Raw genomic sequence first — 57,085 nt, forward strand, 5'->3', positions numbered from 1 at the left:
AGTTACGTATTTTTATGATACAACCGCACAAAAAGTACACATTTGTGCAACGGTGTCCGGAAAATGCCATAAAGGGCCGTTACCATGACCGATATTCAATTCTTTTCCTGCGATAATGGCTTGAGTGATATATGTTTTCGCATGCTGGATGGATTCTCGCATGGGGTAGCCTTTGGCAAGATAGGTGGCAATAGCGGAAGAGAGGGTGCATCCCGTTCCATGCAGATTATGGCTTTCTATTTTTTTCTCCTCATATATATGGTAGATAAATTCGGACGTATGCAAAAGATCGCACATATTGTCTCCTTCCAGATGTCCGCCTTTTAGTAAGACATTAGTCTGATAATCATCCGTCAGCATTTTGGCAGCGGTCTGCATATCCTGAATGTTGTGAATACTTTTACCTGTAAGTACTTTTGCTTCATCAATATTAGGGGTGATTAGTGTGACAAGCGGTAAAAGTTCTTTTTTGATTTCTTCTATCGCTTCATCTGTCATAAGTTTCTTTCCGCTGGTAGACACCATTACCGGATCGTAAACGACGTATGCAGGCGAATATTTTTGTAGACAGTCGGAAATTACACGAACGATCTGAATGTCATTTATCATTCCTATTTTGATGGCAACCGGTTGCAGGTCGTCCATCACGGCTTCTATTTGCCCACGAACCATATCCGGAGAAATGGACTGTACGGCACGTACCCCCAGTGTGTTTTGTACGGTGATAGCAGTAATGGCCGATGCTGCATAGCCTCCTAAAGCCGAGATTGTTTTTATGTCTGCCTGAATACCTGCGCCTCCCGAACAATCGGAGCCGGCAATGGATAAAATGACTGGATGACGTTCCATTTTAGATTTTTTAATATTTACCCGACAAAGATAGAATAAAAAACGATAAGGTACAAAATGACATATCGTTTAAAATACAATAAGTACCTTTCCGGGTGTCTGTTGGAAAAGATATGAAAAGTACTGATAATAAAGCGTCCATCTAGTTTTTGTACTTTATACAATTACTCACCCGTGGAAATACTAAAATACATATTGTAATTCGTAAGATAACACTAACTATTCATATTGTAGAATGTATGATATGTATTTATATGAAAAACAATGTTTTATAGCATGGTTCTTATTTTTGTTTTGATGGTTTTTAGCCTCTATATTTGCATCGTCTTAAAGAAATAGATATGCAAAATTTACAGAAAAATACACCTTTAGCAAACAATCATATATCAGTGGACTGTGTAGTGATTGGTTTTGACGGAGAACAACTGAAAGTGTTGCTTGTAAAACGTGCAGGTGAGGATAATGGAGAAGTATATCATGATATGAAACTTCCCGGAAGTCTTATCTATATGGATGAAGCCCTGGATGAAGCTGCACAACGAGTTTTGTATGAACTGACAGGACTTAAAAATGTGAATCTGATGCAGTTTAAAGCATTTGGTTCTAAAAACAGAACGAGTAATCCGAAAGATGTACGCTGGTTGGAAAGAGCTATGCAGTCAAAAGTGGAGCGTATTGTTACCATTGCATATTTGTCGATGGTGAAGATAGATCGTACGTTGGATAAGAATCTGGACGATCACCAGGCTTGCTGGGTCGCTTTGAAAGACGTGAAAACACTGGCTTTCGACCATAATCTGATAATAAAGGAGGCAATGACTTATATTCGTCAGTTCGTAGAATTTAATCCTTCCATGTTGTTCGAACTGCTTCCGCGTAAATTTACAGCCGCACAATTAAGGACTCTTTTTGAATTAGTATACGACAAAGCCGTGGACGTGCGTAACTTCCATAAAAAAATAGCAATGATGGAATATGTAGTTCCTTTGGAAGAAAAACAACAAGGAGTGGCTCACCGTGCTGCCCGTTATTATAAATTTGATAAGAAGATATATAATAAGGTAAGAAGGTAGACCCTGTTCAAGTATTAAGTATCAAGTATTAAGTATTAGGCGTTGGATGTTAAAGCATTAATTGTCGGACATTGAGCGTAAATCGTAAATAGTAAATCGTTTAATCGTAAATAAAATTATGTTTCTATTAGGTTATGACATAGGTAGCTCGTCTGTAAAAGCGAGTTTGGTAAATGCGGAGACTGGTAAATGTGTATCCTCGGCATTTTTTCCGAAAACAGAAGCGAATATTATTGCAGTGAATCCCGGATGGGCGGAACAAGATCCTGAAAGTTGGTGGGAAAACTTAAAGTTGTCCACGCAGGCTATTATGACCGAATCCGGAGTTAGTGCCGCTGAAATTAAAGCCATCGGCATCTCTTATCAGATGCACGGATTGGTTTGTGTTGATAAGAATCAGCATGTATTGCGTCCTGCTATCATCTGGTGTGACTCCCGTGCGGTGCCATACGGTCAGAAAGCGTTTGAGACAATCGGGGAGGAGAGATGTCTTTCTCATTTGTTGAACTCACCGGGAAATTTTACCGCTTCCAAGTTGGCGTGGATTAAAGAAAACGAACCTGCCATCTATGAGCAGATTGATAAGATAATGCTGCCGGGCGATTATATTGCCATGAAGTTGAGTGGAGAAATCTGCACAACTGTTTCCGGACTTTCGGAAGGTATGTTCTGGGATTTCAAGAACAACCGGGTGGCTGATTTCTTAATGAATTATTACGGGTTTGATTTTTCTTTGATTGCAGATATTAAACCGACCTTTGCAGAGCAGGGACGTGTAAATGCAATAGCTGCCAAAGAGCTTGGACTGAAAGAAGGGACACCGATTACTTATCGTGCAGGCGACCAGCCTAACAATGCCCTTTCTTTGAATGTGTTTAATCCGGGAGAGATTGCTTCTACGGCAGGAACATCGGGAGTGGTTTATGGCGTGAACGGTGAAGTGAACTATGATCCGCAGTCACGCGTCAATACCTTTGCGCATGTCAATCATACCATAGATCAGACACGTTTGGGAGTATTGCTTTGCATCAACGGAACGGGTATTCTCAATTCATGGGTAAAACGCAACATTGCTCCCGAAGGAATATCTTATAATGAAATGAATGTATTGGCTTCCAAAGCGCCTATCGGCAGTGCGGGAATCAGTATCCTGCCCTTTGGTAACGGTGCCGAACGTATGCTGAATAATAAAGAAATCGGTTGCAGTATCCGTGGACTGGATTTTAATACGCATGGCAAACACCACATTATCCGTGCCGCTCAAGAAGGTATTGTATTCTCTTTTAAATATGGCATTGATATCATGGAGCAAATGGGAATTCCTGTGAAGATGATCCATGCCGGACACGCTAATATGTTTTTGAGTTCTATCTTCCGCGATACTTTGGCAGGAGTCACAGGAGCCACTATCGAGCTTTACGATACGGATGGTTCCGTAGGCGCTGCGAAAGGTGCGGGCATCGGTGCAGGTATCTACAAGGATAACAATGAGGCATTTGCTACGCTTGACAAACTGGATGTGATTGAGCCTAATGTGGCAAAACGCCAGGAATATGCTGACGCGTATGCAAAATGGAAATACCGTCTTGAAAAGTCGATGACCGGTAACATACCGGCTCCGGTTCTGTCTTCAGATAAATAATTAACAATTTAAATAATAACCATTTTAAAAATAAAAGAATTATGGCAACAAAAGAATTTTTCCCGGGAATTGAAAAGATTAAGTTCGAAGGTAAAGATAGTAAGAATCCGATGGCATTCCGTTACTACGATGCTGAAAAGGTTATCAACGGTAAGAAGATGAAAGATTGGTTGAGATTTGCTATGGCATGGTGGCATACTTTGTGTGCTGAAGGTGGCGACCAATTCGGTGGCGGAACAAAACAATTCCCTTGGAATAGTAATGCTGACGCTATACAAGCTGCAAAAGATAAAATGGATGCAGGTTTCGAATTCATGCAGAAAATGGGTATCGAATACTACTGTTTCCACGATGTAGACTTGGTTTCTGAAGGTGCAAGCATCGAAGAATACGAAGCTAACCTGAAAGCAATCGTAGCTTATGCAAAACAGAAACAAGCAGAAACTGGCATCAAACTGTTGTGGGGTACTGCCAACGTATTTGGCCATGCACGTTATATGAACGGTGCTGCTACTAACCCTGATTTTGACGTAGTAGCTCGTGCTGCTGTTCAGATTAAGAATGCAATCGATGCAACGATCGAACTGGGTGGTCAGAACTATGTATTCTGGGGTGGCCGTGAAGGCTATATGTCTCTTCTGAATACAGATCAGAAACGTGAAAAAGAACACTTGGCAAAAATGCTGACCATCGCTCGTGATTATGCTCGTGCCCGTGGTTTCAAAGGTACTTTCCTGATTGAGCCGAAACCGATGGAACCGACAAAACATCAGTATGATGTAGATACAGAAACAGTAATCGGATTCCTGAAAGCTCATGGCTTGGATAAAGATTTCAAAGTGAACATTGAAGTAAACCACGCAACTTTGGCTGGTCACACTTTCGAACACGAATTGGCAGTAGCAGTAGACAACGGCATGTTGGGTTCTATCGACGCTAACCGTGGTGATTATCAGAATGGTTGGGATACAGACCAATTCCCGATTGACAACTACGAACTGACACAAGCTATGATGCAAATTATCCGCAACGGTGGCTTGGGTAACGGTGGAACAAACTTCGACGCTAAAACTCGTCGTAACTCTACTGACCTGGAAGATATCTTCATCGCTCACATCGCAGGTATGGACGCTATGGCTCGTGCATTGGAAAGCGCAGCTGCTCTGCTGAACGAATCTCCCTATAAGAAAATGCTGGCTGACCGTTACGCTTCATTTGATGGCGGTAAAGGTAAGGAGTTTGAAGATGGCAAGTTGACTTTGGAAGATGTAGTTGCTTATGCAAAAGCAAACGGTGAACCGAAGCAGACTAGCGGTAAACAAGAACTTTATGAAGCAATTCTGAATATGTATTGCTAATTAACCCCACCACAGATTACACGGATTGTCACAGATTGATTTTCTTCTCTCTTATTTTGAATTTTATCTGTGTCAATCTGTGAAATCTGTGGTGATATAAATCCAACTACTACAACACTACTTTATCTACTTATAACCATGATTAATACAACGAACGAAGGTAGTAAACTCTACCTATATTCGATAACCTCTGTCGCCATTTTGGGAGGACTGCTTTTCGGATACGATACAGCGGTTATTTCCGGTGCAGAGAAAGGCTTGGAGGCTTTTTTCCTTTCGGCCTCTGATTTTCAATACAATAAAGTAATGCATGGAATCACATCTTCCAGCGCATTGATTGGCTGTGTACTGGGTGGTGCGATCTCCGGTATATTTGCTTCCCGTTTGGGACGTCGTAATTCTCTAAGGCTTGCTGCCGTACTCTTTTTCCTTTCAGCATTAGGTTCCTATTATCCGGAAGTCTTGTTTTTCGAATATGGAAAGCCGAACATGGATTTGCTGATTGCTTTTAATTTGTATCGTGTTTTGGGCGGTATCGGTGTTGGACTGGCTTCTGCAGTCTGTCCGATGTATATTGCTGAAATTGCTCCTTCTAATATTCGTGGAACGCTTGTATCGTGTAACCAGTTTGCTATCATCTTCGGTATGTTGGTAGTATACTTCGTGAATTTCCTGATTATGGGCGACCATCAAAATCCTATTATTTTGAAAGATGCAGCAGGTGTACTGTCTGTTAGTGCTGAATCTGATATGTGGACTGTTTATGAAGGATGGCGTTACATGTTCGGTTCGGAAGCTTTCCCTGCCGCTTTCTTCGGTCTGTTATTGTTCTTTGTTCCCAAGACTCCTCGTTATCTTGTATTGATACAGCAGGATGAAAAGGCTTATTCGATCCTTGAAAAGATCAATGGTAAGACAAAAGCACAGGAAATTCTTAATGATATTAAAGCTACTGCTCATGAAAAGACAGAGAAAATCTTTACTTATGGAGTGGCAGTAATTGTGATCGGTATTTTGCTTTCTGTATTCCAACAGGCTATCGGTATTAATGCGGTACTTTATTATGCTCCTCGTATTTTCGAAAATGCAGGTGCAGAAGGAGGTGGCATGATGCAGACAGTTATTATGGGTATTGTAAACATTGTCTTTACATTGGTTGCAATCTTCACAGTAGACCGCTTCGGACGTAAACCACTATTGATAATCGGTTCTATTGGTATGGCTGTAGGTGCATTTGCGGTAGCAATGTGTGATAGCATGGCAATAAAGGGTGTTCTCCCGGTACTTTCAGTGATTGTGTATGCAGCATTCTTTATGATGTCTTGGGGACCGATTTGCTGGGTATTGATCTCGGAAATATTCCCGAACACGATCCGTGGTAAAGCGGTAGCAATCGCCGTAGCATTCCAATGGATATTCAATTACATTGTATCTTCTACTTTCCCGGCACTGTACGACTTCAGCCCGATGTTTGCATATAGTTTATATGGCATAATCTGTGTGGCTGCTGCCATCTTCGTTTGGCGTTGGGTACCTGAAACGAAAGGCAAGACATTGGAAGATATGAGCAAGCTTTGGAAGAAAAATAAATAAATTAGGTTAGTGTAATTTCATCATGCCATTATGACTTCGGTTTCTTGGCATGGTTCTATTAAGATTATGACATCGTACCAATGGTAGGGTGTCATAATTGTTTTTATTTGAAGCTTTGGGGAACTACCATAAAGTTGAAAAAACATGAAAACATCTGCCACCTGCAACCAAACGCGTGTAATACGCTAGCTGATAAGTAGTTGGAGCGTTGCAGATACTGTTGCAGATAGGTTGCAGATCAAAGTATCTGCCACACAGTATAAACCTTACATAAGCTAATTCTCCAGGAGGGCAAAAGTTTATTGTATACATTAACTTCCCGTTTCCAGGCGGGGAACTGTCGTTTCCGGCATTAGAAATTACAGTTTCCACGGTAGGAAACGAGAGTTTCTAAGGCGGGACACCACAGTTTCTACGTAAGGATACTGTCGTTTCCCCGTAGAGACACCACCATTTTTTCATAGAGTCACCCCAATTATCCCATAGCTTTGCATAAAGGAATCAAGGCTTTTTCTTTGATTATATAACGTGTTGCAGATACTTTATCTGCAACCTATCTGCCGCAGGTATCTGCAACGCTCCAACTATTTATCAACTAGTGCATTACACGCGTTTGGTTGCAGGTGGCAGATGTTTTTATGTTTTTCAACTTTATAGTAGGAAAAAATTTCATTCATTTCTGCACGGTTCTTAATTAAATGGGAATTTAGCGGTTAAATGGGAATTTTGCAGTTAGGCTGAAAGCCTTACAATTATATATTTAGGGATATTCAGTAAATGTTCCTCTTTCTAAAAAATCAAGAGAAAAGCTTTGCTTTACGTGAGCTTTTCTCTTGATTTTTTCGTTCAACTCTCCCAGTCTTCTATCTTTTTTGTAGAATATTGTTTACATATTCTTATTTTTTCCTTCCCACCCATGCATTATGTACATGTCTTTTTTAGGGGAAGTTAAAACCTCTCCTGTTTTTCCTGTTATTTTAGTCAGATTATGCTGCCTTTCTTTTTTTCTTTTCGACCTTTTCTATCATACATACCGCATTGGCTGTATGTATCCCAAAGAAAATCCAAAGTACTTCCGTTTTCCTGTTTCTAGCTTTTATCCTGGCCAGTGAGTAATGTTGTTTCTGCGTTCCAAAACTTCCTTCCAGGCGGGTAGCTCTTTCACGGCTGAGTTCCGACCGTAAGATTCTCCGAAGCGGCTCATCTTTGGCAGCTCTGCCCTTACGCTTAAAGGAAGTACTTATATGATATTTTGTACAAAATTTCCGGTTGGCATTATTGGCATAGATTGAATCCGCCGCAAGCGCCTTAACCCTAACCCCGGTCAGTTGTTGTTGCAGATGAATACAGTCTTTCAAACGTACTCCTTCGTTAAAAGCCTTAAAGGAGATATGTTCTATAAAGGAGATTCCGTCTATCTGTATATTGTTGACTTTGGCTCCGAATTCAACGGATTTGGTTTCCTTGCCTCTGATAATGGGGCGAAGGTAATGCCGGTCGATACTCACGATACGGTTGGACACTTTTTTGCCTGCAAATAAATTCTTCCCTTGCTCAAGGACTGTCTGTATGACCGAGAAACGTCTTTGGTAATCAGAGGATAGTGTAAGCCTGTTCCTGTAGGACGAATGAAGCAGCTCCAGCTGGTCAAGTAACTTTTCCAATAACTGAAGTAACCTTCGTGTAATCATACGAGTCTGTGATTTCTTGCGTTTACGCAGTTTGCTATAAGCAAGATAGGCACGGCGTACATCAAGATACTTGTTACGGGGACGTTGTATGTGCAAGGTCTGGCAATGTTTGCACAGATGACGATGAAGCCATACAATACCTTCCCATAAGAGTTTGGTATCAGTAGGAAAACGCAGATGACTTTCATAACAGGTGGCATCGGTCATACAGACATGAAGGTTCTCAAGATAAGGTGTCCAATGCTCGGCAAGAATGAGCTGGAGGGACTCAACGTCAAGGCGATCCGCTAGTTCCTGACGAATTGCACTAACGATTTTAGGATTGGTTAGTGGATGAAGCGGATCAATCTGAACACCACAAAATAACTGGTAATGAATATTACCGTTTAAATGCTCAATCAGTTGTGCATCGGAAAAGTTGGTATAGGACTTCAAGACCATCAAGGCTATTTTACCTTCGGGAGAAAAATAACTTTTACGCCCAAAAGGAGAGGACTTCAAATGCATTTGTCGGGCCAGTTCCGAGAAAGGGAACAGAGAATGGAGGCGACCTAATTCACTCGTTGCAAAACTTTGACGATATTTTTTAAGCATATCGAACTCAGTAAAACCTAAACAAGGTTCGATTTCTGAGATTTTTTGTATCTTTACCATGTGTTTTTATTTTTAATTACCCCCGTTTTGGCCGTCAAACCGTTTTTTGGGGGGAATGCTTAAAGATACAAAAAAGGCAACTAACTCGCAATGAATTAGTTGCCTTAAATTTTATTATTTTAGGAATATCCCTATTTATTGGGGTGCCCTGAAAGGGCTTAATTATATAGCGTAGGGCAACGCCCTACGAAAAAGACACACCAGCCACAAGCCCTGAAAGGGCGGAACTGTATACAATTATGCCCTTTCAGGGCGCAAATTCAGATTGTCGTTTTTACGTAGGGCGTTGCCCTACGCTATATAATTAAGCCCTTTCAGGGCACTCCGCAAAATTATCATTTAGCTCATTTCTGCACGGAAAAGAATTAAAACCGTCAAAAAACGAACTACTTTTAACGTCAGTTCGATGCAATATCTATCTGTATGACTTAACGGTCAGATACATTCTCCAAAGTTTCGGAAGGTTTGCCGCCCAAGAGCTTTTCCAAGTCACGTAATTGACGTTGATAATCCTGCAACATCTGACTGACAAAACCACGATAGCAAGAAGCTGATATCAGGAAGTTCGACCATTTCGCCCATTCTTCAAAAATCTTTTGACACTCTGTGCGAGGTGAGTTTTGTAAAGTAAAGAAATGCAGGCAAGCCTTTTGCATCTCCGGCATCCCATTTTCCCATGAACGGTCGAGGTTGGTTAACGCTTTAATAAAATGTTTGATTTTGTGGTGTAACGCTCCCAAACGTTGTAATTCCGAACGATCGACTGATACAGTAGGGCATAGTCGTCGTGATTGGGTTAAATAAAACTGTTTTAGGTTTTCTTTTTCTTCCAGATTAGGAAAATTAGCTTCCTGCCGATTGCTTTGAACGGTTTTTACAGGTGCATTGTTTTGTTCTTCATGCATGATACAACGGTTTTAAGATAGGCGGGAATAAAAAAACGGTTCCGCCTTTCCCGTTGACTAACACTCCACAGAAGCTGGGGGCGCATTAACGTTCCCCACGGGGGTACGAAACCGCGTATCTACGGCAGCAACAGGCATAAAAATGCCTGCTACTGGAGTTGAAGCAGGTTCACTGCTTCTGTGGGTATAAAATGTTAGTCGCTGCAAATGTACGATAATTTTCGGAAGTCGCAAATTAAACGGTGCAAGAATCTGTATGAAAATTATGTGATGTTAAAGCACTGTAGCCATTTCTGAAGCATGTATTAAAATTAAGTATAATGCATTTTTAATTTTGCAATGACAATGTATAAAGATAAACACTACCTTTGCACAGTCTTTATATAAAAACACGTATTGTTATGGAACAACATCCGATAAAAATTAATAAAGTGCAGATACGCAATCTGCAAATAGAAGATTATGTACAGTTATCCCAATCGTTTACCCGTGTTTATTCTGACGGTAGCGATGTATTTTGGACTCGTGAGCAGATTCAGAAGTTGATTAAAATCTTTCCGGAGGGTCAGATCGTCACAGTCGTTGACGATAAAATAGTTGGTTGTGCTCTTTCTATTATTGTTGATTATGATAAAGTAAAGAATGACCATACGTATGCACAGGTTACGGGTAAGGAAACATTCAATACACATAATCCCAAAGGAAATATCCTGTATGGCATTGAAGTATTCATCCACCCGGGCTATCGCGGTTTGCGTCTCGCACGTCGTATGTATGAATATCGTAAGGAGCTTTGCGAAACATTGAATCTGAAAGCGATCATGTTTGGCGGACGTATCCCGAATTATCATAAATATGCTGACAAAATGCGTCCGAAAGAATATATAGAACGGGTACGTCAACGCGAGATTTATGATCCGGTACTTACTTTCCAGTTGTCGAATGATTTTCACGTTCGTAAGGTAATGACTAATTATCTGCCAAATGATGAAGAATCAAAACATTATGCTTGTTTGCTGCAGTGGGATAATATCTATTATCAGCCACCTACACAGGAATATATCAGCCCTAAAACTACGGTTCGTGTAGGACTGGTGCAATGGCAGATGCGTAGTTATAAAACGTTGGATGACCTGTTCGAACAAGTAGAATTCTTTGTGGACGCAGTATCTGATTATAAAAGTGATTTTGTTCTTTTCCCGGAATATTTCAATGCTCCTTTGATGTCGAAGTATAACGATAAGGGGGAATCGCAAGCCATTCGCGGATTGGCGAAATATACGGATGAAATTCGGGAACGGTTTATGAATCTGGCTATTAGCTATAATATTAACATTATAACCGGGAGTATGCCATACGTAAAAGAGGACGGATTGCTTTATAATGTAGGTTTCCTTTGCCGACGGGATGGAACCTACGAAATGTATGAAAAATTACACGTCACTCCCGATGAAATAAAAAGCTGGGGACTTAATGGTGGTAAACTTCTGAATACTTTTGACACAGACTGTGCAAAGATTGGAGTCTTGATTTGCTATGATGTCGAGTTTCCCGAACTTTCCCGCCTGATGGCAGATCAGGGGATGCAGATATTATTTGTTCCTTTCCTGACAGATACCCAGAATGCCTATTCCCGTGTTCGTGTTTGTGCGCAGGCACGTGCCATCGAGAATGAATGTTTTGTGGTCATTGCCGGAAGTGTCGGAAATCTTCCCCGTGTGCACAATATGGATATTCAATATGCCCAATCGGGGGTATTTACCCCATGCGACTTTGCTTTTCCAACGGACGGAAAGAGGGCAGAGGCAACTCCTAACACCGAAATGATTTTGGTATCGGATGTTGACCTGGATTTGCTGAACGAACTGCATACTTATGGTAGTGTACGCAATTTGAAAGACCGCAGGAATGACCTGTATGAGGTGAGATACAAGAAATAAAAAGAGTGACGCTATGCTGTCCGGATAGCGTCACTATATGCCTTGGATAGCGTCACTATCCGGGGCATATAGTGACGCCCTTTTGATAGAATACTTTTCTATTTGGAAGACGTGCCACTCTCCAATATACTAACGATAGAAAATAGCGTAAAGCAAATAGCTCCGAGACCTACCAAAACACGTGCCGGAATAAAATAATCAGCATGTGTAGTAGCAAGCTCGAATACAAAAGCCGCCAGGAACAGACAAGCCAATGCCGTTAATACCGGAATCATAGGAATACGGTTGGCCAATTTGAATTCTTGCCTCCATATCTTAGCCAGCAGGATTACTTTGCTGGAAATACTGTAACATACCAACCCCAACCCGAGCATAATATATCCGGTGGTACCGTTTGCACTTCCGGAATCTGCCAAAATCACGAATAATCCCCATACAAAGGAGATAGATCCCATTAATAAAACCAGTTTCGGCCATTTATTCCGTTCTTTTTCTGAATAATCATTACGTATCTGACGTGCTATGGTAGCTACCAGCGCAATCAAACTGGTACAAATACATGCCAGACCGACCATTACATGTCCCACGACAAAATAAGCAGGATGAGAATGACTGTTGCCTAATAATACAAATGCCCATATCCATGCGATCAGCGAAACGATGATGGCAACAATGACCAATGCCCGTCTCTGATTAAGGGAAAAAGCTCCTTCCGGAACCTCATTACTTGTCGCTTTTGAATTTCCCGGAATTAAAGAGAATCGGGTAGAAGAGGTGGCGGCGGTAGCTACACAAGTGGTTATAAATCCAACACCGGTGATAACGTGTCCAGCAACAAATGCAGAGGTGGAAGTGGCATTACTGAAAATGCAGATACCTCCAATAATAGTAATGATGGCTGCCAGATAGCCTATGATCGGCAAAACATATTTGGCCGATTTATTATAAGTATGTATGATTTGCCGGATGATAGTGGCAGCCGTGCAAAACAGTGCAATGCATATCATACCGAGTGAAAACACAACAGGACCAGCCACAACACGACTCCCGTCATCTCCATAACCATAAATAAACGCTCCGTATCCGAAGCAAAAAATAGCCATCGCCAAAGGGATTGCTCTGAATAAAATGCTAATACCGTAATTCATAAGTTAAAGTGCTTTTAGGTTTCCCACTAAAACAAGGAGATACCTGTTTTGTTTAGGCTGTAGGCAGTTTATAATCGTTAACTTCACACGAATCCGATTAAAAGTCCTAGCTTTTTGCTCAACTAAACAAATGTTTTTGTAAATTTGCACCCTTAAAAATGGGGATACCCCTCAAATTGTAAATTGTAAATAGTAAAATCGTAGACAGCTATGGGTAAGAGATTTACTGAATATTCGCAGTTTGACCTTTCGCAGGTGAACAAAGATGTGCTGAAGAAATGGGACGAGAACCAGGTTTTCGCCAAGAGTATGACAGAACGTGATGGCTGTCCTTCGTTCGTGTTTTTCGAAGGACCTCCCTCGGCTAATGGTATGCCGGGTATTCACCATGTAATGGCTCGTACAATTAAGGACATTTTCTGTCGCTACAAAACGATGAAGGGTTATCAGGTGAAGCGTAAAGCCGGATGGGATACGCACGGACTGCCTGTGGAACTAAGTGTAGAAAAGGCATTAGGTATCACAAAAGAAGATATTGGTAAGAAAATCTCTGTTGCCGACTACAATGCGGCTTGTCGGAAAGACGTGATGAAATATACCAAGGAGTGGGAAGACCTGACTCATCGGATGGGATATTGGGTAGATATGAAGCATCCTTATATCACGTATGATAATCGCTATATTGAGACATTATGGTGGCTATTGAAGCAATTGCATAAAAAAGGATTGTTGTATAAAGGATATACGATTCAACCGTATTCACCGGCTGCAGGAACAGGATTGAGCTCACATGAGTTGAATCAACCGGGCTGTTATCGGGACGTAAAAGATACAACGGCCGTTGCCCAATTTAAAATGAAGAATCCTAAACCGGAAATGACGGAATGGGGAACTCCTTATTTTATCGCTTGGACAACTACTCCGTGGACGTTGCCTTCAAATACGGCACTCTGCGTAGGACCCAAAATAGACTATGTGGCTGTACAGTCTTACAACGCTTATACCGGAGAACCTATAACAGTGGTTCTGGCAAAAGCTTTATTGAATGTACACTTCAATGCAAAAGCTGCTGATCTGAAATTGGAGGACTACAAAGCCGGAGATAAACTTGTACCGTTTAAAGTGATTGCCGAATACAAAGGCACGGATCTTGTCGGTATGGAATATGAGCAGTTGATCCCTTGGGTGAAACCGGTTGAGGTATCCGAAGATGGCAACTGGAAGCCTAGTGATAAGGCTTTCCGTGTGATACCGGGTGATTATGTAACGACAGAAGACGGTACAGGTATCGTTCACATTGCACCTACATTTGGTGCGGATGATGCGAATGTGGCACGTGCTGCAGGAATCCCGTCATTGTTCATGATTAATAAGAAAGGCGAAACTCGTCCGATGGTGGATCTGACTGGTAAATTCTATCTGTTGAATGAGCTGGATGAGAATTTCGTAAAGGAATGTGTTGATGTAGATAAATACAAAGAATATCAGGGCGCATGGGTGAAAAATGCTTATGATCCTCAATTTATGGTGGATGGTAAATACGATGAGAAAGCTGCGCAAGCTGCCGAATCTTTGGATATTGTCATTGCCATGATGATGAAAGCAGACAACAAGGCTTTCAAGATAGAAAAGCATGTCCACAATTATCCGCACTGCTGGCGTACAGACAAACCGGTGCTTTATTATCCGTTGGATAGCTGGTTTATCCGTTCTACCGCTTGTAAGGAGCGAATGATGGAATTGAATAAAACCATCAACTGGAAACCGGAATCTACCGGAACCGGCCGTTTCGGCAAGTGGCTGGAAAATCTGAATGACTGGAACCTTAGCCGTTCTCGTTATTGGGGTACTCCATTACCTATTTGGCGTACAGAAGATAATACGGATGAGATATGCATCGAATCTGTAGAAGAACTTTATAATGAAATCGAGAAATCGGTAGCTGCCGGATTTATGAAATCCAATCCATACAAGGATAAAGGTTTCGTGCCGGGTCAATATTCGGAAGAAAATTATGATAAGATTGATCTTCACCGTCCTTATGTAGACGACGTCATATTGGTATCGAAAGATGGCAAACCGATGAAGCGTGAATCAGACTTGATTGATGTATGGTTCGATTCGGGTGCTATGCCATACGCGCAGATCCATTATCCGTTCGAAAATAAAGAACTGTTGGATAACCGTCAGGTATATCCGGCTGACTTTATCGCGGAAGGAGTAGACCAGACTCGTGGTTGGTTCTTTACCTTGCATGCTATCGCTACCATGGTATTTGACAGTGTGTCCTACAAAGCTGTTATCTCTAACGGTTTGGTACTCGATAAGAACGGTAACAAGATGTCTAAGCGTTTGAATAACGCTGTCGATCCGTTTACTACGATTGAAAAGTATGGTTCCGACCCGTTGCGTTGGTACATGATTACCAATTCTTCTCCATGGGATAACTTGAAATTTGACGTTGAAGGAGTGGAAGAGGTTCGCCGTAAATTCTTCGGTACCTTATATAATACATATTCATTCTTTGCGCTTTATGCGAATGTAGACGGATTTGAATATAAAGAAGCGGATGTACCGATGGCAGAACGTCCGGAGATCGACCGTTGGATCTTGTCTGTATTGAATACATTAATAAAGGAGGTAGATACATGCTATAATGAATATGAACCGACAAAGGCAGGACGTTTGATCTCTGATTTTGTGAATGATAATTTGTCCAACTGGTATGTTCGCCTGAATCGTAAACGTTTCTGGGGTGGTGAATTTACACAGGATAAATTGTCTGCTTATCAGACATTGTACACTTGTCTCGAAACAGTTGCCAAACTGATGGCTCCTGTATCTCCGTTCTATGCAGACCGGTTGTATACTGACTTGATTACAGCAACAGGACGCGACAATGTCGTTTCTGTCCATCTTGCCGAATTCCCGAAATATCAGGAAGAAATGATAGACAAGGAACTGGAAGCCCGCATGCAAATGGCACAGGATGTTACATCTATGGTGTTGGCATTGCGCCGCAAGGTGAATATCAAGGTACGCCAACCGCTACAGTGTATCATGGTTCCGGTGGTAGATGAAGAGCAGAAAGCTCATATCGAAGCTGTAAAGAACCTGATTATGAATGAAGTGAACGTAAAAGAAGTCAGATTCGTTGATGGTGCAGCCGGTGTATTGGTAAAAAAAGTGAAATGTGACTTTAAAAAGCTAGGCCCGAAATTTGGCAAGCAAATGAAAGCAGTAGCTGCTGCTGTTGCAGAAATGTCACAGGAAGCCATCGGTGAATTGGAGAAAAACGGAAAGTATACATTAAACCTGGATGGTGCGGAAGCTGTTATTGAAGCATCAGATGTCGAGATCTTTAGTGAAGATATTCCGGGATGGTTGGTTGCCAATGAAGGCAAACTGACAGTAGCGCTTGAAGTGACCATTACCGAAGAACTGCGTCGCGAAGGTATTGCCCGTGAACTGGTGAACCGTATTCAGAATATACGTAAGTCAAGCGGCTTCGAGATTACAGACAAAATAAAAATAACAATCTCGAAAAATACGCAAACAGATGATGCGGTAAATGAATATAATACTTATATTTGTAACCAGGTTTTAGGCACATCTCTTGAACTTGTAGATGAAGTGAAAGACGGAACAATGCTGGAGTTTGACGACTTCTCATTGTTTGTGAACGTGATAAAAGACTAATACTATATTGATTAACCTTTTAAAATTGTAAAGTTATGGCAGAAAAGACTAGATATTCGGATGCGGAACTCGAGGAATTCCGTGCCATTATTATGGAGAAACTGGAATTGGCACAACGTGACTATGAACAGTTGAAGAAAAGTTTGATGGGACTGGACGGTAATGATACCGACGATACATCTCCTACGTATAAAGTATTGGAAGAAGGAGCTAATACGCTCTCCAAGGAAGAAACGACCCGACTGGCACAACGTCAGCTGAAGTTTATCCAAGGATTACAAGCTGCTTTGGTACGTATTGAGAATAAAACGTACGGCATTTGCCGTGAAACCGGAAAGTTGATTCCGGCAGAACGTCTGCGTGCTGTTCCTCATGCTACATTAAGCATTGAAGCAAAGAACAGTGGTAAAAAATAACAGATAGCAAGTAGGCTACAGGTAACGAGCTACAAGTAGCTGCGCAAAGTTTACGCACGGCACTTGTAGCTCGTTATGTTTAACTTATAATAAACACATGAAGAAACTATTCACGAAGGGGAGAATTGCTCTTCTCGTTATCTTTTCCGTATTGATTATTGACCAGATCATCAAGGTCTGGATTAAAACTCACATGTACTGGCACGAAAGTATACGTGTGACCGATTGGTTTTATATCTATTTCACCGAAAACAACGGGATGGCTTTCGGTATGGAAATCTTCGGCAAGTTATTCCTGACAACATTCCGCATTGTTGCGGTAGCATTGATAGGGTGGTATCTCTATAAAATCATAAAGAAAGGGTTCAAAACAGGTTATATCGTCTGTGTGGCTCTTATTCTGACCGGTGCTTTGGGGAACATCATAGATAGCGTGTTCTATGGAGTTATTTTCAATGAAAGCACTCATTCGCAGATTGCCAGTTTCATGCCCGAAGGTGGTGGATATTCTACCTGGTTTTACGGAAAAGTGGTGGATATGTTTTACTTTCCGATTATAGATACAAACTGGCCTACATGGATGCCGTTTGTGGGTGGAGAGCATTTTATATTCTTTAGTCCGATCTTTAATTTTGCAGATGCCGCTATCAGTTGCGGTATCATTGCCTTATTACTCTTTTATAGTAAATATTTGAATGAGTCTTATCATTCGCTGGATAAAGATAAAAAGGAAGCTACGGATCATGAAAAATAAATTTCGGTTTCATCTGTGTCTCATCTGCATGTTCGTTTTTGCGGTAGCCGGGTGTAAAGTGAAAAGACCCAGTGATGTAATCTCGGAATCGAAGATGGAGAATTTGCTGTATGATTATCATGTGGCAAAGTCTATGGGAGATAATTTGCCTTATAGTGAGAACTATAAGAAAGCATTGTATATCGACGCCGTTTTCAAGAAATATGGGACTACACAAGCTGCATTTGACTCATCCATGGTTTGGTATACCCGTAACACAGAGATTTTATCGAAAATTTATGATAAGGTGAAAAAACGCTTGAAAGACGAACAGGAACTTGTTGGCGACTTGATAGCCAAGCGTGATAAGAAACCGAAAATGACTAAGCAGGGTGATAGCATCGATGTCTGGCCGTGGCAGCGTATGGTACGTCTGACCGGTGAAATGATGGATAATCAATATGTATTTACTTTGCCGACCGACTCTAACTACAAAGACCGGGATACACTGGTATGGGAAGTGCGATATCGTTTCCTGGAGCCGATGCTTGCCGACTCTTTAAGAGGTGTCACTATGGCTATGCAGGTGATTTATGAAAAAGATACGATCAATCATTGGAAAACGGTGACTGAACCGGGTGTGCAACAAATTCGTTTGTTTGCAGACACATTAGGTTCGATGAAAGAAATAAAAGGGTTCATTTATTATCCGATAGATAGTCAGGAAAAAGGAGGAGCAGTATTGGCCGACCGCTTCATGATGACTCGTTATCATTGTACGGATACGCTCGCATTTGCTGTACGCGATTCTTTGAATAAGATAGAAGCATTGAAAGCGGATTCTTTGAAGAAGATAGCTACTAAAGAAAATGCCGACTCTTTACATAAGGTCATAGACAAGAATAAAGATGACATTCAGCGTCTGACACCGGAAGAGATGAACCGTCGTCGTACGGGAATTCATCGTGAGAAGAAGCCGGAGCAGATTCAGGTGGAACAGCATATCCAAAAGGAACGGATAGAGCAAAGAAAGGAACGCCAGATGAATCAACGCAGGCAACAACAAAGACGTTCAAACAACTGATTGTAATGAAATGCTTTGCTTCTCATTATTTGCTGATACCTGCCGTCGGATATATGAAGCAGCAGGTAGTGGAGATCACTGACGAAGGAGTTGTCCGAGGTGTGTTCCCATTGACCGAAGAGATTGAATCGGTTGAATGGATGCCGGGAGTGATAGTGCTACTTTCTGAAAGGCAGATGGAAGAAATAAAAAACACTGGGATGATTTTAAAAAATATCCCAGTGTTTCAAATCAATCTTCCCAGTGTTTCGAATCAATCTTCCCAATGTTTTAATGAGTATCTGCAGGAAGCAGAAAAGAAGGGGGAAGCTTTATTTCCTTATTTATTTTATCCTTTTGATTTTACTTCCATGCAGCCTGTCGACGGAACTCGGCACAGATTACTGCGGTAGCAATGGCTACATTCAGAGACTCGGATGTCTCTTGGCCTGCCGGGTAATTGGGGATATATAATTTTCGGTTGATTAATGTGGCTACCTCTTTCCCTATGCCATTCCCTTCATTTCCCATTACGATCAAGCCATTGGCCGACAATGGTTGTTCATACATGTTTTTTCCATCCAGGAACGTACCGAACACAGGAGTATCTCCGAGCGACCGGATAAAATCGGGGAGGGAAGTATAATGCACTTTCACCCGGGCAATTCCACCCATAGTGGCTTGTATAGTCTTAGGGTTATATACATCTACCGTATTTTGCGAGCAGATAATATGTTCGATGCCAAACCAGTCGGCCAGACGGATAATGGTACCCAGATTTCCGGGATCTTGTACATCGTCCAATGCAAGGCAAAGTGATTGGCAGACTGCTTCCGGATCCAAAGTATATTGTGGTTGTTCGAAAATGGCAAGTACCTGTTGGGGAGTTTTCAATAAACTGGCCCGTGAAAGATCTTCTTGTGAAACTTCTACCAGTTCACTTGCGTCAATACTCGGATGCTCCTGAAGCCAGGAGGGAGTGGCTGCTAAAAAACGACAAGGAAAATGTCCGAGTAAATCACCTACCAATTTAGGACCTTCAGCCAGAAATACCCGCTCTTCTTTACGTATTTTCTTCAGTTCCAGCGAGTGGATATACTTTATTTTGTTTTTACTTAATGATGCCATAGATTTGATATTCTTTTGCAAAGCTATAAAGATATTTCCAATCTATCCTTACTTTCCTCTCTTTTTCTTAAATTATTTTCCCCGTCAGAAAATATAATTTATCTTTGTAAGCGCATTTTTCATGCTATCGATGTAAAACCGTATGAGGAGAAATTTTCTTTGTTTGCTTGCTTCTGCTGCTGTCTTGTCACTTGCTTCGTGTACTACCACTAAGTTTGTGCCGGATGGATCTTATCTGCTGGATGAAGTCAAAATTCGTACGGACCAAAAAAATATACGGCCTTCTTCCTTGCGCATGTATGTTCGCCAAAATCCTAATGCCAAGTGGTTCAGTCTGATAAAGACCCAACTTTATGTATACAATCTGTCGGGGCGTGATTCGACCAAATGGGGGAATAAGTTCTTGAGAAGAATAGGGGATGCTCCCGTAATATATAGCGAGGACGAAGCGCAACGTTCTGAAGAAGAGATCACTAAGGCTGTGCATAATATGGGATATATGGCGGCAACAGTGAAACGTTCGACCAAAGTAAAAAAGAAAAAGATCAAAGTCTATTATGACGTAACGGCAGGCAAGCCATACGTTGTTCAATCTATCAAATATGATATTTATGATCCTAAAATAGCTGCGCTTCTCAAACAGGATTCTGCCAGAAGTTTGCTGAAGGAAGGAATGTATTTTGATGTGAATGTATTGGATGCGGACAGGCAACGTATCACGAATAAGTTACTTCGGAATGGTTACTATAAGTTTAATAAGGATTATATCGGATATACTGCTGACACTGTTCGTAATACTTATAATGTAGATCTGACTCAACATTTGCAGATGTATAAAGCTCATGCGAATGATTCGGCAAGAGCACATCGGCAATATTGGATCAATAAGATTAATTTTATTACGGATTATGATGTTTTGCAGTCCTCGGCAATGAGCAGTGTGGACATCAATGATTCGGTTCATTATAAGGGATATCCGATTTACTATAAGGATAAACTCTATTTGCGTCCTAAAGTTCTTACGGATAACCTTCGGTTTGCCTCCGGTGATTTGTACAATGAGCGCGATGTGCAGCAGACCTATTCCAGTTTTGGACGTTTATCGGCATTGAAATATACGAATATCCGTTTTATTGAGACTCAAATAGGAGATTCAACGATGCTCGATTGCTATGTGATGCTGACTAAGAGCAAGCATAAATCAATAGCTTTCGAGGTAGAGGGAACTAATTCTGCCGGTGACTTGGGAGCGGCAGCTTCCGTCTCTTTCCAAAACAGGAACCTTTTTCGCGGATCGGAAACTTTTATGATAAAATTCCGTGGAGCGTATGAAGTCATTTCCGGACTTCAGGCAGGTTATTCGAATAATAACTATACAGAGTACGGGGTGGAAACGAGTATCAACTTCCCTAATTTTCTGTTCCCTTTCATTTCCTCTGATTTTAAACGGAAAATCAGGGCGACAACAGAGTTTGGTTTGCAGTATAATTATCAGTTGCGCCCGGAATTCCTGCGTACGATGGCTTCTGCCAACTGGAGTTACAAGTGGACGCAACGTCAGAAGATACAACACCGTATTGATTTGATTAATATTGCTTTTCTATATTTGCCTCGTATTTCTGACAGGTTTAAAGAAGACTATATTAATAAAGGACAGAACCATATTTTCCAGTATAATTATCAGAATCGATTGATTGTAAATATGGGATATAGCTATAATTATAATAGCGTGGGAGGGTCTATTATCAACAATACGATTGCTTCTAATTCATACTCCATCCGTTTTAATTTCGAGTCGGCGGGAAATATAATGTATGTCCTGTCTAAGGCTACCAATATTCGGAAGAATAGTAATGGTGAATACGCTATTTTGGGAATTCCTTATGCTCAATATCTGAAAGGAGAGTTTGATTTTGCCAAAAATATCAGAATCGACCATCGTAACTCTTTTGCGTTTCATGCCGGTGTAGGAATAGCTGTACCTTATGGAAATGCAAAAACGATTCCGTTTGAGAAACAATACTTCTCCGGTGGAGCCAATAGTGTTCGCGGATGGGCTGTTCGCGATTTGGGACCGGGTTCTTTTGCCGGAAATGGAAATTTGCTCGATCAATCGGGAGATATTAAGCTGGATGCCAGCATTGAATACCGAAGCAAATTATTCTGGAAATTTCAGGGAGCGGCATTTATTGATGCAGGTAATATCTGGACCATCCGGAGTTATGCCAACCAACCGGGAGGAGTTTTCAAGTTTGACAAGTTTTATAAGCAAATAGCCGTGGCCTATGGACTAGGGCTTCGCCTGGATTTAGATTTCTTTATCCTTCGTTTTGATGGAGGTATGAAAGCTGTCAATCCCGCCTATGAAACGAAGAAAGAACATTTCCCGATTATTCATCCTAAATTTAGTCGTGACTTTGCTTTCCATTTTGCTGTGGGATATCCTTTCTAACCAGCCATTTATTATTTTCTCTTACAAATTGGAGGGTATCTTGCAGAGAGCTCATATATTCTATTTTTCCTTCAACAGGATTAATGACGAATGTATTTTTTATTTGGCAAACAACCGTTGCTTCCTCTGAATTAGCATCTATCTTACTGGATATAACAGAAACTTTCGCAGCACCTCGTGTCTTGAGTAGATCAAGGTGAGTCTGTCGGACGTTGGACGCTAAAAAGCTAAGATAGGACAGGGAAGAAGGAGTACTCCATGCTTTGGCGGCCGGGTAATTGAAATTATAGAAGGCTTCGCAGAAATCTATAGCTGTTTGTTCTATTTGAGTTTGAGGAGTTTGTTGCTGGCAGGACAGGCAAGTGAATATTAGGACAGAATAGATAAGTGTATATAGTTTATTCATAGTATAAAAAGATGCTGGATGGAAGATGAGATTGAAAAAGGAGATGAAACTACTTATTGAAGTTTCATCTCCTTCGTATTTTTTTTAATTTTTAGCGGGCGGCAAACATAAGATTGCTCATTGTAGCTTGGCGTGCTGCCAGCATGCCTTGAGCATCCAACGTTACATTCATCTTTTCGCCATTCGGTAAGAACAAATCAGCAGTGCCGTCATTGTTCATTTTTACTAATTCAGCGCTTTCACCGTTTGCAACAACATTCCATGTGTTAGCTTCTTTGTTGTAGATCAAATCCATTGAAGCAGTTTCGCCTTCTTTAGTAATAGAATATCCATTCTCAAGAGTTTTCACCATGTAGTTGCCGTTCTCTCCTTTTACTTTCTTTACGTCACCTACATTAGCCATCGGATTGGAACCACTCCAGAATTCGATAGAATTGATAACTAAAGCATCAGCCAGGTAAGCTACGCCATAAACCGGAACAATGTTGAAAGCAAGGAATACGAGTTCGTTTACAAACTTGTTTCCAACTGATTGATTCCAAGAAGACAGGCGGTTGAATAAACTGAATGATCCTACACAAGAACTGAATAATAAGCTACCGCTAAGCACTACTGCGACTAAAGTCAGTTTCCCTCTTTTCATGTTAAAACATTTTTGATTAATAAAAAATATTGATAATTTCTCTCATACAAGTATGCAAATATAATATTTTTTAATTAATCAGGGGGATTATTTCTAATTTTTGTATGCTCTTGATTTTCGTCTTGACAATTCGTTTCCTATGATATGGTCTATTGAAAATTTACCCGGACCGGCAATATACATCAATATGAATACCACTAAATAAATGAAAGCTAGCTCTTTAACAGCAAATACATCATTTGCGTGAACTACAAAGAAAGCTACTATCATCGTGAAAATCATCGGGATCATGGCTAAGCGATATAAGAAGCCTACAATAAATGCCATTGAACATACAAGTTCACCAAAAATAGCTAATCCGAGAGACAGGGGACTTCCTATTCCAAGCGGATCAGGAAATACAGTTGACAACTCTTGGAAACTACTCCATTTTTGGATACCATAGTTCATTAATAATATGCCGAAGATGATCCGGACAGCCAATAGCAACAAAGACACTTTTGTTGTATTCGATTTTGTGGGGAATAAGAAATCATAAATCATAAGTCGTTCTATTTTTAAGTTTATCTCTATTTATATAAACATAAAAAATCTTGAAATTGTTCTTTGCTGATAGCACAACTTGTAGAATCTCTGCCAGTTCTTCAGTTATTCCTTGTTTATGAATAAATAAACTTTGTATCTTTGTGGAAAATTCTAAAGATATGGCGCAACATACTTATGACAATGAAGCTGTTCAGGAGTTATTGAACTGGGCAAAAAAGATGATCGAAACAAAGAATTATCCAACTGAAAGATATCAGGTCAATCAATGTACTACAATTATTGATGGTAAATCGTATTTGGAATCGTTGATTGCTATGATTTCCAGAAACTGGGAAAATCCGACTTTTTATCCTACTATTGAGCAATTATGGGAGTTCAGGGAAAAGTGGGAAAACAAAGAATCGTAGTGAATGGCCGTTCCATGTTGGGAGATAAGTTATTTCATCATATAGAAATGCACTCTTAATCATGTCGGATAAGAGTGCATCATCTATTTTTTGTATATCTGTCAGCTTGCTATTTATCTATTTATTAGAAAGGCAGCCATCTTTTTTTCTTTTTTGATGGCGTTTTTTCCTCTTCTCCGTTTTGGCCATAGACATCTGCAAACGTCTTTTTCTCTTTAATCATTGCATAAATGACTCCCCAATCCGGCAAACCGCCTAAGTTTCGGTCGTCAATGAACATATCAGCTTTCAACTTTCGTGAAAATCCCTGATGGCCTTTTTGCTCTTCAGGGTAATCCTTATTAACAGCATAAAATTCTAAACCTCTGGCTTTGCACCATTCGACAGCTTCGTCCAAAAGTGCCCCTTCACGCACACTCCATAGTATTAAACGATGCTTTTCTTGTTGCAATAACTTCAATGTGTCAACAGCGAATGGAATTTCTTCACCAATGCGTGGATAACGATGCTCTACAATCGTTCCGTCAAAATCAACAGCTATAATCATAGTTTTTAATTACCTAATTTTGAACAAAGATACGGACAGTAAGCCAAAAAAACGTATCTTTGTCTCAAATTAACATTTTAATAAATTAATAAATACATGAACAATTCCCCTCAGCGTGCTGCTAAAGGCTTTACGAGAGCATTTTGGGTCAGCAACACAGTCGAACTGTTTGAGCGTATGGCATATTATGCCGTTTTCATCGTTCTCACTATTTATCTATCTTCCATTTTAGGTTTTAATGATTTTGAAGCAAGTATGATTTCCGGGCTTTTTTCCGGCGGGTTATATCTGCTTCCTATTTTTTCCGGTGCTTATGCTGATAAGATAGGTTTCCGGAAGTCAATGATTATAGCATTTTCCTTATTATCCGTCGGATATTTAGGATTGGGAGTATTGCCTACTTTGCTGGAAGCTGCCGGCTTGGTTAGTTATGGCGTCACTACTCAATTTAATGGTTTGCCCGATAGCTATACCCGGTGGATTATTGTGCCGGTCTTGTTTGTACTTATGCTGGGAGGGTCTTTTATTAAGTCCATCATTTCTGCATCTGTGGCCAAAGAAACAACGGAGGCAACGCGTGCGCGTGGTTATTCCATCTTTTATATGATGGTAAATGTGGGCGCTTTTACCGGTAAAACAATTATCGATCCTTTGCGTAATGTCATTGGTGAGCAGGCATATATCTATATTAATTATTTCTCCGGTGCGATGACAATTATTGCTTTGCTTGCTGTTATTCTCCTTTATAAATCAACGCACACGGCTGGTGAAGGAAAAAGTCTCCGTGAGATTGGGCAAGGATTTATGCGCATCATCACCAACTGGCGTTTATTGATTCTTATTCTGATTGTTACAGGGTTCTGGATGGTGCAACAACAACTTTACGCCACTATGCCTAAATATGTGATTCGGTTGGCCGGCGAGACGGCGAAACCGGGCTGGATTGCTAATGTGAATCCCTTTGTGGTGGTTTGTTGCGTTAGCTTTATCACGCGTTTGATGGCAAAACGCAGTGCGATTACTTCGATGAATGTGGGAATGTTTTTGATTCCTTTTTCGGCGTTGCTGATGGCATGTGGAAACTTGCTGGGAAATGATCTTATTACAGGCATGAGCAATATTACCCTGATGATGATTGCAGGTATAGTGGTACAGGCACTTGCCGAATGTTTTATTTCGCCGCGTTATCTGGAGTATTTCTCTTTGCAGGCTCCTAAAGGCGAAGAAGGAATGTATTTAGGATTCAGTCATTTACATTCCTTTCTTTCTTCCATCTTTGGTTTTGGCCTGGCGGGAATTCTGCTTACCAAATACTGTCCGGATCCTGCTTTGTTCGAGACGCGGGCGGCATGGGAGGCAGCTAGCGCAAATGCCCATTATATATGGTATTACTTTGCTGCTATTGGCCTGATTGCCGCTGTAGCGCTACTATTATTTGCGAAAATCACCGAATCCATCGACAAAAAGAAGGAATCTTCTCGGTAATTCTATTCTTTTTTATGTATATTTGCCGTCACTTTGCTGTAAAAGTTGACGGCATTTTGCATTTTAATAAAGAGGATAAAACATGAAAGTAAAATTTATAAGCCTGGCGAGTGGTAGTAGTGGGAACTGTTATTATCTGGGCACTGAAACCTATGGAATACTGATAGATGCCGGAATCGGCATACGTACTATCAAAAAAACACTGAAAGATTATAATATCTTGATGGATAGTATTCGTGCGGTATTTATAACGCACGATCATGCTGACCATATCAAAGCTGTGGGTAATCTGGGAGAAAAATTGAATATTCCTGTTTATACAACCGCACGTATTCATGCTGGAATTAATCGTAGCTATTGTATGACGGAGAAATTGAGTTCGTCAGTTCGTTACCTGGAAAAGCAAGAGCCGATGACTTTGGAGGATTTCCATATCGAATCTTTTGAAGTGCCGCATGATGGAACGGACAATGTGGGGTACTGCATTGAAATCGACGGCAAAGTCTTTTCTTTCTTAACGGACCTTGGAGAAATTACTCCTACAGCTGCCCATTATATCAGTAAGGCCCATTATCTGATACTTGAAGCTAACTATGATGAGGAAATGCTCAAAATGGGGCCTTATCCTCAATATTTGAAGGAGCGGATTGCAAGTAAGACCGGCCACATGAGTAACTCTGATACTGCGGAGTTTTTAGCGGAAAATATCACTGAACATTTGCGCTATATCTGGTTGTGTCATTTGAGTAAAGACAATAATCATCCGGAGCTAGCTTATAAAACGGTGGAATGGAAATTAAAGAACAAAGGTATTCTTGTAGGTAAAGATGTGCAACTACTTGCTTTAAAGCGAAATACGCCTTCCGAGCTTTATGTGTTCGAATAAAGACGAAAAAAAGATAGTAAAAAAGCTGCATGATTGTTTGGTCAAATAAAATAAAAGACCTACTTTTGCAACCGCAAACGAGGAATTAAGCACTCTTAGCTCAGTTGGTAGAGCAACTGACTCTTAATCAGTGGGTCCAGGGTTCGAATCCCTGAGGGTGTACAAATTCAAGGTTGCAATAAAAATAATATGTTGCACTCTTAGCTCAGCTGGTAGAGCAATTGACTCTTAATCAATGGGTCCAGGGTTCGAGTCCCTGAGGGTGTACTAAAAAGAGGTAACTAAGGTTGCCTCTTTTTTTGTATATCAATACTTGAATGATAATAAGGAATAAAAACGATGGAATACCTATATTTATTGCCCATAGTATTCATGATTCATGAATTTGAAGAGATAATAATGCTTCCGACATGGTTGGATAAGAACAAGGCTATGTTGTACATGCGCTTCCCTTTTATGAAAGATAAAGTAGATTCTTTGAGTAATGCGCCGGTTTTTGCCTTGACGGTATTGGAAGAGTTTATAATTATATCAGCCTGTACGGTTATGTCAATCTGCATGAATGATTTGACGGTTTGGTATTGTTGTTTGATTGCCTTTGGTTTGCACCTGATAGTGCATATCATTCAGTTTTTGGTGATAAGAAAGTATATACCTGTTATTGTTACGTCGGTATTATGTTTACCGTATTGTATTTGGGTGTTTATTCAGGTTAAAGACTATTATACGCTGAATGAAACATTGCTTTGGGGATTTGTCGGCGTTGTGGTTTGTGTTGTGAATCTACTGTTAATGCATAAGATAAGCCCTAAGTTGTGGAGTTGGATGAATGGTAATAATAGAACATAAAAATACCGCTACTCAAAGCATATTCGATTTGGTAGCGGCTTTTTTATAGTGTAACTACAATCCGTTAGAACTTGAAGAAGTTCTTAGCATTGTTGTAGCTGATATCTTCAATCATTTGGTTTACGCGTTCCATTTCAGATGCAGGGATTTCTCCGTTCTCTACGTCGCGTCCTACCAAGTTACATAATGTACGGCGGAAATATTCATGACGCGGGTAGGACAGGAAAGAACGAGAGTCTGTCAACATACCTACAAAGCGGCTTAGGAGACCAAGCACAGACAAGGCGTTCATTTGTTTTTCCATACCATCCTTTTGGTCGAGGAACCACCATCCCGAACCAAACTGAATTTTTCCCGGGATAGAACCATCTTGGAAGTTGCCCAACATAGTTGCAATCACTTCATTTGCGCATGGGTTCAGGTTATAAAGGATTGTTTTAGTCAATTTGCCATTGGTATTCAGGCGGTCAAGGAATTTAGCCATTGCTTTGGCTGTGGTGAATTCACCGATAGAGTCGAAACCGGTGTCAGCGCCCAGTAATTTGAACATCTTGGTGTTGTTATTGCGGATAGCGCCATAGTGGAACTGTTGAGTCCATCCTTTTTCCCAGTCCATTTCACCGAAGATAACAAGCATGGCTGATTTGAATTTCAGAATTTCTTCTTTGGTCAATTCTGTGCCGCCATATACCTTATTAAATATAGCCTTGATTTCAGCATCAGTGTAATCTTCTGCGTAGAATTCTTCAATACCATGGTCAGACAAACGGCAACCTTGTTCTGCGAAGAAGTCGTGACGTTTGCGCAAAGCAGCGATCATATCATCGAAATTGGAGATAGTAACACCGCTAACTTCTGCCAGCTTTTCTACATAACTACGGAAATCAGCAGGGACTTCTACAGCCATAGCCTTATCAGGACGCCAAGTTGGCAACATCTTGATTTCAAATCCGCTTTCACGTGTTTTGATGTGATATTCCAGTGAATCGATAGGATCATCCGTAGTACAAACTACCTCTACGTGATAGCGACGCATCATTCCACGAGCTGAATATTCAGGTTGAGACAGCTTTTCGTTACATTCATCGTAAATTTCGCGTGCTGTTTGCGGATTCAATATTTTATTGATACCAAATGCAGTTTTCAATTCGAGGTGAGTCCAGTGGTACAGTGGATTACGGAAAGTATAAGGAACTGTTTCTGCCCATTTTTCGAATTTTTCCCAGTCTGTGGTATCTTTTCCTGTGCAGAAACGTTCATCTACGCCGTTTGTACGCATTGCGCGCCATTTGTAGTGGTCACCGCCCAACCAGATTTCAGTCAGTGATTTAAACTTGTAGTCGTCAGCTACCATTTGAGGGATGAGATGACAGTGATAGTCGATGATCGGCATTTTAGCCGCATGCTCGTGATACAACTTTTGCGCGGTTTCTGTTTGCAGCAAGAAGTTTTCGTCCATGAAGTTCTTCATTATTACTGTGTTTTAAGTATATAAAATTATTACTTTCTGTATTTATACCTATATCGTATTGATTTTAAAGCTAATAGGCGTAAATCTCGTTTTAGTTTTATTAACCGTTATCGAACACAAAAATAGAAAATTTACTTGGAGTAACAAAATAATTCGTATATTTGCAGCGATTATTTATAATATTTAAGTTTTAGCACTATGGAGGACCAGAACTATACCATTAAAGACATAGCCCGTATGGCCGGTGTTTCCGCCGGAACGGTGGATAGGGTGTTGCACAATCGTGGCGACGTGTCTCCCAAAAGCAAAGCTAAAGTACAAAAGGTACTGGATGAGATTCATTATCAACCCAATGTGTTTGCTATCGGTTTGGCTGCTAAAAAGAAATATTCTTTCCTCTGCCTGATACCTTATTATATAGAACATGACTATTGGCATTCGGTAGTCGGGGGGATTGAGCGTGCCCGGCAAGAGCTGCGTCCTTTTAATGTGGGTATAGATTATCTGTGTTACCATCATGGAGATGAGAAAAGTTATCAGGAAGCCTGCCTTGCTATAAAAGAAAAGAATGTAGACGCAGTGTTGATTTCTCCGAATTTCCGGGAAGAGACGCTGGCGCTGACAGCTTATCTGCAGGAAAATAAAATAGCTTATGCTTTTGTTGATTTCAATATGGAAGAAGCGAGAGCCTTGACGTATATTGGGCAGGATTCCTATAAGAGCGGATATATTGCAGCAAAAATATTGATGCGCAACTATTCGGCGGGAGAAGGTCAGGAGTTAGTCTTGTTCTTAAGTAATAATAAAGATAATCCGGCTGAAATACAGATGCAACGTCGTTTGGACGGTTTTATGAGTTACATAGCCGAGGAATATAACAACCTGGTAATCCATGAGGTTATACTCAATAAATCCGATCAGGAAAGTAATCAACAGACATTAGATGAGTTTTTCCGGGCACATCCGAAGGCTGCGCTGGGAGTTGTATTTAATTCCAGAGTGTATCAGTTGGGAGAGTATCTCCGTCATGCGGGACGTAGCATGAAAGGGCTGATAGGATATGACCTTTTGAAAGCAAATGTAGAGTTGCTAAAATCAGGTGATGTGCATTATTTAATCGGGCAACGTCCGGGATTGCAAGGGTATTGCGGGGTGAAGGCTTTGTGCGACCATGTTGTGTTTAAGAAGTCTGTTGAACCTGTAAAGTATATGCCTATCGACATCCTGATTAAGGAGAATATTGATTTTTATTTTGAATTTGTATAATATCAACTTTATAAATTACAACTAACATGAAAGCATTAAACAAAGAAACTGCTCCTAAAACACAACGTCCGGAGCGTATTATCCAATTTGGCGAAGGTAACTTCTTGCGTGCATTTGTTGATTGGATTATTTACAACATGAACCAGAAAACCGACTTCAACAGCAGTGTAGTAGTGGTTCAGCCCATTGATAAAGGTATGGTCGATATGCTGAATGCACAAGACGATCTTTATCATGTTAATCTTCAAGGATTGGATAAAGGCGAAGTTGTTAACAGCTTGACAATGATCGATGTAATCAGTCGTGCACTGAATCCATACTCTCAAAATGACGAGTTTATGAAATTGGCAGAGCAACCTGAAATGCGTTTTGTTATTTCAAACACTACAGAGGCTGGTATCGCTTTTGATCCGTCTTGCAAACTTGAAGATGCTCCTGCTTCATCTTATCCGGGTAAGCTGACTCAATTGCTGTATCATCGTTTCAAAACATTCAATGGTGATAAGACAAAAGGTTTGATTATTTTCCCTTGCGAACTTATTTTCCTGAATGGACATAAGTTGAAAGAAACTATTTATCAATATATTGAATTGTGGAACCTGGGTAATGAGTTCAAGACTTGGTTTGAAGAAGCTTGTGGCGTATATGCAACATTGGTAGACCGTATTGTTCCGGGATTCCCGCGCAAAGATATTGCTGCTATCAAAGAAAAATTGCAATACGATGATAACTTGGTTGTTCAGGCTGAAATCTTCCATCTGTGGGTGATTGAAGCTCCGCAGGAAGTTGCCAAAGAGTTCCCGGCCGACAAGGCAGGTTTGAATGTGTTGTTTGTTCCTTCGGAAGCTCCTTACCATGAACGTAAGGTCACTCTGTTGAATGGCCCGCACACTGTTCTTTCTCCGGTTGCTTATCTTTCTGGTGTGAATATTGTGCGTGAAGCTTGTGAACATGAGGTTATTGGTAAATATATTCACAAAGTAATGTTCGATGAATTGATGGAAACATTGAATTTGCCGAAAGATGAGTTGGAGAAATTCGCCAACGATGTATTGGAACGTTTCAACAATCCATTCGTAGATCATGCAGTGACAAGCATTATGCTGAATTCTTTCCCAAAATATGAAACTCGTGATTTACCGGGATTGAAGACTTATCTCGAACGTAAGGGCGAACTTCCTAAAGGCCTGGTACTTGGTTTGGCCGCTATCATTACTTATTATAAAGGTGGTGTACGTGCTGACGGCGCTGAAATTGTACCGAATGATGCTCCTGAAATCATGAACCTGCTGAAAGAACTTTGGGCAACAGGTTGTACAAAGAAAGTAACCGAAGGTGTCCTGGCTGCTGACTTTATCTGGGGAGAAGATTTGAATAAGATCCCGGGATTGGCAGAAGCTGTAAAAGCAAACTTGGATTCTATCCAGGAAAAGGGAATGCTTGAAACTGTGAAAGGTATTCTGTAATTAGAAGACCGGATATAAAAAAACGCCACTTGTTCAGAGAACAGTGGCATTTTTTATATTGTCAGGTGATTATTCTTGTTCAGCCGCATGCAAGATAAATGTAGTAGCTCCGATAGTCACAATAGCGCCATCCTCAATGCGTACACGATCTTTATCCCCTAGGATTTCATTCATGAGGAAAGTACCTGTCAGGCTGGGAGCATCCCGTAATGTATAAACAAGTTTTCCTTGCTTATTGCGTTTGATATTGATGATACAATGGCGTCGATCCATGCTCATATCGCCACTTTCAATGGGCGTATTGATAGAAGTTCCCACACAACGGCGGCCTATGACATTGTCACCTTCTTGTAAGGGCAATATCTGTTTATAACCGAATACATTTTCGATAACAGTGATATATCCGAATTCTTCTTTATGGGATTCAGCTTCTTCTTCCAGGTTTTCTTCCTTTCTAAGAGCCTTTACTTTGCTCTTTCCAAGCCGGATGCTGAATTGTTTGCCGCAATGCTCACATTCAAATACCAGTGATTGGCCTTCGCTATACTTGGTTTCATCAAAAAAAAGGTAATTCTCACATTTAGGACAAAGAACTCGTTTCATGCTTTTAAAAAGGGATTTTTATTTAGCCAGTAACCAGGCATTCTTATAAGTTTCGTTTTTTCTTAGCTCAAGTAATTGCTTGGTCGCTTCATTACGGTTGTCGAATGAACTGATGCTGACACGTACTTTTCCATCCATGTTCAGCGCTTTTGCATTAGCAAACCCTTTTGATTTTAATTGAGTTGCTATGGCTTCTGCATCTTTCAGGCTGATTCCTCCTGCCACTATGATATGGAAAGGATGATTGGCACTTTCTGGAGATTTAACCGCAGGGGCAGTAGCTGCCGTTTCCTGTTTGGCCACTTTCACTTCTCTAACTGCGATTGGCTTGGAAGTCTTATCCGCTGTATTCTTTTTAGTGGATGAAGTCTTCGTTGAAGAAGAAGTTGAAGCAGTAGCGGAAAGCTTCTTAGCTTGTTGCATTGCCTCACTCTTAACATACACAGGAGTTACTACAACCGATTGCTTTTCTATTTGCTCAAAAAGCTCACTGGGTAATAATTGTGCATAATTGTTTTTTTGAACGTCTGTATTCTCTACCGGAGTTGAAAAGGCAAAGAACAATACGATGGCAGCAATCATTGCTGCAGCATTGCGAAGATACGCACGATTGATACTAATTTCAAAAGTCTTCTTTTCCTTCTCCGGATGAGCCGGTATCCATACTTTTTCTTTCTGTTGCAGAACGGAAAGTTCATGCATTTCGAAGGAGTCGAGACCGTATAATGAAGGAGTCGTTATCTTATAGTCATAAGGAACAAACTCATAGTTACCATAAATGTTATAGTGAATCTCGCCTATATTATCCAAATGGGCTTTTCCTTCTTCATGAAGGAGACCGATGAATTCGTTTACTTCCTTTTCTACTATGCGGCTAGCGTCAGCAAAACTCGTGTCATACGCTGACATATAAGATTGCACCAATACGCCGTCATTCAGTTTTAATTGAGGATTAAAGCCGATTGTGCGGGTAGGAGGTAAAAATATATTTTCTTCCTTTACGCGGGTTGCAGGCGAGTAATGCGCTACAAAACCGCCAAACCCCGGAACAATGACGCAATCGTTTTCCAGTAGTAAAGTCTCTATATGTTGTGCCAATTCGATCATGTCTGCAAAATTACGAGATAAATTGAATATATCCCAGAAAACTTCGAAAAATTCACTACTTTTGCATCGTTTTATTTATCACTATCAATAATGAACTATATACAGACGGAAATAGACGGAGTATGGCTGATAGAGCCTAAAGTTTTCTCCGATGAACGGGGCTATTTTATGGAAGCCTATAAGAAAGAAGAGTTTGATGCCAATATTGGTCCCGTAGATTTTATACAGGACAACGAGTCGAAATCATCTTTTGGCGTGTTACGCGGATTGCACTATCAGAAAGGAGAATACAGTCAGGCGAAACTGGTTCGTGTTCTTAAAGGAAAAGTGCTGGACGTTGCCGTTGATTTGCGTAAATCATCGCCTACGTTTGGAAAGCACGTCTGCGTGTTGCTTAGTGAGGAAAACAAGAGACAATTTTTCATTCCCCGTGGTTTTGCTCATGGCTTTGCAGTCTTGAGCGAAGAAGCCGTTTTTACGTATAAGGTAGATAACAAGTATGCTCCGCAGGCGGAAGCTTTTATTTTGTATAATGATGAAACGTTGGGGATAGACTGGCCGTTGGCAGATTCGCAAATGGTATTATCGGCGAAAGACAGAGAGGGAACTGCCTTTAAAGATGCCGCTTATTTTGAATGAATTTCTAAACAAACAATAGATTAAGTATGAAAATTGCAATCGTGGGAACAGGGTATGTGGGGCTGGTATCAGGTACATGCTTTGCCGAAATTGGCGTGAATGTAACGTGCGTAGACACGAATAAAGAGAAAATCGAATCTTTGCAAAAGGGGAATATTCCGATTTATGAGAATGGATTGGAAGAGATGGTGCTCCGTAATATGAAAGCAAAGCGATTGAAGTTTACAACCTCATTAGAAAGCTGTCTGGACGACGTGGAAGTTATATTCAGTGCGGTTGGCACCCCTCCGGATGAAGACGGAAGCGCTGATTTGAAATACGTGTTGGAGGTGGCCCGTACCATTGGTCGCAATATGAAACAATATAAACTGGTAGTTACCAAAAGTACCGTTCCGGTGGGTACTGCCAGTAAAGTCCGCGCGGTTATTCAGGAAGAATTGGATAAGAGAGGCGTGAAAGTTGATTTTGACGTGGCTTCTAATCCGGAATTCCTGAAAGAAGGAAATGCGATCAGTGACTTTATGAGTCCGGACCGTGTGGTAGTGGGAGTGGAGTCGGCACGTGCGGAAAAATTGATGTCCAAACTATACAAGCCATTCTTATTGAATAATTTCCGTGTGATTTTCATGGATATTCCATCTGCAGAAATGACTAAATATGCGGCAAACTCGATGTTGGCAACCCGTATCAGTTTTATGAATGATATCGCAAACTTATGCGAAATCGTTGGCGCGGATGTGAACATGGTACGTAGCGGAATAGGTTCGGACACCCGTATTGGACGTAAGTTCCTGTATCCGGGCATCGGATATGGTGGTTCCTGTTTTCCTAAAGACGTGAAAGCATTGATTAAGACTGCGGAACAGAACGGTTATAGTATGCGGGTGCTTAGTGCTGTGGAAGAAGTGAACGAACAACAGAAAAGCGTCCTGTTTGAGAAGCTAAAGAAACAGTTTAATGGTGATTTGCAAGGTAAGACTGTTGCTTTGTGGGGGCTGGCATTTAAACCGGAAACGGATGACATGCGTGAGGCTCCGGCATTAGTCCTGATCGATAAATTGCTGGAAGCTGGTTGTCGGGTGCGTGCATACGATCCGGCTGCTGTGCAAGAGTGCAAGCGTAGAATTGGAGAAAAAATCTATTATGCTTGTGATATGTACGATGCAGTGCTGGATGCTGATGTATTGATGCTGGTTACCGAATGGAAAGAATTCCGTCTGCCCTCATGGGCCGTTATCAAGAAGACGATGGCCCAGCAGATTGTGTTGGACGGACGTAATATATATGATAAAAAAGAGATGGAAGAGCTCGGATTTGTTTACCATTGTATTGGTAAATAAAAAAATAGGAGTATCTTTATACAAAACTAAGATAGATGATGAAAAATGTGGCTGTATCGTTAATGGCAATCCTTTTCGCGGCATGTAGCGGCAATAAGAGTCCCCATTCTCTTCAACAGGAGAAAGAGGATCTTAGCGCAAAAGAGTTACTGCAGGGAATTTGGCTGGACGATGAAACGGAGAGCCCGTTGATGCGTGTGGAAGGAGATACCATCTACTATGCAGACGCACAAAGTACTCCCATTGCATTTAAAATAATGCGGGACATTCTTTACACTTATGGAAATGATACCACTTATTACAAGATTGATAAGCAGGGAGAACATATATTTTGGTTTCATTCCATTACGGATAATGTAATAAAACTGCATAAATCCGAAGACCTCAATGATTCTATCTATTTTGTCCGTCAGGAACTTGTGGTTCCGACTTATACGGAAGTAACCAAACGCGATAGTGTAGTGACTTACAACGGCACTCGCTATCGTGCATACGTATATATCAATCCATCTAAAATGAGAGTCATCAAGACGACTTATTCCGAAGACGGGATTAGTATGGATAATGTGTACTATGATAATGTGATGCACATCTGTGTGTATGAAGGTAAAAAGAGCCTGTTTGCCAGCGATATAACCAAACAGATGTTCGACAAAGTGGTTCCTGCGGATTTCCTGGCGCAATCAATCCTGTCAGATACAAAGTTTGTGAAAGTAAACCGGAATGGTTTTCATTATCAAGCTGTTTTAGCCATTCCGGAAACTTCCATATATAGCGTTGTAAATATGGAAGTGAGCTTTAAAGGCGATTTGGAGATTACTTCATCCAAATAAGGACTCTACATTCTATTCAAATAGAAATCAGGTTTCTCAAAATAAGAAATACAGATTCTATCCAAACAAAGAATTACAGATTTTATTTTTGCCTGGGTGCAGGGTAGTTGCTTTTCTTCCCTCCGTTGTTTCTTTTTCCCCGGAAATCTTTTCTTTTAGAGAAATTCCCGTTCCTGTTTTTGTTGAACGAACGCGGTTTGTATTCCGGAGCCTCTCCCAATCCTTCAGGGATAGGAATCTTATAAATCTCTTTCTCCAGAAAATTCTCAATGCTTTTGAAGTTACTCTGTTCCTTTTCGTTAATAAACGTAAGTGCCACCCCGTCATTGTTGGCACGTGCTGTACGGCCGATGCGGTGCACGTAGTCCTCGCTGTCGTGAGGCACGTCGAAGTTGATAACCAGGCGGATATCATCGATGTCGATACCACGTGCAACGATGTCCGTAGCTACCAATATATTGATTCGTCCGGCTTTAAACTCATGCATAACCGTTTCCCGTTGAGCCTGTTCCAAGTCCGAATGCATTTCACCTACGTTCAGCTTCATTGATTTCAACGCCTTGGCAACTTCTTTAACCTTAATTTTGGAAGAAGCAAAGACAATCACACGTTCCGGAACCTCATCCATAAAAAGACTGCGTATGATGCCCAACTTTTGATTTTCATAGCAGACGTATGCCGCCTGAATAATCTTTTCCGCAGGTTTGGAAACAGCGAGCTTTATTTCTGACGGATCGTTTAAGATCGTATTTGCCAATTGCTGTATCTTTGCCGGCATTGTTGCTGAAAACATGATAGTCTGTCGTTCCTTCGGCAGATATTTGGCTATTTGCATGATATCTTCGTAGAATCCCATGTCGAGCATTCGGTCTGCTTCATCCAAAATAAAATAAGAAACCTTGGAAAGATCTACATATCCAAGGCTTAAATGGGCGATCAGGCGTCCGGGAGTAGCAATGACAACATCAGCTCCCAATGTGAGTCCCTTTTTCTGTTGTTCGAACAATATTCCGTCATTTCCGCCATATACGGCAACGCTCGATACCGGCATGAAATAGGAAAATCCTTCCATTTGCTGGTCGATCTGTTGGGCCAATTCCCGGGTAGGAGACATGATGACACAATTAATCGCATCCTCCGGATGTTTACCTTCAGATAATTTGTTCAATACAGGAAGCAGAAACGCGGCTGTTTTACCTGTCCCTGTCTGTGCTACTGCGATCAAATCTTTACCCTCAAGTATGATTGGAATTGCTTGTTCTTGTATAGGCGTACATTCGTCAAATCGCATGGCATCAAGCGCCTCAAGCACATTTGCATTTAATTGTAGTTCGGAAAACTTCATTCTTTTATTTTATTTGTCAGCAAAGATAATCTATTTTTTGGTCTAATTACATATTCAAGTAAGAATCTTTGAATCCGAGGAAATAGAGCACTCCATCCAGTCCGATAGTGTTGATTGATTGCTTGGCATTGGCCACCACTTTGGGCTTGGCGTGGAAGGCGATTCCTAGTCCGGCAACTCCCAGCATAGGAAGATCGTTGGCTCCGTCTCCTACGGCGATGGTCTGTGCAATATCCACCTTTTCCACTTGTGCAATGAGGCGGAGCAGTTCGGCTTTTCGTTTTCCGTCTACTACATCCCCCAGATAACGTCCGGTCAGTTTGCCGTCGATGATTTCCAGTTCGTTGGCATAGACATAATCTATACCGTATTTCTTTTGCAGGTACTGGCCGAAATAAGTGAATCCTCCCGAAAGGATAGCGATCTTGTAACCGTACTTCTTCAATACATACATCAGTCGCTCTACACCCTCTGTGATAGGCAAGTTCTCGGCTATTTCCTGCATTACCGATTCGTCCAACCCCTTTAATAAGGCTACGCGACGGGTAAAGCTCTCTGTAAAGTCTATTTCTCCACGCATGGCGCTTTCCGTGATGGCTTTCACTTCGTCGCCTACACCGGCACGGATAGCCAGTTCGTCAATCACTTCTGTCTCGATTAAGGTAGAGTCCATATCAAAACAAATCAGGCGGCGCATACGGCGGTACATATTATCCTGTTGGAAAGAAAAGTCCATTTCCAGTTCGCTGGCCAGCTTCATCAGCTTCTCCTGCATGGCAATGCGGTCTTTCGGAGTACCTCTTACTGAAAATTCGATGCAAGCCCGGGTGCGTGTATCAGTCTGACATTCATCCAACGGGATACGACCTGTTAGACGCTTGATAGCGTCGATATTCATGCCCTGTTCGGCTAATATGCTTGTAGCGGCAGAAATCTGGCGGGCGGAAAGTTTGCGTCCCAATACTGTCAGGATATAGCGGTTTTTTCCTTGCATGCCTACCCAGTTGTCATATTGTTCGGTGGTGATAGGTTCAAATCGGATGGTCACTCCCAATGAAGAAGCTTTGAACAGGAGTTCCTTCATAATGAATCCGGAGTGTCTTTCTTCGCTCTTGAACAGAATTCCCAACGATAATGTATTATGAATATCTGCCTGGCCGATGTCAAGGATCGTAGCATCATATTTGGCAAGGATTTCAGTCACAGAAGCAGTCAGTCCCGGACGATCTTCGCCGGTAACTCGAATCAGAATCAATTCAGTATTTGATGGTTGCATAAAAAATAGACTTTAACTCTGCAAAAGTAGAGAAAAAAGTTCGTTTTTATGCTAAATAACATAAAAAGTTATACCCAAAAAGTGAGATTTTTGCTTATTTACTTGGAAGTTAATTTAATATTTACTTACCTTTGCACCCGGTTTCAAAAATAAAGGCTCTGATAATCAGCGGATTCCTCTTCGCCTGATGCCTGAAAAGACAACGTTTCGGGAAGAAACCACTGTTTAAGGACAGTCCCGGATAGTATTAACTAAAACCGAATTACATGAAGCATGTAAAATGGATTTTTGTTGTATTACTGATTTGTTCCTTGACCGCTTTCGTTGAGAAAGACAAACCTACCGGAGGTTTGAGTGAGGGCGACGTAGCCCCTGATTTTAAGATCGAATCTACGTCAAATGAGCAACCCGCCTTTAAGTTGGGAAATTTGAAAGGCAAATATGTGTTGCTAAGTTTTTGGGCAAGTTATGACGCGCAGTCCCGGATGCAAAACGTAAGTTTAAGCAATGCGCTTCGTTCTTCTCATAATGTGGAAATGGTTTCTGTTTCATTTGACGAATATCAGTCAATATTTAAGGAAACCGTTCGTAAGGATCAAATAGTTACGCCCACTTGTTTCGTGGAAACAGAAGGCGAGGATTCCGGATTATTTAAGAAATACCGTTTAAATCGGGGATTCACTAACTATTTATTGGATGGAAATGGTGTAATTATAGCCAAAAACATCTCTGCTGCAGATCTTTCTGCTTATGTAAAAGAAATCGGTTAACGATTTTAGGAATGTAAGGAGAAAGAGGGATTTTCCGGATCACCGTCAGGTGAAAACAATGGAGAATAGACAAAAGAGGAAATGGATACAACAAAAAAGTTCCGCCTACACTTGCATTAGCAGGAATAGGCGGAACTTCTTATTTTTATATCTTTCTTTCTGCGGTATATCCGAAACCTTGGGACAGTCTGCGGATCGAGTTCCTGAAGACTGCGGAAGGCTTGCAATCCTTTTATTTGTTGCTTTCTGGTTATTTGGGTGCTTTCTGATACAGGAAGAATGCGATACCTGCATAAAGGATATTGGGAATCCAGACTGCAATGGCAGGAGGCACATTTCCGTTTACAGCAAAGGTGGAAGTAATCGTTTGGAATAGGATATAAGAAAAACTTAATCCTAATCCGATACCCAAGTGGAGCCCCATACCACCTTTTGTTTTCCGGGATGAAAGCGATACACCGATGATGGTAAGGATGAAAGAAGCGAACGACATGGCAATTCGTTTGTGATATTCAATTTCAAACTCCTTGATATTGGCAAATCCTCTTCGCTTCTGTTTTGCGATATAATCGCTCAACTGGGGACTGGTCAACATTTCCTGCTGATTTTTCATGATAAGAAAGTCAGAAGGCTCCATGTTGATGATAGAGTCAATCCGGTCACCCTTGGTGATTTTTTCTTTTAAACCATCGAGCTCGCGTATCATATAGTCGTGAATTGTCCATTTATGAACGGTGGTGGTATCGTACGTGATGCGTCGTGCGGTCAGATGGGAAACCATCTTCTTGTCGACGAATTTATCCAATGAAAAACGGTTACCGGTTTTCATGGCGTTGTTATAGTTGTCAATGTAGGCTATAACCCCGCTGTCTACCTCTAACTGTACATTGCTTACCGAGTTTTGTTTCTTGGGTTTGATATACCGGTCTTCAAAGTTCAGACGCGTCACGCTTCCTTTAGGAATCACGTACGAACTTAGCGTGAAGGTGGTTAGCGCAATGATAGCGGCCGAAATCATATAAGGACGCATCATTCTCTTAAAGCTCATGCCGGTGGAGAACATAGCGATGATTTCAGAGTTCTCTGCCAGCTTGGAGGTAAAGAAAATAACAGCAATGAATACGAACAGCGGACTGAACAGATTGGAGAAATAGGGGATAAAGTTCATGTAGTATTCAAAGATGATCTTATCCCAGGGAGCTTCATGCTCCATCAATTTGTCCATCTTTTCGTTGAAATCGAATACCACTGCAATAGAAATGATCAATGCAATAGCAAATACGTATGTCCCCAAGAACTTCTTGATGATATACCAGTCCAGCCGTTTTATAAATCGATTGCTTTTCATTTCTTATAATCTAGTTGATACTCTTTTGACCATCATTGGCTTCCAGGTCGAGAAATCTCCGGCAATAATATGCTTTCTTGCTTCTCCTGCCAGCCACAGATAGAATGCCAGGTTGTGTATCGAGGCAATTTGCATGGCCAGTAGCTCTTGCGCATGGAAAAGATGGCGCAAATAAGCCTTGCTGTACAATGTATCTACGCTGGAAGCCCCGTCGGCTTCGATGGGAGAGAAGTCGGTTTCCCATTTCTTGTTTCGCATATTGATGATGCCATCCTTGGTGAACAACATGCCATTTCGTCCGTTTCGTGTAGGCATAACGCAGTCGAACATATCTACGCCACGCTCTATTCCTTCAAGAATGTTGACAGGAGTTCCGACACCCATCAGGTAACGGGGTTTGTCTTTGGGAAGTATTTCATTAACAATCTCGATCATTTCATACATCTTGTCTACCGGTTCGCCTACTGCCAAACCGCCAATAGCGTTCCCGTCGGCCCCTTTGGACGCGATAAACTCTGCTGATTGTTTGCGCAGGTCGGGATAGACACAACCTTGTACGATAGGAAAGAGAGCTTGATTGTAACCATATTTAGGTTCCGTCTCATTAAAACGTTGTATACAACGGTCGAGCCATCTGTGCGTCAAACCTAATGACTTTTTGGCATACTCATAATCCGAGTCACCGGGAGGACATTCGTCAAAAGCCATCATAATGTCTGCGCCGATGGTGCGTTCTATGTCCATCACCTTTTCCGGAGTGAAGACGTGCTTGCTTCCGTCGATATGCGAACGAAATTCGGCTCCTTCTTCCCGCAGCTTTCTGATTCCGGCCAAAGAGAATACCTGGAAACCACCGCTGTCAGTCAGCATCGGGCGGTCGAAACCGTTAAAACGGTGCAGTCCGCCTGCTTTCTCGATCACGTCCAGTCCCGGACGCAAATAGAGGTGATAGGTATTACCCAGAATAATCTGCGCCTGAATATCCTCTTTCAATTCGGTCAGATGTACTCCCTTAACCGTGCCCAGTGTGCCCACCGGCATAAAGATCGGTGTTTGTATCTGCCCGTGGTCTGTGGTAATCAGACCCGCACGGGCATTACTTTTAGTGTCTGTATATTGTAGCTCAAATGTCATTCCTGGCTGGGTTTCTTAACGGATAAATCAATAGCATCCGACACTTTCTCATTGGTCAGCGCAATGGCAAATACCTCTTTTATATCGTTTACATAGTGGAAAGTCAGTCCTTTCAGATAAATCTCCTGAATCTCATCTATGTTCTTTTTGTTCTCGGCACTCATGATGATTTCCTTGATTCCGGCACGCTTGGCTGCCAATATCTTCTCTTTGATGCCACCCACGGGAAGCACTTTGCCGCGAAGGGTAATTTCGCCTGTCATGGCAATGTTGGCTTTCACTTTTCTTTGAGTCAGGGCAGAAGCCAGAGAAGTAGCCATCGTGATACCTGCCGACGGACCGTCTTTCGGAATTGCGCCTTCGGGAACGTGGATATGGATATTCCAGTTGTCGAAGATTTCTTCGTCCAGATTCAGGATAGAAGCGTGTGCCTTGATATATTCAAGTGCCAGCATGGCAGATTCTTTCATCACATCTCCCAGGTTACCGGTCAGTGTGAGACGTCCGCCCTTGCCACGGCTCAAGCTCGTTTCTACAAATAAGATTTCGCCTCCGACGGCTGTCCATGCCAATCCGGTGACTACGCCTGCGTAATCATTTCCCTGATACTTGTCACGTGTATATTCCGGTGCTCCCAGGAAGTCATACAAATCCGACGGTTTGATTTCTGTCTTGGCGAAATAACCGTCCGTAGCATATTGACGGGCTGATTTACGAAGGATTTTACCAATCTTCTTTTCCAGCTCACGAACGCCGCTCTCACGGGTATATGACTCGATGATAGCTTCCAACGTATCTTTGGGAAGCTTGATATCTGTCTTTTTAAGTCCGTTGGCTTCCAGCTCTTTGGGAACCAGATGCTTGCGGGCTATCTCTACTTTCTCTTCCGTGATATATCCGCTAACCTCAATCAATTCCATACGGTCGAGCAATGGGCCGGGGATTGTGTTCAGGTTGTTGGCTGTTGCGATAAACAATACCTTTGAGAGGTCGTAGTCTACATCCAGGAAGTTATCGTGGAAAGCAGTATTTTGTTCCGGATCAAGCACTTCCAGTAATGCGGAAGAGGGGTCTCCTTGACGGTCGGCGCTGACCTTGTCTATTTCATCCAGGATAAAAACAGGATTGGATGCACCGGCTTTAATCAAGCTCTTAATGATTCGTCCGGGCATGGCACCGATATAAGTTTTCCGATGTCCGCGGATTTCAGCTTCGTCATGCACGCCGCCCAAAGACATACGTACATACTTCCGTTTGAGCGCAGATGCAATGGATTTTCCAAGAGATGTTTTACCTACTCCCGGAGGGCCATATAAGCAGATAATCGGTGATTTCATATCACCTTTCAGCTTTAATACAGCCAAATGCTCCAAAATGCGTTCTTTCACTTTTTCCAGTCCGTAATGGTCTTTGTTCAACGTCTTTTCTGCGTTTTTAAGGTTCAGATTGTCAGTTGTATACGTACCCCACGGAAGATTGAGCATGGTTTGCAGATAGTTAAGCTGTACGCTGTAATCCGGAGATTGTGGATGGGTGCGTTCCAGTTTAGCCAGTTCTTTCATAAATGTTTCCCTGACTTCTGCGTTCCAACGCATTCTTTCTGCCTTTTGGCGCATTTCTTCTATTTCCTGCTCTTGGCCGCCGCCACCTAGTTCATCTTGGATAGTCTTGATTTGCTGTTGCAGGAAGTATTCGCGTTGCTGCTGGTCGATATCTTCACGGGCACGCATTTGGATGGATGCCTTGATTTCTGCCAGTTGCACTTCGCGGTTCAGGATTTCCAGTAAGTGATATGTGCGTTCACGTAATGAGTGGATGCTTAACAAGTCCATCTTCTCGTCTTTTTTGAACGGCAGGTTCGAGCAGATGAAATTGACCAGAAACATCGGGCTGTTGATATTCTTAATAGCAAATGCCGAATCTTGATGCATCACATCTGACGATTTGATATATCTCATTGTCAAGTCCTTGCAGGTTTCCACCAAGGCTTGAAACTCTTTATCGTCTTTGCTTGGAATGTCTTCTTCCAAAAGTTCTATTTCACCTTTCAGATACGGATGGGTTTCGATAATGTTTATCAGGTTCAGACGTTTCATTCCTTGAAGGATGACAGTCGTTGTCTGATCGGGCATTTCCAATATCCGCACAATTCGTCCTACGGTACCGATATTGTGTAAATCTTCCAACTTCGGATCCTCTGTATGTGCCGATCTCTGACAAACTACAGCAATATCTTTATGCTTCTTGTCAGCGTCTCGTATGAGTTTCAGAGAAGACTTACGGCCCACTGTGATCGGCAGGAATACTCCAGGAAACAACACCATGTTACGTAGAGGGAGTACCGGAAGAATTTCACCAGATTTCACATTTACATCAAATGCCTGTTCATCGTTCCCATCATAGTCAGTGATTAGCGAGAAGCCGTTATCGCTTCCATCTTCCAATAAATATCTTTCTTTCATCTTTTCGTTTTAATTTAGTTTATGTCATACTGATATGCATAAATCGTTTGCAAAGTTAATTGATTCTCTCTAATAATAAAGCACTGCGCAGAATAAAAACACAAAAACAATGCCAAAATATCGGCTTGTAGAGGGAGTATTCCATAATTATTATTTATTTTTGGCGATTTGCAATAAAATAGTAGAATAAAACAGCTTTAAGACAAACGGATAAAATGTCGAATCCTTATTTTCAATTTAAGCAATTTACAGTGTGGCACGACCAATGTGCTATGAAAGTTGGTACGGATGGGGTGCTTTTGGGAGCTTGGGCTTCGGTTGAGCGCGCGCGCCGGATATTGGATATTGGTACGGGGACGGGCTTGGTGGCTTTAATGTTGGCTCAACGCAGTTTGCCAGACGCAAAGATTGTGGCATTGGAGATAGACGAGGCGGCGGCCGGACAGGCCAGGGAAAATGTGGCTCGTTCTCCTTGGCAGGAGCGGATAGAAGTGGTGCAGGCTGACTTTAAGAAATACCGGTCTTCGGATAAATTTGATGTGATTGTTTCAAATCCCCCTTATTTTGTCGATTCGTTGGAGTGTCCGGATCGGCAGAGGGCTGCTGCCCGTCACAATGATTCTCTAACCTACGAAGAATTGCTGGAAGGGGTAAATAGGTTATTGGCAGCAGACGGACTTTTTACGGTCGTGATTCCAACGGATGTGGTTGATCGGGTAAAGGCGATAGCTTCTATGAATAAGTTGTATGCGATTCGTCAGCTCAATGTAATTACTAAGCCCGGCGGTATTCCAAAACGTACGCTGATTGCTTTTTCTTTTTCCAATCGGGAGTGTGTGATAGAAGAGTTGTTGACGGAATTGGCGCGTCATCAGTATAGTGAGGAGTATATAGCGTTGACGAGGGAGTATTATTTGAATATGTGATATGGATATATGTAAAAAAAATAAGGCTGATACTTGTTATGTCAGCCTTATTTTTTTCTCTATTGTTTAAAGTAGATACATCTTCGGTTCTTCGTATTTATTAAAGTCAGGAGCTGGCTTATCTATTTTCTTGAAGATACGGGTGTATTTTTCTTTTATTTTTATATAATTATCAATCCAATCTTCATAAGATTCAGATGATTTAGAAAGCAAAGCTACTTCCTGCAGAAAAGCTTCATTTGCCAACCTTTCAGTTTCTTCCAAGTTGCCTTTTATATAAGAAACACAAGCATCGGAAAGAAAGTCTTTATTATCTATTTTCTTCCAAATGCGTTTGACGTTATTAGTCATTCCCCAAATTTTAAAGAAAAGGATGATTTGCAGTATTCCAAATGCAATCATCACTATACCTGTAAATTGTATTAATCCTTCCATGATTTATTATTTTGTTTTTGGTAAGCGATCATAAAGCAAATGAAAATCAAAGTCCATGCTATGAAGATGATAATGGATTGGATGTAATATGTCGGATACAAATAATCGGGGCGATTCATGATGATCATTTGGACAAACGAATAAAGGTGGCATAATAGAATTAGTCCTGATCCTATGCTGCCCAATAAAAAAGCTGTTTTCATAAATATTATTTTTTTGTTATACGATCAATTCTAAGCATTTTTAAGTTTGGAAGTTGTTAGTATTCTAATTTTTCGTAAGTACCAGATTCCTCACCATTTTCAATTTTGAGTTTATTATTTGATATTTTACAGTCCAAATAATATGGTGACTTACCTTTTGGGAATACATCATAGATGTAAATCTTACTATCTTCGACTTTGTATTTGAACGTTTGGAAAGAAATGGGATCTGCATTGCTATAAATTCCAAAAGAGCCTTTGTCATCGTCTCCGAAATTTAAAAACTTATGCGAGCCTTTAATGCCTGTCGACCAATTACCCACGATATTGTTTTCGTTAAGCTCGATCCAGTTATCATCATCTTTACTACAGCTAGTTAAGATCAGAATAGCAAAAAGTGTAAATAAAATGTTTTTCATAATAATAATTTATAAGTTGTTTTGTTTTAGCTTGTTTAGTTGTTTCTTCGATGGCTTTTGGAGTTTTTGAGTAAAAAAGAAAACGCTGATAGCCAAGTTTGCAACTTAATTATCAGCGTTTTCTTTTTCGTCGGGGTAGCGGGATTCGAACCCACGACCCCCTGCTCCCAAAGCAGCATGATAATAAAGGGTATTCAGCTACATATCAGTCAATTATAATGATGTGAGCTAACCATTTCAAAGATAGTTCAAAGAACGCTATTTTGAGGACCTTATTTTAGACCTTTCTAACTCATAATTCAAGAGGGCAATTTCTTGTTTTTGAGCACTGTTTTCTTGCAGTACTTTCCGGAGCTGTTGCCGGAGAGCAACGATTGTTTTGTCTTTATCTTCCATATATTTATTTGTTGGTTTATCCGGTTATTTTTTGTCGTCCGGCTACTTGCACTTTCTTGTTTTCTTTATTATCTATACAAGGAAAAACAATAGGTATACTAAATCTTATATTTGTAGCTGACTTAGCTTGTCCTTCAATTTTGGTATTACTACCGAATCCCCAAGCACCAAAAGTAACTCCAAAGCCAACTTTTCCACCTTCACCGGACATATTAGCCAATGATACCTCGAATTCAATATTCTGAACACTGTATAATTTTCCTTCTATTTCTACATTGTTCTTACTGTTACTTTTCCGAGGACTTACAATAGCCCCACTGGTTTCAACTCTTTTTTGAGCAGCTGTTATACCATCAACGATTTGGGAAATTGCTTCCTCTACAAACTCCTTGAGTTCTATTACCTTTGGGGTATTCTCTGGTTCCATTTATATTTTAAATTAAAAGTTATGTTTAAAAAGTTACTTTACAATTATCGTATGCGTAAACTACGCAAATATTATATTGATTATACAATGAAACAATCATCTAATTCCATTAATGCATTTTGCTATGAACGAGATGACGGTGGACTAGATAAGGTTGCCATTAGGTATATTGAAAATATATGTAATTATATTGTAAAAGGTATCCAATAGGATGCCTTTTAGTGTATTTTACTTTTTCAATTAACTGGACCTCATGATGTTATATGGTCATTGCTTTTCATAGAATAGCAGTCCGACACGATCTATATGCTCGCCAAAAGGAGTACCTATATTCTTACTGTAATCAACTATATCTACTTTGTATAGTAACCCCAAGTCCTCTATTTGAATATTTATATCCAACAGTTCATTGAAAGATATATTTTCCCCTATAAGGGCCAAATCAATATCTGATCCTTCGGTATAGTTGCCTTTAGCTCTGGAACCAAATATTAATACCTTGTCAATATTGGGATGTTTTTTTAATACATCACTAATATCTTTTATAACTTCATTACTTAGACCAAACATATTATGCGAATAATCCAGTGATTTTACTTCTTTCAGAACCAAGCCGAACAGCTAATTGTTTTAGTAGTATAGAATACTCAGTGTAAATCTTTTCGACTATCTCACTTGCCTTGCCATCATTATAAGTGTGCGAGGTAGCAATCCTAGCTTTTGCCATTCTACGCCAACCGTCATGATCCGTAATCATATTATCTTCAAAAGCCTTCTGAAGAGTACCATTCGGACCTTGCACAAACTCGTAACCTTTATACTTCAATAGGTCTTGAAGGACTTTCCAAGCCAACTCGAAAGTATATTCAAATCTTTGTATAAGACCTTCCATTTCCAGTTCAGTTAACTCATCGGGCTGTCTTTCGGATTCTGTAACCTGTAATACTCTTTTACATGCCTTACAATAACTATCATATCTTTGTAACCAACGTATATCTTGTTCCATAAATCTTTTTTTAGTTACACAATCAATTAACTAGACTCTTGAACTCTGCTTATATTTTTGATAGTGCTTCTTTTAGATATGAAGTATCTGTCAGTGAGAATTTATAATTGCTTAACGTACTCGAACTTGAAGATTCTGCAATAAATTTAGCTTCTCCTTCTTTTTGTAAAAAAGTCATTAGCGCTTCAAAATACTCTTCTTCTACAAAGTTGCTCCCGTTTTCTGCGTTATAGGTTTTGAATTCTAAAGTTTCGCCATCAGACCTCTTGGCTTTAAATTTAAAAAATCCTTCACCTTTAATTGGGTGATTTCGATTGTATTCATATAGTTGTATTCTCATACCTGATTTGTCGATAATAAATTGAACACCTAATTCTGAATTTGTGGTTGCTGAGTTGCTAAATGTACCTGTACAAAAGGTACGTATATACCCTTCCTGTGTTTTCTCTCCAAAATCGTCAACATAATGAGATAATTCCCAAATTCCAAATATGTTATTTTTTTCATCTATTGTCTTCAGTTCTCCATATTTTTCTTTATATGTAGATAACTCTGCTTTCAAAGAATCTATTTCGTTTGATAGTGTTACTGTTTGCTGTTGATTTGATGTGCAACTTGTTAATAATGCAGTCATCGTTAAAAATAAAATCTTTTTCATGATAGTAATTTTTATAAGTTGGTTTATTTGAGTTTGCTATGCTATGTTGGTATTTTATTATAATATTTTGTTTGTAATCACCCCTTTTACAAGGAACACGCGTAAGATCTTAGCCTTGTCTATTATCATCTCGTCGAACTCTTCTAGGTTCTTTGGGACTAAGCGCCACTTGTTGGGATTATCCTTGCAGTTACGGATATACTTCACGGTCCTGTAGTCATCTGTAATAATAAGGTATGCTTCTCCGGGAAGAACACTGTCCAAACCTACCTCTTTAATAGCAATTATAGATCCGTCATTGATATCTGGAATCATAGAGCGTCCATAAGCTGGTACCGCACAATCGCAATTCTGAAAAGCGGGAATGTGCAGGTAGTAATTTGGAATATTAGTCTGATCGTTGGGAAGTTCGTCATATCCCATGGTAACATCAACGTCATAATAGGGAATTCCTTTTGTACTTGAAGCTTTGTCAACGTCTGTATTCGTTATTAATGTCTTTTGAGGATATATCATTTCACCCTTTTCTTCAATTATCCAAACTTTGTTTATATTCTTGTTTAATGAACATAAACGTTCGATAAAATCATTAGGTAATGGCACTTTCCCATTTATCACTTGCGAAAATGATGACTTATTTGAGTAGCCTAGCAGTTTACCAACTTCTTCTTGATTATCTGCAACACGTTGCCCTATTAACCACTTTATTGCAAGTTTTATCCTTTCGTTTATTGTCATACAAACTTAATTTATATTAAAAACTAAACATTGTTTATATATAAAGTTGTTTTCTATATAAACATAATTTATATTTGCACTATAAAGTTAACGCAAAACATTGATAACGCCAAAATAAAAGGGCAACAAAGTTAACTAAATAGATTATTTACTCTAAAAAAGACAAGATATGAAGAATCTAAATGAAGTAATGCGCATCCTAGGCGGAAGTAAACGTTTTGATTTCGAATACAATGAGAACGGATATTCCTGTATTCTAGTAGTTTCAAGTTACCACTCCGGTGAAGAAGTAAGACTCGACCTTTCTAAACTTGATGACGAAATGCTTGAAGCCTTGCAAGTAGAAGATAAAGATAATGAAGAAATGGAGGATTAAGTCATGAAAGTGAGAATCAAGAATGTAACCGGTTCAACTGGTAACGAATGGCTTCTATGGGAGCTAAAAAAAGAAGCAGGAGTAAAAGAAGGAGATATAGTTGAAGGTAAATTCAATCCTAAAAATAAGGCGGTAGACTTTACTAGGGGTACAACAGAATGTGTCGCTTGGCTCGGAGAAACTTGCGAAGAAGTCAAAGACTAAAATTATAAAGCATGCTGGCTTAGTTTTCGATGCAAACCCTTTGAGAATGTGCCATCTGGGCAACCGGAGAATCTGAAAGAGGTTACGAGATAGAATGAATCTTTAATCATCCGCGCAACAGCGATACGTTGTCCTTGGCAGGCTTGGTCGCCTTCCTGGGAACTAATTACTATAATATAATAATGTATATGGAAAATCAATTAGAAACTATCAAAGCTAATCTGCCTTACGGATACGAAAAGCAGATTGCGAAGGAAGTAGGATGTTCAAAGGGTACAGTGCACAATATCCTCAACAACAAGCCTGCTTCCGCTCGCTCAACCTACAAAGCAAAAGTATTGAATGTCGCTGTAAGAATGGCTAATGAAGCTTTGGAAGTCACCAAAGGAATCTCCAGAGCGGCAGCCGAACTAGAGACTTTGCATCATGGAACTGCAAGCTGATTCTGCTCTAACCAAGCGGGAAAATCAAATAGCGGGACTGGCTGCTTGTGGCTTGGCAAAGAAGGAGATTGCCGACAGATTAGGTACTGCCTACGGAACGGTAAATGTCCTGTTAGATAAGGCCTACAAAAAGACGGGGACCAGCAAATTGAACGAACTTGGTGCTTGGTGGATAAATAGAGTCTTTGCTCTAAATATAGACTTCAAGCAATTGCAGAAATCATTAATCGCTCTTTCATTTCTTGGAATTATTGCCTTTCAGATTGCATTTGACTGCAACAACGACCTTAACCGGAGTCGGCGGGCAAGAATACGAAGAAATAGAATTGAAGAAGTATATGAACTCTAATCAATATTAATCAGGCAGCATAGCATAGAGATGCAGATGTGTTTCAGTAATTAAAAGCTCAACACCATTCAAAAGTAAAACAAAGAAACAGCCTAATTAGAGATTATGGAAAATTGCTTCGAAATGATGGTCGCACGATGTATTAAGATCGGAACTGTTCAAACGTTGACGATGTTAGGGCTACTTCCCGAAGTAGTAACTATATCACAAGCGGAAGATATATACGGAAAACGCCTGATTACAGAATGGCGCGAAAAAGCCTGGATTAAGTTTTATCCGGCAAATAATAAGGAAAGAGGAAAATATTATGTGAAGCGGTCAGAACTGGAAACAGCTAGCGCAATGATGGATTTGCATAATAAAGTTCCGGACAATATCATCAAACAATTAATGCAGACAGCTGTATGACACAAGTTAAACAAGGATCTTCCTTATTAAAGGAATTACAGGATAAGATAGGAAAGCAGTTGGATGAAAGAGAAAGCGCTATTAAAAATTACAGTCCTTCTCCCATCAAATGTAGTCCATCAAAAACAGATATCAGAAAAGAACCTACAGCTGAAGACATACTCTTAATGGAAGAATACAGCCGTGGAGTATACCAAGGAGACTAATAAATAACTAATATTTAAACAATTATGAGTAACATTATTGAAATTAAAGTGGAGGAGCTTAACGCACTTCCAGCAACGAAAATTGTCGAAAATGAAAATGTACAGACGAAATTTATTCAAATGTACAATGCTATTTGGGGTTCTCAAATGGGGGAACAGATTTACCACAAGGAAGTATTTAATTTCCAGAAGGTTCTTCGTGAGAATCCTTCGCTGGCTGAATGTAGTAAGATGTCACTGTTTGGTTGCTTCCTCGATATGGCTGTAAATGGGCTATCACTTGATAATACATCACATCCTCATTGTTATCTCATTCCACGAAAGGTAAAAACGGGCCAAAAAGATGAACGAGGATTTGATAGATATGAAAAAAGAGCTAGTGTCTCTGTTACTGGTTATGGAGAACTGACCATGCGCATGCGTGCTGGGCAGATTCGATATGCGGATAATCCGGTTATAGTTTACGAAGGAGATATATTCTCTATCAGTCTGGATAATGGTGTAAAGAAGATTACTTATTCAGCCGCTATACCTCGTAAGTCTTCTAATGTAATAGGGGCATTCATTCGTATAGTTCGTTGTGACGGATCTGAAGACTATCAATGGTTACTTGAAGGTGATATCCAACGCCTGGCTAAGTTTTCAGCAAAAAACAACTCATACTACAACAAAGATGGACAACGAGTAGAAGGCAAAGCTAATGAACTGTATTATTCGAATAGTGGTGGTGTTGATCCGGGATTCCTTGAGAACAAGATGATAAAGCACGCTTTTGATGCTTACCCCAAGGTGCGTACCGGAAAGTATACTATGATGGCGACAGAGCAGGAAGATGAAGAAGTTATCGATTATGGCATTGTCGATGAAGAAAAGGTTAATGAGCCTGTTCAATCTACAGCCTCTGCAGATGATACCAAAATACCTTTTGGGGAAGAAAAACAATTAGACGCTCCGGAGCCCGTTCAAGTGGCAGTATCTGATGATGATGTAGACGGAGGCTTCTAGCTATTACTAACCAATTTAAGAAAACGATTATGGCAACAGAATTAATCAAAATAGACGAAGTAAAAAACATTTTTTCATCTTTTCCCGAAATTATGGGAAGGAATACTCTCTCCGTAAAAAAATGTAATGAAGCAGGGCAGGCTCTCCTTGATACAATCGAGGGAGAAGGTATGAATGAAACGATAGATCAGGCTGCAGCTGACTTCTTGAAAAAAGTAAATACTACTCTCAAGAATATGGACGAACGTCGCAAGCCCATCACGCAGATATTCGACAAAGTTCGTTCTTTCTTTACTTCACAAGAAAAAGAAATTGATCCTAAGGATTCTTCTACAATCCCCGGAAAGCTTGTAGCAAAGCGCAATGAGTATGCTAAGTTCAAATATGAAGAAGAGCAGAAGAGAAAGAAAGAAGCTGAGCAAAGAGTATTAATCAATAATGAAAAGGTAAGCTATCAACAAGCAATAGAAAATGGACTTCTTTCTTATTTCAGTTCATATCTATCTTCTAAGGTAACCGAGCTGCAGAATATTTTTTCGGGATTGACTTATGTAAACTTTGATAGAGAAGTAATCGGTATAACTGTTTTCCAAACTGATTACCCGAAAGCTCATTTTGATAAATTCACTGCTGAATATGCTACCTATTATATCAATAAGGAGATAAAAGCAGAGATTCGCAAAAATACATTGCTGGGTAAATATGAGCAATATGCTCAACAGTATAAGGCTAAAATTTCAAGTGTTAAACAAGATCTTATCGACCGTATTCCGTCTAAGCGTAAAGAGTTGGCTGAACTGGAACAGCTTCGCTTGGCAAATGCAGAAGAAGCCGCAAAAGCAGAAGAATTGCGCAAACAACGAGAAGCAGAAGAGGCAGCCAAACAATTACAAGAGTTAAAGAGAAAGGAAGAAGCAGATAGGCAGGAGGTTGCAATGAAAACGCAACAAAGCTCAATCGGTAATCTTTTTGCTGGTGCTGCTGCATCTGTTGCACCTCCACCGACAAACGCTAAGGTAAAAGAAAAGATTGTTGTTCTTCATCAGCAAGGATACCTGGAAATATTTCAGATGTGGTGGATAGGCGAGGGGCAGACTCTTCCTTTTGATGAGTTAGAGAAGATCTTTAAAAAGATGACTACATACTGCGAGAAGAAAGCAAACAGTAAAGATCAGACACATATTGAATCACAATTCATCAGCTACGAAGCAGATGTGAAAGCTAAATAGTTATGTCAAATCCCGATTCATACTATTCACGTTCGGAAGTCAGTAATTCAGATCTGACAGAGCTTAAAAACTATCTTTATCCCCGTGTTCAATACGGGGATAAAGAAAAGGCTTTCAAGTTCGGTACTCTCGTAGATGCTCTTATCACAGAGAATGACCGTGTCCGGTATGACAAGCTGATGGTAGACGATTACTTGTATACGACAGAAGAATTTGAGCTAGGGCTTGAAATGCGTAAGGCGCTCCGGAAAGAGGCGGAGAAAGATCAATTCCTGGCTGTCGTGTTGGCGCAATCTGATACACAGAAGTTCATGGTAAATAAGCAGCAGGAGTTCTATTATGGAAATTTTGCCTACCATCTTGATACACGATGTAAATGGGATTGGTGGTTGTCTGCTTACAATTTTGGAGGTGATTTAAAAACGACTTTTGCAGAGTCACAGGCGCAATTTGATGAAGCTATCGACTTTTTCGACTGGGACCGTTCCCGTGCCTGGTATATGGATATTGCAGGGAGCAATAGAGATTTCATCTACGCAATCTCAAAAAAGAACTGTAAAATCTTCAAGCATTTTATCACCGACCGTAACCACCCTACGTATATCAAGGGGAAAGAGAAATACGAGGACCTTGCTTTTAAATGGTGGCAACTAATGGTTTAAATATATTTTAAGTGAAAACAATATGAACTTACTAATCACTCCAAAAGAACAAATTTTGGCTGAATTACAAAATATTGATTCTTTTCTCAATATCACAATGAGCGAAAATGCTGAAGAAGCCGTACAGCGTGGCAATGACCTGGCTGTATATGTTGCTCGCTCCGGCAAACTGCTTGCAGACTCGAAATACTGGCTTAATGAGACAATGAAGTCCGAGGTCATGCAAACACTCGTTGATACAGCTAAAAATGCGAAAGCGACAGCAACAGCGATAAATGCCCTAATTAGTTCTTTATGCCGGGAGGAGCGATATCTCGTCGATTGGTGCGAACGTTGTAACCGGACAGCAACACATCAATTATCATGGTGTGTAACTGTGATAAGTAAAGCAAAAGAGGAAATGAAAATGGCCGGAATGCATAACAACAAAAAGTAATTATCATGAAAATTTTAAGAAAAATTACAATCGGACTGGCCGTTGTCGGCCTGTTTACAGCATTATCTTTTTCTCAAAGAGAAGATGCAACATCAAGAGAAATAACTACGGCTGCCGTCATGGGAGTTGTATCAACATTTAGTATTATCACTTTATCAACCAAAGAAGATTATGGAACAAGCAAAAAATGAGATTAAAAAGGCGGTCGTTAAGAAAGACCGGCTGAATGTTGTGTATAATGAACGCTTCTCTGAAGCAAACTACACGAATGTAATTAACAAGAGCTGCGATCAGATCATTCACAGCGATTTAAGGGAGGCGTTTATTCGGCTTAGATTGCATCTCGTCGTATTGTGTGAACAGCCAGAGGCTTCTAATATCAACAAGGATAGCTTTTCTTCTCCGGGCTATGCAGAGACACTAGAAAATTATATCATTACAGGTTATGCAAATGACAGCGTCGATGGTGTTTCTGGAATTACTATCATGGGGTCTAAACTTCTTCAGTCCGGTAAAGTTGTTGATCTAAAAATCTTCGTCCCTCTTCTTGATGAACAATACCCTTACTATGAGGAATTAAGTATTGACGCTGCCGCTTGTGATGCGGAAGTTGAAAGTTATCTGTTTGAAGAAAAATGGGGAGTCAGACAGGAACGACTGGATTTCGAAACAGATGAACCGGAAGAAGCCGTCGTAATTGAAGAAGAAAAGCCGAAAGGGAGGGGGCGCAAGAAGCGCTTAGAAACTCCTGCACCTCTTGACGCAACCGCATAAATCACTCTTGGGGGATTAATCTCCCCCATTAAACAACACTCTAAATCATGAATATTGAATTAAAAGGAGATAATTTCGAATTATCATTCAACTATAAGACTTCTATTATAGAACGGGTTCGGCAGATTCCCGGAAGACGTTTTGACGGTGCTAGAAAAGTTTGGATAGTACCTACACGGAGTAGAGTTGATCTTGAAAGAATGATTTATCAGATACAGCAGTTTGAAAATATAAATTGGGTGAGCGGAACTACAAAGAAAGAGGAAGATATTGCTTATGATGTTCCGGAACTTCCAGATCTAACAATTCCGCATAGCTTAAAAATTCAGCCTTATCCCTATCAACTCAAAGGTATTGCCCGAGGATTGGAGCTAAAGCGCTTCATGAACTGCGATGAACCAGGACTCGGAAAGACATTACAAAGTATTGCTACCATCAATCTAGCGAACGCTTTTCCCTGTCTTGTCATTTGCCCATCATCATTGAAAATCAACTGGCAACGGGAATGGGAGAAGTTTACGGATAAAAAAGCAATGGTACTCACAGATAAAGTACGTGATACATGGACCTTCTTTTATCAAACAGGAATGCATCAAGTCTTTATCGTAAACT

59 protein-coding genes and 2 tRNA genes (1 of these 61 running past the window's edge) are annotated in these 57,085 nt (G+C 40.6%); 37 read left to right on the top strand and 24 right to left on the bottom strand.

The window, feature by feature from the left end:
• Positions 1–12: 12 nt before the first annotated feature.
• Entirely contained in the window at positions 13–849 is an 837-nt protein-coding gene (gene thiD / locus HMPREF9009_RS16400) for a bifunctional hydroxymethylpyrimidine kinase/phosphomethylpyrimidine kinase (protein WP_049702737.1), read from the bottom strand.
• A 341-nt stretch (positions 850–1,190) separates the two neighbouring features.
• On the opposite strand from thiD, the gene HMPREF9009_RS16405 reads away from it, so the two are divergent.
• From HMPREF9009_RS16405 to xylE, 4 genes are all read left to right on the top strand, one after another.
• The gene (locus HMPREF9009_RS16405; protein ID WP_004295874.1) at positions 1,191–1,922 is read left to right on the top strand and encodes an NUDIX hydrolase; all 732 of its coding nucleotides are present in this window, start codon (positions 1,191–1,193) and stop codon (positions 1,920–1,922) included.
• Positions 1,923–2,040: 118 nt separating this feature from the next.
• A complete protein-coding gene (locus HMPREF9009_RS16410) occupies positions 2,041–3,564 on the top strand; it encodes a xylulokinase (RefSeq protein WP_008776996.1) in 1,524 nt (507 codons plus the stop codon).
• A 41-nt stretch (positions 3,565–3,605) separates the two neighbouring features.
• Positions 3,606–4,922 carry a xylose isomerase gene (gene xylA / locus HMPREF9009_RS16415; protein WP_004295876.1) on the top strand — a complete coding sequence of 439 codons (1,317 nt, stop codon included), beginning with the start codon at positions 3,606–3,608 and terminating at the stop codon, positions 4,920–4,922.
• 138 nt (positions 4,923–5,060) lie between these two features.
• Positions 5,061–6,515 (top strand): D-xylose transporter XylE, encoded by a 1,455-nt coding sequence (xylE, locus tag HMPREF9009_RS16420; RefSeq protein WP_004316410.1) that lies wholly within the window; start codon positions 5,061–5,063, stop codon positions 6,513–6,515.
• Between the two features lie 986 nt (positions 6,516–7,501).
• On the opposite strand, the gene HMPREF9009_RS16425 is transcribed toward xylE, so the two are convergent.
• Positions 7,502–8,860, bottom strand: a complete 1,359-nt coding sequence (locus tag HMPREF9009_RS16425; RefSeq protein ID WP_049702738.1) for a transposase — start codon at positions 8,858–8,860, stop codon at positions 7,502–7,504.
• A gap of 428 nt (positions 8,861–9,288) precedes the next feature.
• Positions 9,289–9,765: a hypothetical protein gene (locus HMPREF9009_RS16430; protein ID WP_049702739.1), complete on the bottom strand. Its 477-nt coding sequence runs from the start codon at positions 9,763–9,765 to the stop codon at positions 9,289–9,291.
• 401 nt (positions 9,766–10,166) lie between these two features.
• On the opposite strand from HMPREF9009_RS16430, the gene HMPREF9009_RS16435 reads away from it, so the two are divergent.
• Entirely contained in the window at positions 10,167–11,705 is a 1,539-nt protein-coding gene (locus HMPREF9009_RS16435) for a carbon-nitrogen hydrolase family protein (RefSeq protein WP_004295880.1), read from the top strand.
• Positions 11,706–11,803: 98 nt separating this feature from the next.
• On the opposite strand, the gene HMPREF9009_RS16440 is transcribed toward HMPREF9009_RS16435, so the two are convergent.
• The gene (locus tag HMPREF9009_RS16440; protein WP_049702740.1) at positions 11,804–12,853 is read right to left on the bottom strand and encodes a DUF2776 domain-containing protein; all 1,050 of its coding nucleotides are present in this window, start codon (positions 12,851–12,853) and stop codon (positions 11,804–11,806) included.
• Between the two features lie 210 nt (positions 12,854–13,063).
• Here HMPREF9009_RS16440 and ileS point away from each other — a divergent pair, with 210 nt between their 5' ends.
• From ileS to HMPREF9009_RS16465, 5 genes are all read left to right on the top strand, one after another.
• The gene (ileS, locus tag HMPREF9009_RS16445; RefSeq protein ID WP_004311814.1) at positions 13,064–16,552 is read left to right on the top strand and encodes an isoleucine--tRNA ligase; all 3,489 of its coding nucleotides are present in this window, start codon (positions 13,064–13,066) and stop codon (positions 16,550–16,552) included.
• A 35-nt stretch (positions 16,553–16,587) separates the two neighbouring features.
• Entirely contained in the window at positions 16,588–16,968 is a 381-nt protein-coding gene (locus tag HMPREF9009_RS16450) for a TraR/DksA family transcriptional regulator (protein ID WP_004295883.1), read from the top strand.
• 97 nt (positions 16,969–17,065) lie between these two features.
• Positions 17,066–17,722 (top strand): lipoprotein signal peptidase, encoded by a 657-nt coding sequence (locus HMPREF9009_RS16455; protein WP_004295884.1) that lies wholly within the window; start codon positions 17,066–17,068, stop codon positions 17,720–17,722.
• Positions 17,712–18,785, top strand: a complete 1,074-nt coding sequence (locus HMPREF9009_RS16460; RefSeq protein ID WP_049702741.1) for a DUF4296 domain-containing protein — start codon at positions 17,712–17,714, stop codon at positions 18,783–18,785. The genes HMPREF9009_RS16455 and HMPREF9009_RS16460 overlap by 11 nt, the downstream gene beginning before the upstream one ends.
• A 5-nt stretch (positions 18,786–18,790) precedes the next feature.
• Entirely contained in the window at positions 18,791–19,177 is a 387-nt protein-coding gene (locus HMPREF9009_RS16465) for a hypothetical protein (protein ID WP_049702742.1), read from the top strand.
• On the opposite strand, the gene HMPREF9009_RS16470 is transcribed toward HMPREF9009_RS16465, so the two are convergent.
• Entirely contained in the window at positions 19,128–19,892 is a 765-nt protein-coding gene (locus HMPREF9009_RS16470) for a TrmH family RNA methyltransferase (protein WP_049702743.1), read from the bottom strand. The genes HMPREF9009_RS16465 and HMPREF9009_RS16470 overlap by 50 nt on opposite strands.
• A 142-nt stretch (positions 19,893–20,034) precedes the next feature.
• Between HMPREF9009_RS16470 and HMPREF9009_RS16475 the strand changes: the two genes are divergently transcribed.
• The gene (locus HMPREF9009_RS16475; RefSeq protein WP_049702744.1) at positions 20,035–22,344 is read left to right on the top strand and encodes a translocation and assembly module lipoprotein TamL; all 2,310 of its coding nucleotides are present in this window, start codon (positions 20,035–20,037) and stop codon (positions 22,342–22,344) included.
• Here the strand turns inward: HMPREF9009_RS16475 and HMPREF9009_RS25350 are convergent.
• From HMPREF9009_RS25350 to HMPREF9009_RS16485, 3 genes are all read right to left on the bottom strand, one after another.
• Positions 22,298–22,750, bottom strand: a complete 453-nt coding sequence (locus HMPREF9009_RS25350; protein WP_083444205.1) for a nuclear transport factor 2 family protein — start codon at positions 22,748–22,750, stop codon at positions 22,298–22,300. The genes HMPREF9009_RS16475 and HMPREF9009_RS25350 overlap by 47 nt on opposite strands.
• A gap of 91 nt (positions 22,751–22,841) precedes the next feature.
• On the bottom strand, positions 22,842–23,393 hold the full coding sequence (locus HMPREF9009_RS16480) for a DUF3332 domain-containing protein (RefSeq protein WP_004316429.1): 552 nt from the start codon (positions 23,391–23,393) through the stop codon (positions 22,842–22,844).
• A gap of 93 nt (positions 23,394–23,486) precedes the next feature.
• Positions 23,487–23,936 carry a DoxX family protein gene (locus HMPREF9009_RS16485; protein WP_049702745.1) on the bottom strand — a complete coding sequence of 150 codons (450 nt, stop codon included), beginning with the start codon at positions 23,934–23,936 and terminating at the stop codon, positions 23,487–23,489.
• Positions 23,937–24,097: 161 nt separating this feature from the next.
• On the opposite strand from HMPREF9009_RS16485, the gene HMPREF9009_RS16490 reads away from it, so the two are divergent.
• Entirely contained in the window at positions 24,098–24,346 is a 249-nt protein-coding gene (locus HMPREF9009_RS16490) for a DUF6965 family protein (RefSeq protein ID WP_032811765.1), read from the top strand.
• A gap of 124 nt (positions 24,347–24,470) precedes the next feature.
• On the opposite strand, the gene HMPREF9009_RS16495 is transcribed toward HMPREF9009_RS16490, so the two are convergent.
• Entirely contained in the window at positions 24,471–24,893 is a 423-nt protein-coding gene (locus HMPREF9009_RS16495; RefSeq protein ID WP_004316432.1) for a BT0820 family HAD-type phosphatase, read from the bottom strand.
• A 96-nt stretch (positions 24,894–24,989) separates the two neighbouring features.
• On the opposite strand from HMPREF9009_RS16495, the gene HMPREF9009_RS16500 reads away from it, so the two are divergent.
• The 5 genes from HMPREF9009_RS16500 to HMPREF9009_RS16520 all read left to right on the top strand — a co-directional run bounded on the left by HMPREF9009_RS16500 (position 24,990) and on the right by HMPREF9009_RS16520 (position 28,113).
• Positions 24,990–26,378 (top strand): peptide MFS transporter, encoded by a 1,389-nt coding sequence (locus tag HMPREF9009_RS16500; RefSeq protein WP_049702746.1) that lies wholly within the window; start codon positions 24,990–24,992, stop codon positions 26,376–26,378.
• A gap of 82 nt (positions 26,379–26,460) precedes the next feature.
• Positions 26,461–27,264 carry an MBL fold metallo-hydrolase gene (locus HMPREF9009_RS16505; protein ID WP_004316193.1) on the top strand — a complete coding sequence of 268 codons (804 nt, stop codon included), beginning with the start codon at positions 26,461–26,463 and terminating at the stop codon, positions 27,262–27,264.
• 89 nt (positions 27,265–27,353) lie between these two features.
• Positions 27,354–27,426: transfer RNA gene (locus tag HMPREF9009_RS16510), tRNA-Lys, on the top strand.
• A gap of 32 nt (positions 27,427–27,458) precedes the next feature.
• Positions 27,459–27,531: transfer RNA gene (locus HMPREF9009_RS16515), tRNA-Lys, on the top strand.
• A gap of 72 nt (positions 27,532–27,603) precedes the next feature.
• Positions 27,604–28,113, top strand: a complete 510-nt coding sequence (locus HMPREF9009_RS16520) for an HXXEE domain-containing protein (protein ID WP_049702747.1) — start codon at positions 27,604–27,606, stop codon at positions 28,111–28,113.
• A 64-nt stretch (positions 28,114–28,177) separates the two neighbouring features.
• On the opposite strand, the gene uxaC is transcribed toward HMPREF9009_RS16520, so the two are convergent.
• A complete protein-coding gene (gene uxaC, locus HMPREF9009_RS16525) occupies positions 28,178–29,584 on the bottom strand; it encodes a glucuronate isomerase (RefSeq protein ID WP_008022436.1) in 1,407 nt (468 codons plus the stop codon).
• A 198-nt stretch (positions 29,585–29,782) separates the two neighbouring features.
• Here uxaC and HMPREF9009_RS16530 point away from each other — a divergent pair, with 198 nt between their 5' ends.
• A complete protein-coding gene (locus HMPREF9009_RS16530; RefSeq protein ID WP_004316195.1) occupies positions 29,783–30,850 on the top strand; it encodes a LacI family DNA-binding transcriptional regulator in 1,068 nt (355 codons plus the stop codon).
• A gap of 26 nt (positions 30,851–30,876) precedes the next feature.
• Positions 30,877–32,316, top strand: a complete 1,440-nt coding sequence (locus HMPREF9009_RS16535) for a tagaturonate reductase (RefSeq protein WP_004316196.1) — start codon at positions 30,877–30,879, stop codon at positions 32,314–32,316.
• A gap of 69 nt (positions 32,317–32,385) precedes the next feature.
• Here the strand turns inward: HMPREF9009_RS16535 and HMPREF9009_RS16540 are convergent, their stop codons facing one another.
• Positions 32,386–32,919 carry an FHA domain-containing protein gene (locus tag HMPREF9009_RS16540; protein ID WP_008640176.1) on the bottom strand — a complete coding sequence of 178 codons (534 nt, stop codon included), beginning with the start codon at positions 32,917–32,919 and terminating at the stop codon, positions 32,386–32,388.
• 18 nt (positions 32,920–32,937) lie between these two features.
• Entirely contained in the window at positions 32,938–34,026 is a 1,089-nt protein-coding gene (locus HMPREF9009_RS16545; RefSeq protein ID WP_049702748.1) for an HU domain-containing protein, read from the bottom strand.
• Positions 34,027–34,116: 90 nt separating this feature from the next.
• Between HMPREF9009_RS16545 and rfbC the strand changes: the two genes are divergently transcribed.
• From rfbC to HMPREF9009_RS16560, 3 genes are read left to right on the top strand one after another with little or no spacing between them, the layout of a single operon-like run.
• Positions 34,117–34,665, top strand: a complete 549-nt coding sequence (rfbC, locus tag HMPREF9009_RS16550) for a dTDP-4-dehydrorhamnose 3,5-epimerase (RefSeq protein ID WP_049702749.1) — start codon at positions 34,117–34,119, stop codon at positions 34,663–34,665.
• Between the two features lie 26 nt (positions 34,666–34,691).
• Entirely contained in the window at positions 34,692–36,005 is a 1,314-nt protein-coding gene (locus tag HMPREF9009_RS16555; protein WP_004315344.1) for a UDP-glucose dehydrogenase family protein, read from the top strand.
• Between the two features lie 35 nt (positions 36,006–36,040).
• The gene (locus HMPREF9009_RS16560) at positions 36,041–36,838 is read left to right on the top strand and encodes a DUF4738 domain-containing protein (protein ID WP_004315345.1); all 798 of its coding nucleotides are present in this window, start codon (positions 36,041–36,043) and stop codon (positions 36,836–36,838) included.
• 82 nt (positions 36,839–36,920) lie between these two features.
• On the opposite strand, the gene HMPREF9009_RS16565 is transcribed toward HMPREF9009_RS16560, so the two are convergent.
• Positions 36,921–38,183: a DEAD/DEAH box helicase gene (locus HMPREF9009_RS16565; protein ID WP_008022427.1), complete on the bottom strand. Its 1,263-nt coding sequence runs from the start codon at positions 38,181–38,183 to the stop codon at positions 36,921–36,923.
• 46 nt (positions 38,184–38,229) lie between these two features.
• The gene (serB, locus tag HMPREF9009_RS16570) at positions 38,230–39,459 is read right to left on the bottom strand and encodes a phosphoserine phosphatase SerB (protein WP_008017556.1); all 1,230 of its coding nucleotides are present in this window, start codon (positions 39,457–39,459) and stop codon (positions 38,230–38,232) included.
• 266 nt (positions 39,460–39,725) lie between these two features.
• Between serB and HMPREF9009_RS16575 the strand changes: the two genes are divergently transcribed.
• A complete protein-coding gene (locus tag HMPREF9009_RS16575; RefSeq protein WP_004315348.1) occupies positions 39,726–40,229 on the top strand; it encodes a thioredoxin family protein in 504 nt (167 codons plus the stop codon).
• Between the two features lie 250 nt (positions 40,230–40,479).
• Here the strand turns inward: HMPREF9009_RS16575 and HMPREF9009_RS16580 are convergent, their stop codons facing one another.
• Genes HMPREF9009_RS16580 through lon form a run of 3 tightly spaced genes read right to left on the bottom strand, consistent with a single transcriptional unit; the run spans position 40,480 to position 45,173 of the window.
• Positions 40,480–41,577 (bottom strand): LptF/LptG family permease, encoded by a 1,098-nt coding sequence (locus HMPREF9009_RS16580; protein ID WP_049702750.1) that lies wholly within the window; start codon positions 41,575–41,577, stop codon positions 40,480–40,482.
• 3 nt (positions 41,578–41,580) lie between these two features.
• A complete protein-coding gene (gene tgt, locus HMPREF9009_RS16585; RefSeq protein WP_004315350.1) occupies positions 41,581–42,711 on the bottom strand; it encodes a tRNA guanosine(34) transglycosylase Tgt in 1,131 nt (376 codons plus the stop codon).
• On the bottom strand, positions 42,708–45,173 hold the full coding sequence (gene lon / locus HMPREF9009_RS16590) for an endopeptidase La (protein WP_008022420.1): 2,466 nt from the start codon (positions 45,171–45,173) through the stop codon (positions 42,708–42,710). Before lon ends, tgt begins: the two co-directional genes overlap by 4 nt.
• Before the next feature lie 215 nt (positions 45,174–45,388).
• Here lon and HMPREF9009_RS16595 point away from each other — a divergent pair, with 215 nt between their 5' ends.
• The gene (locus HMPREF9009_RS16595; protein ID WP_008640182.1) at positions 45,389–46,099 is read left to right on the top strand and encodes a tRNA1(Val) (adenine(37)-N6)-methyltransferase; all 711 of its coding nucleotides are present in this window, start codon (positions 45,389–45,391) and stop codon (positions 46,097–46,099) included.
• Positions 46,100–46,165: 66 nt separating this feature from the next.
• On the opposite strand, the gene HMPREF9009_RS16600 is transcribed toward HMPREF9009_RS16595, so the two are convergent.
• From HMPREF9009_RS16600 to HMPREF9009_RS16635, 7 genes are all read right to left on the bottom strand, one after another.
• The gene (locus HMPREF9009_RS16600) at positions 46,166–46,534 is read right to left on the bottom strand and encodes a hypothetical protein (RefSeq protein ID WP_008997447.1); all 369 of its coding nucleotides are present in this window, start codon (positions 46,532–46,534) and stop codon (positions 46,166–46,168) included.
• Positions 46,535–46,793: 259 nt separating this feature from the next.
• Positions 46,794–47,156 carry a membrane lipoprotein lipid attachment site-containing protein gene (locus HMPREF9009_RS16605; RefSeq protein WP_008022411.1) on the bottom strand — a complete coding sequence of 121 codons (363 nt, stop codon included), beginning with the start codon at positions 47,154–47,156 and terminating at the stop codon, positions 46,794–46,796.
• Positions 47,157–47,568: 412 nt separating this feature from the next.
• Positions 47,569–47,979 (bottom strand): hypothetical protein, encoded by a 411-nt coding sequence (locus tag HMPREF9009_RS16610; protein ID WP_049702751.1) that lies wholly within the window; start codon positions 47,977–47,979, stop codon positions 47,569–47,571.
• 267 nt (positions 47,980–48,246) lie between these two features.
• Entirely contained in the window at positions 48,247–48,549 is a 303-nt protein-coding gene (locus HMPREF9009_RS16620; protein WP_049702753.1) for a nucleotidyltransferase domain-containing protein, read from the bottom strand.
• Position 48,550: 1 nt separating this feature from the next.
• The gene (locus HMPREF9009_RS16625; protein WP_049702754.1) at positions 48,551–48,985 is read right to left on the bottom strand and encodes an HI0074 family nucleotidyltransferase substrate-binding subunit; all 435 of its coding nucleotides are present in this window, start codon (positions 48,983–48,985) and stop codon (positions 48,551–48,553) included.
• Positions 48,986–49,034: 49 nt separating this feature from the next.
• On the bottom strand, positions 49,035–49,643 hold the full coding sequence (locus HMPREF9009_RS16630) for a hypothetical protein (RefSeq protein WP_049702755.1): 609 nt from the start codon (positions 49,641–49,643) through the stop codon (positions 49,035–49,037).
• Positions 49,644–49,700: 57 nt separating this feature from the next.
• Entirely contained in the window at positions 49,701–50,381 is a 681-nt protein-coding gene (locus HMPREF9009_RS16635; RefSeq protein WP_049702756.1) for a S24 family peptidase, read from the bottom strand.
• 169 nt (positions 50,382–50,550) lie between these two features.
• Between HMPREF9009_RS16635 and HMPREF9009_RS16640 the strand changes: the two genes are divergently transcribed.
• The 13 genes from HMPREF9009_RS16640 to HMPREF9009_RS16700 form a co-directional block, all read left to right on the top strand.
• Positions 50,551–50,757: a hypothetical protein gene (locus HMPREF9009_RS16640; protein WP_049702757.1), complete on the top strand. Its 207-nt coding sequence runs from the start codon at positions 50,551–50,553 to the stop codon at positions 50,755–50,757.
• 3 nt (positions 50,758–50,760) lie between these two features.
• Entirely contained in the window at positions 50,761–50,961 is a 201-nt protein-coding gene (locus HMPREF9009_RS16645; RefSeq protein ID WP_049702758.1) for a hypothetical protein, read from the top strand.
• Between the two features lie 188 nt (positions 50,962–51,149).
• Entirely contained in the window at positions 51,150–51,404 is a 255-nt protein-coding gene (locus HMPREF9009_RS16650; protein WP_049703357.1) for a helix-turn-helix domain-containing protein, read from the top strand.
• Entirely contained in the window at positions 51,388–51,753 is a 366-nt protein-coding gene (locus tag HMPREF9009_RS16655; RefSeq protein WP_005681106.1) for a helix-turn-helix transcriptional regulator, read from the top strand. Before HMPREF9009_RS16650 ends, HMPREF9009_RS16655 begins: the two co-directional genes overlap by 17 nt.
• Positions 51,754–51,858: 105 nt before the next feature.
• On the top strand, positions 51,859–52,161 hold the full coding sequence (locus tag HMPREF9009_RS16660) for a hypothetical protein (protein WP_004303132.1): 303 nt from the start codon (positions 51,859–51,861) through the stop codon (positions 52,159–52,161).
• Positions 52,158–52,367, top strand: coding sequence for a hypothetical protein (locus tag HMPREF9009_RS16665; RefSeq protein ID WP_049702759.1), 210 nt, complete (start codon positions 52,158–52,160; stop codon positions 52,365–52,367). The genes HMPREF9009_RS16660 and HMPREF9009_RS16665 overlap by 4 nt, the downstream gene beginning before the upstream one ends.
• A gap of 24 nt (positions 52,368–52,391) precedes the next feature.
• The gene (locus HMPREF9009_RS16670) at positions 52,392–53,372 is read left to right on the top strand and encodes a recombinase RecT (protein WP_049702760.1); all 981 of its coding nucleotides are present in this window, start codon (positions 52,392–52,394) and stop codon (positions 53,370–53,372) included.
• 29 nt (positions 53,373–53,401) lie between these two features.
• Positions 53,402–54,601 carry a hypothetical protein gene (locus tag HMPREF9009_RS16675; RefSeq protein WP_049702761.1) on the top strand — a complete coding sequence of 400 codons (1,200 nt, stop codon included), beginning with the start codon at positions 53,402–53,404 and terminating at the stop codon, positions 54,599–54,601.
• A 2-nt stretch (positions 54,602–54,603) separates the two neighbouring features.
• Positions 54,604–55,263 carry a hypothetical protein gene (locus HMPREF9009_RS16680; RefSeq protein WP_004303128.1) on the top strand — a complete coding sequence of 220 codons (660 nt, stop codon included), beginning with the start codon at positions 54,604–54,606 and terminating at the stop codon, positions 55,261–55,263.
• Positions 55,264–55,285: 22 nt separating this feature from the next.
• The gene (locus tag HMPREF9009_RS16685; protein ID WP_004303127.1) at positions 55,286–55,699 is read left to right on the top strand and encodes a hypothetical protein; all 414 of its coding nucleotides are present in this window, start codon (positions 55,286–55,288) and stop codon (positions 55,697–55,699) included.
• A gap of 5 nt (positions 55,700–55,704) precedes the next feature.
• Positions 55,705–55,890, top strand: a complete 186-nt coding sequence (locus HMPREF9009_RS16690; protein WP_004303126.1) for a hypothetical protein — start codon at positions 55,705–55,707, stop codon at positions 55,888–55,890.
• The gene (locus HMPREF9009_RS16695) at positions 55,871–56,473 is read left to right on the top strand and encodes a hypothetical protein (RefSeq protein ID WP_049702762.1); all 603 of its coding nucleotides are present in this window, start codon (positions 55,871–55,873) and stop codon (positions 56,471–56,473) included. Before HMPREF9009_RS16690 ends, HMPREF9009_RS16695 begins: the two co-directional genes overlap by 20 nt.
• 47 nt (positions 56,474–56,520) lie before the next feature.
• On the top strand, positions 56,521–57,085 hold the 5' end (the start) of the coding sequence (locus HMPREF9009_RS16700; RefSeq protein WP_049702763.1) for a DEAD/DEAH box helicase. It continues 1,103 nt past the right edge of the window; only the first 565 of its 1,668 coding nucleotides appear in the window; its start codon is at positions 56,521–56,523; the stop codon falls past the right edge of the window.

Origin of the sequence: Bacteroides sp. 3_1_13, from assembly GCF_001185845.1 — a bacterium.
GTDB lineage: Bacteria > Bacteroidota > Bacteroidia > Bacteroidales > Bacteroidaceae > Bacteroides > Bacteroides xylanisolvens.

Bases quoted from the DNA above. Each gene is read 5' to 3' on its own strand.
- thiD (WP_049702737.1), bottom strand. From the start codon at position 849: ATGGAACGTCATCCAGTCATTTTATCCATTGCCGGCTCCGATTGTTCG.
- HMPREF9009_RS16405 (WP_004295874.1), top strand. From the start codon at position 1,191: ATGCAAAATTTACAGAAAAATACACCTTTAGCAAACAATCATATATCA.
- HMPREF9009_RS16410 (WP_008776996.1), top strand. From the start codon at position 2,041: ATGTTTCTATTAGGTTATGACATAGGTAGCTCGTCTGTAAAAGCGAGT.
- xylA (WP_004295876.1), top strand. From the start codon at position 3,606: ATGGCAACAAAAGAATTTTTCCCGGGAATTGAAAAGATTAAGTTCGAA.
- xylE (WP_004316410.1), top strand. From the start codon at position 5,061: ATGATTAATACAACGAACGAAGGTAGTAAACTCTACCTATATTCGATA.
- HMPREF9009_RS16425 (WP_049702738.1), bottom strand. From the start codon at position 8,860: ATGGTAAAGATACAAAAAATCTCAGAAATCGAACCTTGTTTAGGTTTT.
- HMPREF9009_RS16430 (WP_049702739.1), bottom strand. From the start codon at position 9,765: ATGCATGAAGAACAAAACAATGCACCTGTAAAAACCGTTCAAAGCAAT.
- HMPREF9009_RS16435 (WP_004295880.1), top strand. From the start codon at position 10,167: ATGGAACAACATCCGATAAAAATTAATAAAGTGCAGATACGCAATCTG.
- HMPREF9009_RS16440 (WP_049702740.1), bottom strand. From the start codon at position 12,853: ATGAATTACGGTATTAGCATTTTATTCAGAGCAATCCCTTTGGCGATG.
- ileS (WP_004311814.1), top strand. From the start codon at position 13,064: ATGGGTAAGAGATTTACTGAATATTCGCAGTTTGACCTTTCGCAGGTG.
- HMPREF9009_RS16450 (WP_004295883.1), top strand. From the start codon at position 16,588: ATGGCAGAAAAGACTAGATATTCGGATGCGGAACTCGAGGAATTCCGT.
- HMPREF9009_RS16455 (WP_004295884.1), top strand. From the start codon at position 17,066: ATGAAGAAACTATTCACGAAGGGGAGAATTGCTCTTCTCGTTATCTTT.
- HMPREF9009_RS16460 (WP_049702741.1), top strand. From the start codon at position 17,712: ATGAAAAATAAATTTCGGTTTCATCTGTGTCTCATCTGCATGTTCGTT.
- HMPREF9009_RS16465 (WP_049702742.1), top strand. From the start codon at position 18,791: ATGAAATGCTTTGCTTCTCATTATTTGCTGATACCTGCCGTCGGATAT.
- HMPREF9009_RS16470 (WP_049702743.1), bottom strand. From the start codon at position 19,892: ATGGCATCATTAAGTAAAAACAAAATAAAGTATATCCACTCGCTGGAA.
- HMPREF9009_RS16475 (WP_049702744.1), top strand. From the start codon at position 20,035: ATGAGGAGAAATTTTCTTTGTTTGCTTGCTTCTGCTGCTGTCTTGTCA.
- HMPREF9009_RS25350 (WP_083444205.1), bottom strand. From the start codon at position 22,750: ATGAATAAACTATATACACTTATCTATTCTGTCCTAATATTCACTTGC.
- HMPREF9009_RS16480 (WP_004316429.1), bottom strand. From the start codon at position 23,393: ATGAAAAGAGGGAAACTGACTTTAGTCGCAGTAGTGCTTAGCGGTAGC.
- HMPREF9009_RS16485 (WP_049702745.1), bottom strand. From the start codon at position 23,936: ATGATTTATGATTTCTTATTCCCCACAAAATCGAATACAACAAAAGTG.
- HMPREF9009_RS16490 (WP_032811765.1), top strand. From the start codon at position 24,098: ATGGCGCAACATACTTATGACAATGAAGCTGTTCAGGAGTTATTGAAC.
- HMPREF9009_RS16495 (WP_004316432.1), bottom strand. From the start codon at position 24,893: ATGATTATAGCTGTTGATTTTGACGGAACGATTGTAGAGCATCGTTAT.
- HMPREF9009_RS16500 (WP_049702746.1), top strand. From the start codon at position 24,990: ATGAACAATTCCCCTCAGCGTGCTGCTAAAGGCTTTACGAGAGCATTT.
- HMPREF9009_RS16505 (WP_004316193.1), top strand. From the start codon at position 26,461: ATGAAAGTAAAATTTATAAGCCTGGCGAGTGGTAGTAGTGGGAACTGT.
- HMPREF9009_RS16520 (WP_049702747.1), top strand. From the start codon at position 27,604: ATGGAATACCTATATTTATTGCCCATAGTATTCATGATTCATGAATTT.
- uxaC (WP_008022436.1), bottom strand. From the start codon at position 29,584: ATGAAGAACTTCATGGACGAAAACTTCTTGCTGCAAACAGAAACCGCG.
- HMPREF9009_RS16530 (WP_004316195.1), top strand. From the start codon at position 29,783: ATGGAGGACCAGAACTATACCATTAAAGACATAGCCCGTATGGCCGGT.
- HMPREF9009_RS16535 (WP_004316196.1), top strand. From the start codon at position 30,877: ATGAAAGCATTAAACAAAGAAACTGCTCCTAAAACACAACGTCCGGAG.
- HMPREF9009_RS16540 (WP_008640176.1), bottom strand. From the start codon at position 32,919: ATGAAACGAGTTCTTTGTCCTAAATGTGAGAATTACCTTTTTTTTGAT.
- HMPREF9009_RS16545 (WP_049702748.1), bottom strand. From the start codon at position 34,026: ATGATCGAATTGGCACAACATATAGAGACTTTACTACTGGAAAACGAT.
- rfbC (WP_049702749.1), top strand. From the start codon at position 34,117: ATGAACTATATACAGACGGAAATAGACGGAGTATGGCTGATAGAGCCT.
- HMPREF9009_RS16555 (WP_004315344.1), top strand. From the start codon at position 34,692: ATGAAAATTGCAATCGTGGGAACAGGGTATGTGGGGCTGGTATCAGGT.
- HMPREF9009_RS16560 (WP_004315345.1), top strand. From the start codon at position 36,041: ATGATGAAAAATGTGGCTGTATCGTTAATGGCAATCCTTTTCGCGGCA.
- HMPREF9009_RS16565 (WP_008022427.1), bottom strand. From the start codon at position 38,183: ATGAAGTTTTCCGAACTACAATTAAATGCAAATGTGCTTGAGGCGCTT.
- serB (WP_008017556.1), bottom strand. From the start codon at position 39,459: ATGCAACCATCAAATACTGAATTGATTCTGATTCGAGTTACCGGCGAA.
- HMPREF9009_RS16575 (WP_004315348.1), top strand. From the start codon at position 39,726: ATGAAGCATGTAAAATGGATTTTTGTTGTATTACTGATTTGTTCCTTG.
- HMPREF9009_RS16580 (WP_049702750.1), bottom strand. From the start codon at position 41,577: ATGAAAAGCAATCGATTTATAAAACGGCTGGACTGGTATATCATCAAG.
- tgt (WP_004315350.1), bottom strand. From the start codon at position 42,711: ATGACATTTGAGCTACAATATACAGACACTAAAAGTAATGCCCGTGCG.
- lon (WP_008022420.1), bottom strand. From the start codon at position 45,173: ATGAAAGAAAGATATTTATTGGAAGATGGAAGCGATAACGGCTTCTCG.
- HMPREF9009_RS16595 (WP_008640182.1), top strand. From the start codon at position 45,389: ATGTCGAATCCTTATTTTCAATTTAAGCAATTTACAGTGTGGCACGAC.
- HMPREF9009_RS16600 (WP_008997447.1), bottom strand. From the start codon at position 46,534: ATGGAAGGATTAATACAATTTACAGGTATAGTGATGATTGCATTTGGA.
- HMPREF9009_RS16605 (WP_008022411.1), bottom strand. From the start codon at position 47,156: ATGAAAAACATTTTATTTACACTTTTTGCTATTCTGATCTTAACTAGC.
- HMPREF9009_RS16610 (WP_049702751.1), bottom strand. From the start codon at position 47,979: ATGGAACCAGAGAATACCCCAAAGGTAATAGAACTCAAGGAGTTTGTA.
- HMPREF9009_RS16620 (WP_049702753.1), bottom strand. From the start codon at position 48,549: ATGTTTGGTCTAAGTAATGAAGTTATAAAAGATATTAGTGATGTATTA.
- HMPREF9009_RS16625 (WP_049702754.1), bottom strand. From the start codon at position 48,985: ATGGAACAAGATATACGTTGGTTACAAAGATATGATAGTTATTGTAAG.
- HMPREF9009_RS16630 (WP_049702755.1), bottom strand. From the start codon at position 49,643: ATGAAAAAGATTTTATTTTTAACGATGACTGCATTATTAACAAGTTGC.
- HMPREF9009_RS16635 (WP_049702756.1), bottom strand. From the start codon at position 50,381: ATGACAATAAACGAAAGGATAAAACTTGCAATAAAGTGGTTAATAGGG.
- HMPREF9009_RS16640 (WP_049702757.1), top strand. From the start codon at position 50,551: ATGAAGAATCTAAATGAAGTAATGCGCATCCTAGGCGGAAGTAAACGT.
- HMPREF9009_RS16645 (WP_049702758.1), top strand. From the start codon at position 50,761: ATGAAAGTGAGAATCAAGAATGTAACCGGTTCAACTGGTAACGAATGG.
- HMPREF9009_RS16650 (WP_049703357.1), top strand. From the start codon at position 51,150: ATGGAAAATCAATTAGAAACTATCAAAGCTAATCTGCCTTACGGATAC.
- HMPREF9009_RS16655 (WP_005681106.1), top strand. From the start codon at position 51,388: ATGGAACTGCAAGCTGATTCTGCTCTAACCAAGCGGGAAAATCAAATA.
- HMPREF9009_RS16660 (WP_004303132.1), top strand. From the start codon at position 51,859: ATGGAAAATTGCTTCGAAATGATGGTCGCACGATGTATTAAGATCGGA.
- HMPREF9009_RS16665 (WP_049702759.1), top strand. From the start codon at position 52,158: ATGACACAAGTTAAACAAGGATCTTCCTTATTAAAGGAATTACAGGAT.
- HMPREF9009_RS16670 (WP_049702760.1), top strand. From the start codon at position 52,392: ATGAGTAACATTATTGAAATTAAAGTGGAGGAGCTTAACGCACTTCCA.
- HMPREF9009_RS16675 (WP_049702761.1), top strand. From the start codon at position 53,402: ATGGCAACAGAATTAATCAAAATAGACGAAGTAAAAAACATTTTTTCA.
- HMPREF9009_RS16680 (WP_004303128.1), top strand. From the start codon at position 54,604: ATGTCAAATCCCGATTCATACTATTCACGTTCGGAAGTCAGTAATTCA.
- HMPREF9009_RS16685 (WP_004303127.1), top strand. From the start codon at position 55,286: ATGAACTTACTAATCACTCCAAAAGAACAAATTTTGGCTGAATTACAA.
- HMPREF9009_RS16690 (WP_004303126.1), top strand. From the start codon at position 55,705: ATGAAAATTTTAAGAAAAATTACAATCGGACTGGCCGTTGTCGGCCTG.
- HMPREF9009_RS16695 (WP_049702762.1), top strand. From the start codon at position 55,871: ATGGAACAAGCAAAAAATGAGATTAAAAAGGCGGTCGTTAAGAAAGAC.